A 57,671-nucleotide genomic window follows, 5' to 3' on the forward strand; every position below is an offset into this window, starting at 1 on the left:
AAGCGCAACCATCGCGCCGACCATCAACACATCGCCATGCGCGAAGTTGATGATGCCCAGAATGCCGTAAACCATCGTATAGCCCAGTGCGATGATGGCATAAACGCTGCCAAGCACCAGTCCATTCAGGATCTGCTGGATGAAGATATCCATTTAATGCTCCTTAGCCCGTGCGACTGGATTCGCGCTCTTCATCAGCCGGTGGGCGGTGATGCGCTACGGAATCTCAACGGCACTGCGGGTACTGATGTAAAAGACCGGTAAGGGTTATCCGCCGCCGGTTCGCCCAGACGACCGGGATGCGGTCGCGGGCTGGCCTTTGGACGGATGCAAAAACGGCACCGTTGGGTGGTTCGGCGCCGTCAGGCTAAACATTCCGTCATCACATCTTCACGACGTCGAGAACCGCTTTTTTGCCGTCCTTGAAGTCATAAAGCGTAATGGCGCCCTCTTTCAAATCACCGTTGTGGTCGAACGCGATGTGACCGATCACCCCGTTGTAATCGGTCGACGGCATCGCAGCCAGCACTTTGGGTGCCTCGATCGAATTGGCGCGCTTCATTGCATCGACGATCACATACACAGCGTCATACGTGAACGGCGCGTAAATCTGCACCGGCGTGTGGAAGCGGTCCTCGTACTTCTTTTCGAAGTCCGCTCCGCGGTCCATTTTCGAAAGCGCCAGTCCTGCCTCCGAACAGACCAGGTTTTGCACGGCGGTTCCCGCCAGCTCACCCACCTTGTCGGTACACACACCGTCGCCGCCAAGGATTTTTGCCCTGATACCGAGCGCCGCCGCCTGCTTCGTGAACGGCCCACCCGTCGCGTCCATGCCGCCGAACATGATGACGTCCGGCTGAACACTCTTGATCTTTGTGAGGATGGCCCGGAAATCCGTGGCCCGGTCGTTGGTCGCCTCCCGCGCGACGACTTTCGCTCCGCTCGCCTCAACGGTCTTCGCGAATTCGTCCGCGAGCCCCTTACCGTAGGCGGTTGCATCGTCCACGATGGCGATGCGTTTGGCGCCCAACGCCTTCATGGCGTAATTGGCGAGCGCCGGACCTTGTTGCGCGTCGGTGGCGACGACCCGGTAGGTGGTCCTGAAACCCTGCTGCGTGTAGGCCGGGTTGGTCGACGACGGGGAGATCTGCACGATGCTCGCATCGCTATAGATCTTCGACGCCGGGATCGACACGCCCGAATTCAGATGCCCGACCACCGCGACCACGCGGTCGTCGACCAGCTTCTGCGCGACCGCGGTACCGGTCTTGGGGTCCGCCGCATCGTCTTGCGCGTCGAGCTGCAACCGGATCTTCTCGCCGTCGATCGTCAAACCTTGCGCATTGATTTCCTCGACCGCCAAACGCGCGCCGTTTTCGTTGTCCTTACCCAGATGCGCAATGCCGCCCGTCAAAGGGGCCGCATGACCGATCTTCACGATGGACGTCGCACTCGCGGGGGCCGCCGCACTGGCCGCCGCCGACGCACCTGTTCCCGCCTCGACTTCCTGCTTCTTGCCGCACGCGGTCAACATCGCAACCGCTGTCACGACGGACACGGCGTAAGCTAATTTGACTCGCATCAAGTAGGTCTCCTGCGCCTTGCAAAATCCATTGTTCGGGACCTTAAGGCCTTGAGAACGCGCGCATTGTAACTCCAATTTTACGGGTGGCAATATTGTTCAACCGGCAGGGTTTTCCTGCATTGCAACCTTGTTTTCGACGCAAAAGACGCTAAAAGGCGCAACCCGGTTGCGCCGATTTTTCGCGCATCAGTTGCACCGCCGGCCAAGCCAATGGCATCAAGTGTTGTAGCGGATCGGCGCGATGGCCTGTAGCAGCGCGCTTCGGCTGACGTATTACGTTTATGGCATTGTCCAAACTCGAGGCACGATTTCAGTGCGTCAAAATTCACCCCAGCCGGTCAGGAGCGTTTAAACGGGGCCACATCATTGAAAAATCAATAAAACGCCGGATCGCAATACCAAGGAAATTGTGGGGGAGACCGCTTAAATCGAGCGGTTTTTCGTGATCGGGCACTTTATTGCTCCCGCGCTTCCTGGGCGCGCACGCAAAAAAAACGCGCCGTTGGGCGCGCTTTCCTTTCAACTCGGTGGGCAAACTCTCAGGCCGGCAGACCCAAGCCACGCGGCAACGGAAACGCGATGTTTTCCTCGATGCCTTCAAGCGCGCGCACGTTGCGCACGCCGAGCTCACGCAACCGTGCGATCACCGCCTGCGCCAGCACCTCCGGCGCCGACGCACCGGCCGTCACGCCGATGCGGCGCTTGCCCTCGACCCAGACCGGATCGATCTGATCGGGCGAGTCCACCATATAGGCGGGCACGCCGAGCTTTTCGGCCAGTTCGCGCAGCCGGTTCGAGTTCGAGCTATTGGGGCTGCCGACCACGATCACGACGTCACACTGCGGCGCCATGAACTTCACCGCGTCCTGGCGATTCTGCGTGGCGTAGCAGATGTCCTGCTTCTTCGGCTCGCGGATGGACGGATACTTCGCTTTCAGCGCGCCGATGATTTGCGCCGCGTCGTCGACCGACAGCGTGGTTTGCGTGACGAACGCGATCCGCTGCGGATCGGCCAAACGCAGGGCCTGCACGTCGTCGATGTCCTCGACGAGATGCATGCCCTCGCCCGCTTGACCCATCGTTCCTTCGACTTCCGGGTGACCTTTGTGGCCGATCATCACGATGTCGAAACCGTCCTGACGCATCTTCGCGACTTCAATGTGCACCTTCGTCACGAGCGGGCAAGTCGCGTCATACACCCGCAGGCCGCGCGACTCCGCTTCGGAGCGCACTGCCTTGGAGACGCCGTGCGCGCTGAAGATGACCGTGTTGCCGGGCGGCACTTCCTCCAGCCGCTCGATGAAGATCGCCCCCTTCTTGCGCAGGTCTTCGACCACGTAGACGTTATGGACGATTTCGTGGCGTACGTAGATGGGCGAACCATGCAGCTTGATCGCCCGCTCGACGATCTCGATCGCCCGATCGACGCCGGCGCAAAATCCGCGCGGCTGCGCCAGCAGAATCTCGGCTTCGGCAAGAGTCGTGTCCGTGATGCTCATGTTTACAGAATCCCGATGATTTTCACTTCAAACGCCAGCGCCTGGCCGGCAAGCGGGTGGTTGAAATCGAACAGGGCGGATGTCTCGCCGACTTCCTTGAGCACACCGGCGTATCGCCCGCCGCCCGGCGCGTTGAATTCGACCAGGTCGCCCGGCGAAAAATCCTCCCCGATCATGCTGTTTTCGCGCAGCGTGGCCAGCGACACTCGCTGGATCAGTTCCGGATTGCGAGGACCGAATGCCTGACCCGGCGCTAGCCGAAAGGTCGAATGGTGGCCCGCCTTCAAACCCAGCAGAATGTCTTCGAGCGGCGGCGCCAAGTGACCTGCGCCGAGCAGCAGCGTGGCCGGCTTGTCGTTGAAGGTGTTGATGACTTCAGCGCCATCGGCGAGGGAAAGCCGGTAATGAAGCGTCACGTGGGAACCCGGCTTCACTTCGGAAATGTCGATGATGCTCATGCAATGCTCGCTCAGTCGAAGCGCGCTCCACGCATGGGCCGCAGACGCCGTTCACGCCGCAGTTCACGCGTGCGGCAGACCGTCGGGGTGCCGTGCGCAAAGCGCCTATTGTAAGCCACATAACGGGCGGCGGCTTGCGTCAGTCGCGCATACGCCCGCGCCGCCGCCGCGCCACCCACCCAAAGCCGAGGACTTCATCCATATGACCAATCATGCCTGCACAATCGACGATGCGCCCACGCAGGGGTCGTTGCCGGCGCCACGGGCGTGCGTCGTCGATGCGGCGAGCGACAGCGCACAGCGCAGGCCCTCGGCGCTCGTGCAGGGCAAATGGCACAAGGGCGACATGCCACGCGAGCGCCTGATCGCACGCGGAGCCGGTGTGCTTTCGGACACCGAGATGATCGTGCTGGTGCTGGGCTCCGGGCAGCCCGGCCACGACGTGTTCAGCGTCGCGCGCGCTTTGCTCGACCGCTTCGGCTCTCTGCGCGCGATGCTCGACGCGGCTTACGCGGACTTCGACGGCATCCGCGGCCTTGGGCCGGCAAAAAAGGCGCAACTGCTTGCAATCATGGAAATGGCGCGCCGCTCGCTCGACGATAAAATGCGCAAGCGCTCGCTGATGAACTCGCCGGAAGCGGTGGAAAGCTACCTGCGCCTGCTGATCGGCGGCCGTCCACAGGAAGTTTTCGTGTCGCTTTTTCTCGACGCGCGGCATCGGCTGATCCGCTGCGAGGAAAGTGCGCACGGATCGCTCACGCGCATGGCGGTGTATCCGCGCGAAATCGTGCGGCGGGCGCTGAGCTTGAATGCCGCGAGTTTGATCGTTGCGCATAATCACCCCTCCGGCGACATACAGCCGAGCGCGAGCGATTGCCGTTTGACGCACACGCTGCGCGATGCCCTGGCTTTGATCGACGTGCAACTGATCGACCACCTGGTGATCGGCGCCGACAGTGTGTATTCGTTCGCGCGTGCCGGCTGGCCATGAGCGGGCATGAACCTGGGTCGCAGGCGCGCCGCACCGTCTCCGGCATTGCAAATATGGTTTGATTTTGCGGCTTTTTTTCCGCTATAATTCCGGTTTGCCTATTTCCAACCCCCTGTTCCGAAGCCATCAAGGCGTTCCGGGAAGGACCAAGCGACTCTAGTTCCCTGAACTTTAAGCGTGGCTCTTTTCGGAAAACTTTCACGGCGTTCGAACTCAGAATTAGCGTATTAGGAGTGCTCTCATGGCACGCGTATGCCAAGTAACTGGGAAAGCGCCGATGAGCGGCAACAACGTTTCCCACGCGAACAACAAAACCAAGCGCCGGTTCCTGCCGAACCTGCAAAACCGCCGCATCTGGGTGGAAAGCGAAAACCGTTGGGTGCGTCTGCGCATTTCGAACGCCGGCCTGCGCTTGATCGACAAGAACGGTATCGACGCTGTGCTCGCAGACCTGCGCGCACGCGGTGAAGCGTAAGGAGTAAATCATGGCAAAGGGCGCACGCGACAAGATCAAGCTGGAATCGACCGCAGGCACGGGTCACTTCTACACGACGACGAAGAACAAACGCAACATGCCGGAAAAGATGCTGATCAAGAAATTTGATCCGGTCGTCCGTAAGCACGTTGACTACAAAGAAACCAAGATCAAATAAATCCTGGTTGCTGCCTGACGAAGGCAAAAGACATCAAAAAAAGCCTCGCATTCGTGCGAGGCTTTTTTGTTTGGCGCGCGCTTGCTGGTTCAGCGCACGTCGTTTATTTGCTTCTTTTCCGGTCAAACAGTCTTATGCTGTTCGGCCAGCTTTCCCTCGTCCGCTGCCACGCGTATCCTTTCACGTTCTAGCGACGGCCCACTGCGCGCCGTCGGGCGAAACGGAAGACGGAGACGTAAACCATGGAATTCGATGTGGCGATTGTCGGGAGCGGCCTGGCGGGTTTGAGCGTCGCGCTCAATCTTGCACAGACCCGGCGGGTCGCGGTGATCGCCAAGCGATCGATGACGGAAGGCGCGAGCGACTGGGCGCAAGGCGGCATCGCCGCAGTACTGGATTCGGCGGACAACATCGAAAATCACGTGCGTGACACGCTGGTTGCCGGCGGCGGCCTTTGCGACGAGGCTGCCACCCGTTTCATCGTCGAGCATGGGCGGGCGTCGATCGAATGGTTGATCGCACAAGGCGTTCCGTTCACAAAAGATGACGCAGCCGAACTCGGCTTTCATCTGACGCGCGAAGGCGGACATAGTCATCGCCGCATCATTCATGCGGCGGACGCCACCGGCCACGCCGTGGTCGCCACGCTCAGCGAACGCGTGCGCCGCCACCCAAACATCACGCTGCTCGAAGATCACTACGCGATCGACCTCATCACGTCCGACCGCCTCGGCTTGCCCGGCCGCCGTTGTCACGGGCTGTATGCGCTTGATCTGCAAAGCGGGCGTACCGTAACCATCCAGGCGCCGCAGACGGTGCTGGCCACCGGCGGCGCCGGCAAGGTCTATCTGTACACCACCAACCCCGACACGGCGACGGGCGACGGCATCGCGATGGCATGGCGGGCCGGCTGCCGGGTGGCCAACATGGAATTCATTCAATTCCACCCGACCTGCCTGTTTCACCCGTACGCGAAGTCGTTTTTGATCTCCGAAGCGGTGCGCGGTGAAGGCGGCGTGCTGAAGCTGCCCGACGGCACCCGGTTCATGCCGCATCACGACGAGCGCGCCGAACTCGCGCCGCGCGATATCGTCGCGCGCGCGATCGATTTCGAAATCAAGAAGCGCGGCATCGACTGCGTGTATCTCGACATCAGCCATCAGCCGCCTGAATTTCTGCGCGAGCACTTTCCGACCATTCTGGCTCGCTGCCAGGAGTTCGGCATCGACATCACGAAGGAGCCGATTCCGGTCGTGCCGGCCGCACACTACACGTGCGGCGGTGTCGTCACCGATCTCGCGGGCCGCACCGACCTGGCGGGGCTATACGCCGTCGGCGAAACGTCGTGCACCGGCCTGCATGGCGCGAACCGGCTTGCCAGCAACTCGCTGCTCGAATGCCTCGTGATCGGCCGCTCGGCGGCGCAAGCAATCGAGCAAGAGGGCTTCAGCGCGGCAGTCCATGCTCCGCTGCCGGACTGGGACGAAAGCCGCGTCTCGGACCCCGACGAGGAAGTGGTGGTCGCGCACAATTGGGACGAACTGCGGCGGCTGATGTGGAACTACGTGGGCATCGTGCGCACCGACAAGCGGCTCGCGCGCGCAAAGCATCGGCTTGCATTGCTGCGCGACGAGATCCACGAGTATTACGCGAACTTCAAGGTCAGCCGCGATCTGCTCGAACTGCGCAATCTGGTCGACGTTGGGTCGTTGATTGTCGATGGCGCGCGCGCACGGCGCGAGAGCCGCGGCCTGCACTTCAGCCGCGACTGGCCGGCCGCGTTGCCTAAAGCGCTGCCGACGGTTCTATCGCCGGAATACGTGCGCAATCGCAACGTGTGACAACGTGTGATAGTGATGCGCTAAAACGAAAAAGCCATCGCCAGATGCGTGCGGCGGTGGCTTTTCTTAACAGGTGCGCGCACTAGCGCACAAGCGTCGTGTCCTCACACGATTCGCATCGAGTAATCCGTTGCGCGCACGTCTTTGGTCAGAGCCCCGATCGACACGCGATCGACGCCCGTTTCCGCGATCGTGCGCACGGTCTCGAAGTTCACGCCTCCGGACACTTCCAGTACCGCCCGCCCCGCTGTGATACGGACCGCGTCGCGCATCGTGTCGAAAGAGAAGTTGTCGAGCAAAACGGATTGCGCGCGATGTGCCAGCGCAGTTTCCAATTGCTCGAGCGTTTCCACTTCGATCTGGATGGAGACACCGGCATTCAACGCGAGCGCCGCAGCCATCGCCGCACCCACACCGCCTGCCGCAGCGATATGGTTTTCCTTGATCAGAATACCGTCGTACAACGCGAGCCGCTGATTCGCCCCACCGCCGACACGCACCGCGTACTTCTGCGCGAGCCGCAAGCCAGGCAAAGTCTTGCGCGTGTCGAGAATACGCGTGTGCGTATGAGCAATCGCGTCGACATAGCGGCGCGTTGCGCTCGCCACGCCCGACAGCAGTTGCAGGAAGTTCAGTGCATTGCGCTCCGCGCTCAATAACGCGCGAGCCGGGCCGCGCAATTCGCACACCGGCGTGTCGGCCGTCATCCGGTCACCTTCGCGGTACAGCCACCGCACGTCGATACGGGAATCGACCTCGCGCATCACCGCGTTGAACCATGGCACGCCGCACAGCACCGCATTCTCGCGTACGACGATGCGCGCGTTGCGCACGTCGTCGGCGGAAATCAAACGGCCGGTCTGATCGCCAGCGCCGATATCTTCGGCCAGCGCGTCCGATACATTGCGCACCAGCGCGGCGTCGAAGGCGGCGCCGTACTGCGCGTGAATCTCGGCAAAGAGCGGCGACACCGCGTCGGTCAGATGGCGCCCAACCGCGTCCTGAACGGCCTCCATTACGCTGCCCCCACGTTCGAATACAGTTGTGCGTCTCGCGCTAGATCGCCGCTAGCCTGCACGCGCTTCTTATGACGCGCGGCAAAATCCAGCATACGGTCGATTGGCAAACGCGCCCGCTCGCCGATTGCCCGATCGACGAAAATTTCGTTGTGGCCGCGCTCCAGCACGTCCGCCAGATTGGCGAGGCCGTTCATCGCCATCCATGGGCAATGCGCGCAACTCTTGCAGGTCGCGCTATTGCCGGCTGTCGGCGCAGCGATCAGCGTCTTGCCCGGCGCGGCAAGTTGCATCTTGTGCAGAATGCCGAGGTCGGTGGCGACGATGAAATGCGTCGCGTCCAGTTTTTGCGCGGCGTCGATGAGTTGGGTGGTCGAACCCACCACGTCCGCTTGCGCGACCACGTTAGCCGGCGATTCCGGATGCACGAGCACTTTGGCGCCCGGATATTCGGCGCGCAGCAGATCCAGTTCGATCGCCTTGAATTCGTCGTGCACGAGGCATGAGCCCTGCCAGAGCAACATGTCCGCGCCCGTCTTTTGCTGGATGTAGTTGCCGAGATGCCGGTCCGGCGCCCAGATGATCTTCTCGCCGCGCGCATGCAGGTCGGCGACGATCTCTAGCCCGATCGACGACGTCACCATCCAGTCCGCGCGTGCTTTGACCGCCGCGCTGGTGTTCGCATACACGACGACCGTGCGATCCGGATGCGCGTCACAGAACGCGGAGAATTCGTCCACGGGACAGCCAAGATCGAGCGAACAGGTCGCGTCGAGATCCGGCATCAGAATGCGCTTGCCGGGGCTGAGGATTTTCGCCGTCTCGCCCATGAAGCGCACACCTGCCACCACTAGCGTTTGGGCCGCGTGATCGCGTCCAAAGCGCGCCATCTCGAGCGAATCGGCCACGCAGCCGCCGGTTTCGTCGGCAAGCTCCTGCAATTCTGCGTCGACATAATAGTGAGCGACGAGCACCGCCCTTTCACGCTCGAGTAATGCACGGATGCGCGCCTTGAGCGCTACCTTCTGTTCCGCCGAGGGTGCGTCAGGCACCTTCGCCCACGCCTGCCCGATCCCGCAGCTCGTACCCTGCGCTAGCGGCCGGTCGTATTCGACCGTCCTGATCGCTTGCTGATCCATGATCTCCTCTGCCTTCGCTCTGCCGCGCCGACTGCCCATCTCGTGTGGTTGCAATTTCCGCGGCCCAAAAAGCAAAACCCCGCCAACGCGGGGTTTTGTGACGTAGCGAAATTTTAATGGATTTCGCGATCAAGCATAGCGGCGCAGTCGCATTGCGAAGTCTTGCAGCGCCTTGATACCGCTCTGCTCCGCGCGATGACACCAGTCCTGCAACTGGATCAGCAGTTGGTCGCGCGACGCATTGGAGCGCTCCCACATTGCCGCGAGTTCGTTACGCATGTCGATGTAAGTCTTGAGCTTCTGGCTGTTGGCGAAGATCTGCGGCAACAGACGCTTCTGCGGCTCGTCGAGCCCCGCCTCTTCCTTATGGAACCAGCTGCGGGCACCGCGCATGGCCTGGTACTTCTCGCGGGCGCCGACTTCCTTCAGATGCGCCAGTTCCTGACGATACGCGCGCTTGAGGGCCTTGCCGTAGCGCGCCATCACTTCATAGCGGTTGGCCAGCACGGCTTGCAGCGTGTCCTGATCGAGCACGAGCTTGCCGGTGGTCAGACGCGGCGTAGGCGCGACCTTCTTCACCTTGGCCAAACCCAACGCCGACATGATGCGGATATACATCCAGCCGATGTCGAACTCGTACCACTTGTTCGACAGCTTGGCCGAGGTCGCATACGTATGGTGGTTGTTATGCAACTCTTCACCGCCGATGATGATGCCCCACGGGAAAATGTTGGTGCTCGCGTCCGACGAATTGAAATTGCGATAGCCCCAGAAGTGCGCGAGGCCGTTGACCACGCCTGCAGCCCAGAACGGAATCCACACCATCTGCACGGCCCAGATCGTCAGACCGACCACGCCGAAGAGCGCAACGTTCAGCACCATCATCAGGCTTACGCCGAGAATGGGGTACTTGGTGTACACGTTGCGTTCCATCCAGTCATTCGGCGTGCCGTGACTGAATTTGCGCATCGTTTCTTCGTTCTTTGCTTCGGTGCGATACAGCTCCGCGCCTTCGAGCAGCACCTTCCAGATGCCGCGCGTCTGCGGGCTATGCGGGTCTTCTTCGGTCTCGCACTTGGCGTGGTGCTTGCGGTGAATGGCGGCCCATTGACCGGTCAGCATGCCGGTGGTCATCCACAGCCAGAAGCGGAAAAAATGACTGGCGACCGGGTGCAGTTCCAGCGCGCGGTGCGCCTGGCAGCGGTGCAGATAAACCGTCACGCCGATAATGGTGATGTGCGTCGCGACCAGCGTGTACACGACGAGTTGCCACCACGAGAAGTGCAGCAGGCCGTGGGCAAGGAAGTCAAGCAAGGAATTCAACAAGGCAATTTACCTGTGGAACAAGAGATACGAGGCGCACGCAAAGGGCGTGCGTCATGAAAGTGAAAGCATACAGCGGGATTGGACGATATTCTACTTGAAGCGTTCCAAGTGTTTGTAACAAATAGGTATTTTTTTGCGCAGTATCAAGAAGATCGCATCCGCCGGCCCTGACTATAGTTCGCCGGCGACCGCTTTGCGCACCGTCAGAGGGCGCTGTCCGCCTGGTTAGCGGCCGGAGCGCTCATCGCTATCGGTGAGAGCGCCGTCTCGACCGCGTTACCGACGATCCGCACCTCGCGTTGCGCGAACGGAATCGAGATGCCGTGTTCGGAGAACAGACGCCAGATGTTCCGGTTCACGGTCGAGCGCACGCCCGACGTTCCGGTTGCCGCATCCTCGATCCAGAAGCCCAGTTCGAGATTGATGCCGTCCGAGCCGAAGCTGGCGAGATACGCTGTCGGCGACGGCTCGTGCAGCACGCGCGGCACGTCGTCGGCGGCGCGGGCGAGCAAGCGCATCGCCAGCTCGACGTCGCACGCGTACGCGACCTGCACCGCAAGCTTCGCATAGCCGCGCGTCAGGTACGACGACTGATTCTGCACCACGTCCGTGATGAGCTTTTCGTTAGGAATCAGCGTCTCTATGCCGTCCAGCCCGCGCACTACCGTATAGCGAGTGCGGATCTGCGTGACCCTGCCCTGCAGGCCGCTCACGTTGATCGTGTCGCCGATGCGCAGCGACCGGTCGAGCAGGATGATGAACCCCGACACGTAATTGCTGGCGATCTTCTGCATACCGAAGCCCAGCCCCACACCGAGCGCGCCGCCGAATACGCCGAGCACGGTGAGGTCGATGCCGACCAGCGACAGGCTGATCAACACCGCTGCCAGCACGAAAGCCGCCCGGCCGACGCGCGCCACCACGACTTTCAGGTTGGCGTCGAGCGTCTTGGAGCGCATCAGGCGATCTTCGAACGCGGAGCCGAGCCACATCGCGACGATCATCGTGACGCCTACCCACAGCAGGCCGGTGACGAGCGAGAGCAGCGTCAGATGCGCGTTGGCGATCCGGAAACGCACGCTGCCCATCCACGCGATGACGTCCTCCTGAATGCCCATCACGGTAAGCACCATGCACAGCCAGACGACCGCCGATACGACCTTCTCGACGAGAAACAGCCACGGATGGACCTCGCCGTCCCGGCTGAAAACGCGTCGCGCGATGAAAAAAACGATGTAGATCACGCCGATGCCGAAGAGCGGCACGAGCGCGAGATCGAGCAGCGCGGTGTGCATGAACTGGCCGGCGATCGCCCGCGCAAGCCACACCAGCGCCGCGCCGATCAGCGGGAAAGCCGCGCGGTTCAGGCTTTCCGCGCCGAATTGCAAGCTCTGGTATCGCGACTGCCGGCGCGCCTCCAGCGTGCGGCGCAACAGCCCCGCCAGCAGCCAGGCGATGGCGAGCGCCGCGAGCAGGATGCCGGTCTGCCACAGCATCACGGGCCGGCCGAAGTCGCGCGCGAAGTCGCCGAACAGGTGGGAGAAAATGCGGTTTTCCATGATGTCGCCGAAATCGCCGGCACGCCGCGTTCGTCAGGAACCCGCGCGCGCCGGCCGAAGTCCGCTGCCCTCAGTTCTGGCGTTCCAGAACGGCGGCGAAGAAGCCGTCGGTCGCGTGACGGTGTGGCCACAGCGACAGGTAGTCGCCCATTTCGAGCTCGATGCGCTGCTCGGCCAGCACATCGCGTGCGGGCACCAGCGCGAAGTCCGGATGATTGGCAAGGAACTGCTGCACCACCGCCTCGTTTTCCGCTTCGAGAATCGAGCAGGTGGCATAGACGAGCCGGCCGCCCTTCTTCACCAGACGTGCCGCGCTCGCCAGAATCGACGCCTGCTTCGGCGCCAGCTCGGCGACCGATTCCGGCGATTGGCGCCACTTCAGATCGGGATTGCGGCGCAGCGTGCCCAAGCCGCTGCACGGCGCGTCAACCAGCACCCGGTCGATTTTGCCTGCGAGACGCTTGATCTTGGTGTCGTGCTCGCTGTCGATCAAGACCGGATTGACGTTCGATAGTCCGCTGCGCGCAAGGCGCGGCTTGAGCTTGGCCAGACGCCGCTCGGAGATGTCGAACGCATATAGACGCCCGGTGGAGCGCATTGCCGCGCCCAGCGCCAGCGTCTTGCCGCCCGCGCCCGCGCAGAAGTCGACGATCATCTCGCCGCGTTTGGGTGCGACCAGCGAGCACAGCAACTGGCTGCCCTCGTCCTGCACTTCGAGCCAGCCTTGCTGGAACGCGTCCAGCTTGGTGAGCGGCGGCTTGCCGACCACCCGCACGCCGAACGGCGCAAACGGTGTCGCGCCCGCCTCGATGCCGGCCTTCGACAGCGCGTCGAGCACGGCATCGCGGCTCGCCTTGATGGGGTTCGCACGCAGGTCCAGCGGCGCCGGGTAGTTGAGCGCGGCGGCCAGTTGCGCCAGTTCCGCCGCTTCGAACCGCTTGCTCAGCGCCTGATAGATCCAGTCGGGCAGATTCAGCCGGGTGCGCAGCGGCAGATTCTCCGGGTCGATCATCGCGACGTGTTCGAGCCACTTCGACTCCGCGTCGGACACGAATGGCTTGAGCGCCGAGCGCCCCGCCGTCTGCATCAGGCCGAGCAAGGCCATGCGGCGCGCCGGGCTCCCCGCGCCGCCTTCGGCGAGGTGGGCGAATTCCATCCGGCGGCGCAACACCGCGAACACCGCCTCGGCGATCACGCCGCGCTCGCCGTGGCCGAGCTTCGGATGCGCGCGGAAGAACCGGCTGGTGGTGGCGTCGGCGGGGCCGTTCAGCCTCAGGACTTCAGCCAGCAAAGTCTCGGTTTGTCCAATCAGAAAACCATGCAATCTCATGCGCCCTCTCCGGCGGTATGACCGGCAAAGAGCCATTGCGGCTCTGGCGGCGTAAGCGTGACACGCAGCCCGTCGAGCGCAAGACGCCCTTCGACGAACCAGCGCACCGCGCGTGGATAAATGATGTGTTCGGTTGCCAGCACGCGTTCGGCGAGCGTGGCGGGGGTGTCGCCGGTTTCGACGGGGACGGCCGCCTGCGCGACGATCGGCCCATGATCCAGCCGGGACGTGACGAAATGCACCGACGCGCCGTGCAGCCGCACGCCCGCGTCGAGTGCCTGCTGATGCGTTTTGAGGCCCGGAAAGCTCGGCAGCAGCGACGGGTGCACGTTCAGCATGCGCCCGGCGTAACGGTCGACGAAACCGGCCGTGAGCACGCGCATGAAGCCGGCGAGCACCACCAGGTCCGGCGCGAAGCCGTCGATTTCTCGTGCGAGCGCGGCGTCGAAGCTGGCGCGCTCGGGAAACTCGCGGTGATCGACCACCGCGGTGGCAATGCCATGCGACGCCGCGAACGCAAGGCCCGCGGCATCAGGACGGTTGGCAATCACGGCGGCGACTTGCGCCGGCCAGCCTTCGTCCGAGCAGGCCCGGACAATGGCTTCCATGTTGCTTCCCCGCCCCGAAATCAGGATGACGAGTTTTTTCATGCGCGGATTTTATCATTCGGCAACATGCGCACCGCCACGCGCCGCCGTCGACTGCGCCGAGCGTTTATAATCATTTGTTTTGCGGCATCCCGGCCGCCCTACTACAACCCGCTATCGTGAGAGTTTTCCGCGGTCTTCCCAATGCCGAAAGCCGTGCGCCCTGCGCACTGACCATCGGCAACTTCGACGGTGTCCACCGCGGCCATCAGGCTCTGCTCGCGCACGTGCGCGCGGCCGCCGACGCACGAAGGGTACCCGTCTGCGTGATGACCTTCGAGCCGCACCCGCGCGAATTCTTCAATCCGGCCGGCGCGCCGCCGCGCATCGCGATGCTGCGCGACAAGCTGGAGGCGCTGCGCACCAACGGCGTCGACCGGGTGGTGGTGGAGCACTTCAATCACACGTTCGCGAGCCAGTCCCCGGACGCGTTCGTCGAGCGGATCATCGTGAACGGGTTGCACGCGCGCTGGGTGATGATCGGCGACGACTTTCGCTACGGCGCTAAACGCGCGGGCGACTTCGCGTCGCTACGCGCCGCGGGCCAGCGATACGGTTTCGAGGTCGAGCAGATGGCCACGGTCGCCGATCCGTCGGGCGCGCGCATTTCCAGCTCGGGCGTGCGCGCGGCGCTGGTGGCGGGCGACCTGGACGCGGCGCGTGCCGCGTTGGGCCGCGCCTACGTGATCAGCGGCCATGTGGTGCATGGCATGAAGCTCGGCCGCGATCTCGGTTTTCCCACGCTCAATCTGCCGATCGCCCATAAGCGTCCGGCGCTCGCCGGCATCTTCGTCGTGCAGGTGCACGGCGTGGCGGACCAACCGCTGCCGGGTGTGGCAAGCCTCGGGCTGCGCCCCACCGTCGACGATTCCGGCCGCGTGCTGCTGGAAGTGCACCTGCTGGACTGGCATGGCGACGCGTATGGCAAACTCGTGCGCGTCGAATTTCTGAAGAAGCTGCGCGACGAGGAGAAGTACGTCGACCTCGAAACGCTGACCGCCGCCATCGCACGCGACGTCGCCAATGCGCGCGCGTGGTTCGCGGCCGTCGGCGCCGGCACGCCGGGCAGCCGCTCCACCGGTTTCGCCACCTCGGCCACCGACCGAATTAGATAGCCGGCGCGGTGCGCGCGGGCGTTTGCACCGCGGGTACCATCGCTGCGCGCCTCGAAAGGCGTCCGTGAATCACGGCATTGCCTGCCGGGCGCGCCCATCAACGCCCTCGCGCATCGCGCGCAACCCGCGCCCCACTGCGCACAGAACGAATTCACCGCGACCACATCATGAGCAACAAGAAAGCCGATTCGAAACCGCAGTCACGCTACCCGGTGAACCTGCTCGACACGCCGTTCCCGATGCGCGGCGACCTGCCCAAACGCGAGCCGCAATGGGTGAAGGAGTGGCAGGAACGCAAGGTCTACGAGAAAATCCGCGCCGCCTCGAAAGGCCGCAAGAAGTTCATCCTGCACGACGGCCCGCCGTATGCGAACGGTGACATCCACCTCGGGCACGCGGTCAACAAGATTCTCAAGGACATGATCGTCAAGGCGCGCAATCTGGCGGGCTTCGACGCGGTCTACGTACCCGGCTGGGACTGTCACGGCATGCCGATCGAAATCCAGATCGAAAAGCAGTTCGGCAAGTCGCTGCCAGCGGCCGAAGTCATGCAGAAGGCGCGGGCCTACGCGAGCGAACAGATCGAGAAGCAGAAGGTCGGCTTCCGCCGTCTGGGCGTGCTGGGCGACTGGGACGACCCGTACAAAACGATGAACTTCACGAACGAAGCCGGCGAAATCCGCGCGCTCGCGAAGATCATGGAAAAGGGCTACGTGTTCCGCGGGTTGAAGCCGGTCAACTGGTGTTTCGACTGCGGTTCGGCGCTCGCCGAAGCGGAAGTCGAGTACAAGGACAAGACCGACCCGACCATCGACGTGCTGTTCAGCTTCGCCGAGCCGGAGAAGACCGCGCAGGCGTTCGGGCTCAATGCGCTGCCGCGCAACGAAGGCGGCATCGTGATCTGGACCACCACGCCGTGGACCATCCCCGCCAACCAGGCGCTGAACCTGCATCCGGAAATCGTCTACGCGCTGGTCGATACGCCGCGCGGCCTGCTGATTCTCGCCCAGGAGCGCGTTCAAGCGTGCCTGAAGCAATACCGGCTGGACGGCACGATCATCGCCACGACGTCGGGCGAGAAGCTCGTCAACCTGCGGTTTCACCATCCGCTCGCGTCCGCCCACCCGGCCTACAAGCGCACCGCGCCGGTCTATCTCGGCGACTATGTGACGACCGAAACGGGTACCGGCATCGTGCACTCGTCGCCGGCGTATGGCGTGGAAGACTTCGTGTCCTGCAAGGCGCACGGCATGGCCGACTCCGACATCATCAACCCGGTGATGGGCGACGGCCGCTACATCGAATCGCTCGCGCTATTCGGCGGACTGTCCATCTGGGCGGCCAATCCGCAGATCGTCGAAGCGCTGCAAGGCGCCGGCTCGCTGCTCTATACCGAGAAATACACGCACAGCTACATGCACTGCTGGCGCCACAAGACGCCGATCATTTATCGCGCGACGTCACAATGGTTCGCCGGCATGGACATAAAGCCGAACGACACCGACAAGACCCTGCGCGAGACCGCGCTCGAAGGCATCGACAACACGGCGTTCTATCCGGCGTGGGGCAAGCAGCGGCTCTTCAGCATGATCGCCAACCGCCCGGACTGGACGCTGTCGCGCCAGCGCCAATGGGGCGTGCCGATGGCGTTTTTCGTGCACAAGGAAACCGGCGAGCTGCATCCGCGCACGCTCGAATTGCTCGAACAGGTGGCGCAACGCGTCGAGCAGGCTGGCATTGAAGCGTGGCAATCGCTCGACCCGCGCGAGCTGCTGGGCGACGACGCCAACATGTACGAAAAGAACCGCGACACGCTCGACGTGTGGTTCGACTCCGGCACCACGCACTGGCATGTGCTGCGCGGCTCGCACAAGGATGAACTGCAATTTCCGGCCGACCTGTATCTGGAAGGCTCGGACCAGCACCGCGGCTGGTTCCATTCGTCGCTGCTGACCGCTTCCATGCTCGACGGCCGCCCGCCGTACAACGCGCTGCTCACGCACGGCTTCACCGTCGACGGCGAAGGCCGCAAGATGAGCAAGTCGCTCGGCAACGGCATCGACCCACATGAAGTGGCGAACCGCCTCGGCGCGGAGATCATCCGCCTGTGGATCGCGTCGACCGATTACTCGGGCGAACTCGCGATCTCCGAGGAAATCCTCAAGCGCGTCACCGAAGGCTATCGCCGCATTCGCAACACGCTGCGCTTCCTGCTCGCGAACCTGTCGGACTTCGACTTCGCGAAGGACGCGCGTCCGGTCGAAGACTGGCTCGAAATCGACCGCTACGCGGTGGCGCTGTCGGCGAATCTGCAAAACGAGATCCTGTCGCACTACGAGAAGTTCGAGTTCCACCCGGTGGTCGCCAAGCTGCAAACGTTCTGCTCGGAAGACCTCGGCGGCTTTTATCTGGACGTGCTGAAAGACCGCCTGTACACCACCGCGGCAGACTCGGTCGCGCGCCGTTCGGCGCAGACCGCGCTGTACCACATCGCGAACGGGCTGCTGCGCTTGATGGCGCCGTTCCTGTCGTTCACCGCGGAAGAAGCGTGGAAGGTATTCCAGCCGGGCCGCGAAACCATTTTCACCGAGACGTATCACGTGTTCCCGGACGTGCCGCAGGCGGGCGCGCTGCTCGACAAATGGACGCTGCTGCGCGCCGTTCGCGGCGACGTGACCAAGGCGCTGGAAGAAGCGCGCGTCGTGAATCTGATCGGTTCGTCGTTGCAGGCGGAAGTGGAAGTTCGCGCGAGTGGCGCGCGTTACGACGCGCTCGCCAGCCTCGGCGACGACCTCAAGTTCGTGCTGATCACGTCGGCCGCAAACGTCGTGAAGGTCGACGCCGAAGCGGACGCGGGCGTCGAAGTGATCGCCTCGAAGCACCCGAAGTGCGAGCGCTGCTGGCACTACCGGGCGGACGTCGGCGCGGACGCGGAACACCCCACGCTGTGCGGGCGCTGCGTGAGCAACCTGTTCGGCAACGGCGAAACGAGGAGCGCGGCATAATGGCGAGAAGCATGTCGAAAACGTCCGCCGGCAGCGGTTCGCTGGCGCCCTGGCTGGGCATCGCGCTGGTCGTCATCCTGTTCGACCAGTTGACGAAAATCGCGGTTCAGAAGGTGTTCGCGTACGGCGTTGCGCACCAGGTCGCGCCGTTTTTCAACCTGGTCGTCGTGTACAACCGGGGCGCCGCGTTCAGCTTCCTGGCGATGGCCGGCGGATGGCAACGCTGGGCGTTCACCGCGCTCGGCGTGGTGGCCGCGCTGGTCATCTGCTATCTGCTGCGGCGCCATAGCGGGCAGAAGATGTTCTGCACGGCACTGTCGCTGATTCTCGGGGGCGCGCTCGGCAACGTGATCGACCGGCTCGCGTACGGGCACGTGATCGACTTCCTCGACTTCCACGTGCGCGCGTGGCACTGGCCGGCGTTCAATCTCGCCGACAGCGCCATCACGATCGGCGCGATCCTGCTCGTGCTCGACGAACTGCGGCGCGTGCGCGCGTCGCGCTGACGCGGCTCAGGCAAGCGCTCGGGTCCGCGCTTGCGTCCGGTTTGAAAGACGCGGCCGGGCTGCAACGCCCCGCCCTGCCGCCCGCCACCACGCTTAGTCGGAGGCTTTCGTTGGCAACCGCAGAACTCGCAGGGAAACATCTCGTCCTCGGCATGACGGGCGGGATCGCCTGCTACAAGATCGCCGAACTCACGCGTCTGCTGACTAAGGCCGGCGCGACCGTGCAGGTTGTCATGACCGAAGCGGCCACCCAGTTCATTACACCCGTCACCATGCAGGCGCTCTCGGGCCGTCCGGTCTACACGAGCCAGTGGGACGCGCGCGTGGCGAACAACATGGCGCACATCGATCTGTCGCGCGAAGCGGACGCGATCGTGATCGCCCCCGCTTCAACCAACTTCCTCGCCAGACTCGCGCACGGCATGGCCGACGACCTGCTGTCCACACTGTGCGTCGCGCGCGATTGTCCGCTCCTGGTCGTCCCGGCGATGAACCGGCAGATGTGGCAGAACCCGGCGACGCAGCGTAACGTCGCACAACTGCGCGCGGACGGCGTCGAAGTGCTGGGCCCCGACTCGGGCCCGCAGGCGTGCGGTGAGATCGGCGACGGACGCATGCTCGAAGCCGCGGCCACGTACGAAGCGATCGCGTCGTTTTTCTCGCCGAAGATCCTGGCGGGCCGGCGCGTGATGCTGACGGCGGGACCGACCTTCGAACCGCTCGACCCGGTGCGCGGCATCACCAACCGCTCCAGCGGCAAAATGGGTTTCGCGCTGGCCCGCGCAGCCCAACAGGCCGGCGCCGAAGTGCATCTGGTGGCGGGCCCCGTCGCGTTGGAAACGCCGTGGGGTGTATTCCGCGAGAACGTGCAAACCGCGCAGCAGATGCATGACGCCGTGATGCGCTCGGTGGCGGACGCCGATATCTTTATCGGCGTGGCCGCGGTGGCCGACTGGCGGGTCGATCACGCGAGCGAGCACAAGATCAAGAAGACCGCCGACCAGACGTTGCCAAGCTTCGACTTCGTCGAAAATCCGGACATTCTGGCCTCGGTGGCGAACCTGCCGCACCCACCGTTCGCGGTCGGCTTCGCCGCGGAAAGCGGTAATCTCGAAGTGCATGGCGAACAAAAACGGGTGCGCAAGAACGTGCCGCTGCTAATCGGCAATCTCGGCCCGCTCACGTTCGGTCTCGACGACAACGAAGTGATTTTGTTCGAGGCCAGTGGCGCAACGAAGCTGCCACGCGCGGACAAACTGACGCTCGCACGGGCGCTAATCGCGGAAATCGCGAAGCGTCTGCCCGACACGAGCCTGATTCGCTGACCTGGACCGGCGTATCGACGTAGGCGCCGGGCGTCGCTCTGACGAAGGGAATCATCTGGAGCCCTACTGACATGACGCTACTTTCCGTGCTGGATCAAACGCCTGTGATCTCAGGCTGCTCGGTGGCGGACGCGCTTGCCGCTACCGTCGAGCTCGCGCAACTCGCCGACGACCTCGGCTATACGCGCTACTGGTGCGCGGAGCATCACGGCTTGCGCGGCGTCGCCAATCCGGCCCCCGAGGTCATGCTCGCGCGGCTTGGCAGTCTGACGCAGCGCATTCGCCTCGGTTCCGGCGGTGTGATGCTGCCGTACTACAGCCCATTCAAACTCGCCGAGCAGTTCATGATGCTGGAGGCACTCTTCCCCGGCCGGATCGATCTGGGCGTGGGGCGCGCGCCAGGCGGCGACATGCGCACGGCGCAAGCGGTCGCCGCCGGCGAGTACAATCGCGGCGACGTTTTTCCGCAGCAGGTGGCCGATCTGCTCGGCCTGATGCATGGCACGCTGCCTGACGGTCACCTGGCGCAAGGCGTGCTGCTGCAACCGCAGATCGACACGCGGCCGAAACTGTGGATGCTCGGCTCCAGCGAATTCGGCGGGCTGCTCGCGGCGCAACTCGGCCTGCCGTTCTCCTTCGCGCATTTCATCAACCCGCATTTCGGCGCGCGAGTTGCGCTCGCTTATCGCGAGCGCTTCCAGCCGGGCCCGGAAGCGGCGCAGCCGTACCTGGCCGCCGCCGTCTTCGTGATCTGCGCGGATACCGAGCAGGAAGCCGCCGACCTGGAAAAAGCCGTCGACCTGCGACGCGTGCAAATGGCGTACGGCCTGAACGAACCGATTCCGACCGTTGAACAAGGCATCGCGCAGGAGTACGGCGAGCGCGAACAGCTGGTGATCGACCGGGAAAAGCAGCGCAGCATCATCGGCACGCCGCAGTCCGTTACCGAACGGCTCCATGCGCTGCAGGAACAGTTCAAGGCCGACGAGCTGATCGTGCTCACGGTCGCGGGCAGCTATCGCGCCCGCAGGCGCTCCTATGAACTACTCGCCGACGCGTTTGAGCTCGGCTCCAACACCCCACCCTAACCTCACTTCCATCTGCATGAAACTCGACCTGAAGATTCTCGATGCGCGCATGCGCGAGCAACTCCCGGCCTACGCCACGACCGGCAGCGCGGGTCTGGACCTGCGCGCCTGTCTCGACGAACCGTTGACGCTCAAGCCCGGCGACACCGCGCTGGTGCCGACCGGCCTCGCGATTCACGTCGCCGACCCCGGCTACGCGGCGCTCATCCTGCCTCGTTCGGGATTGGGCCATAAGCATGGGATCGTGCTGGGTAATCTGGTCGGGCTCATCGACTCGGATTACCAAGGTCAACTAATGATTTCCACGTGGAATCGCGGCGAAACGACTTTCGTGCTGAACCCGATGGAGCGTCTCGCGCAACTGGTCATCGTGCCGGTCGTGCAAGCGGAGTTCAACATAGTCGACGACTTCGAGCAGACTGAGCGCGGCGCGGGGGGCTTCGGCAGCACCGGCAAGCATTGATCCGATCGCGATTGCCCCGGTCCGCCCGGCATGGACCGAGACGATCAGCGCGCCAAAGCCAGAACGCCAAAAGCAGAACGGCGCGGATTGCCCCCGCGCCGTTCTGCTTTCACATTAAGCTACAAGCGAACCCCGTGCATACTCCGCTTGTTAGCCCGCTTTACTCCACTTCCACCGCTTCCGGATTCGGATTGCGCGGCGCGGGATGCTCGTCGAAGGTCAACTGCACCTTGTCTTCCGCGTCCACGTCGACCGATACGCGGCCGCCGCTCATCAGCTTGCCGAACAGCAGTTCGTCGGCCAGCGCGCGACGGATCGTGTCCTGGATCAGACGCTGCATCGGCCGCGCGCCCATCAACGGATCGAAACCGTGCTTGGCCAGATGCTTGCGCAACGCGTCGGTGAAGAGCGCATCGACCTTCTTCTCATGCAGCTGATCTTCCAGCTGCATCAAGAACTTGTCGACCACGCGCATGATGATTTCTTCATCAAGCGAACGGAAGCTGATCGTTGCGTCCAGACGGTTACGGAACTCAGGCGTGAACATGCGCTTGATGTCGACCATCTCGTCGCCGGCTTCCCGGCGGTTCGTGAAGCCGATCACCGACTTGCCCATCGCTTCGGCGCCCGCATTCGTCGTCATGATGATGATGACGTTGCGGAAGTCCGCTTTGCGGCCGTTGTTGTCCGTCAGCGTGCCGTGGTCCATGACCTGCAGCAGCACGTTGTAAATGTCCGGATGCGCCTTCTCGATTTCGTCGAGCAACAGCACGCAATGCGGCTTCTTCGTGACGGCCTCGGTCAGCAAACCGCCCTGGTCGAAACCGACATAGCCCGGCGGCGCGCCGATCAACCGGCTGACCGCATGACGCTCCATGTATTCCGACATATCGAAGCGGGTCAGCTCGATGCCGAGCGTGAACGCAAGCTGCTTGGCCACTTCCGTCTTGCCGACGCCCGTGGGACCGGAGAACAGGAACGCGCCAATCGGCTTGTCGAGCTTGCCGAGGCCCGCACGCGCCATCTTGATCGCGGCCGACAGTGCGTCGATGGCCGGGTCTTGCCCGAACACCACGCTCTTCAGGTCGCGGTCGAGCGTCTGCAGCTTGCTGCGATCGTCTTGCGACACGCTCTGCGGCGGGACACGGGCGATCTTCGAGATGATTTCCTCGATCTCGTTCTTGCCGATCGTCTTCTTCTGCTTCGACTTCGGCAAGATGCGTTGCGCCGCGCCCGCTTCGTCGATCACGTCGATCGCCTTGTCCGGCAGATGACGATCCGTGATGAAGCGCGCCGACAGCTCAGCCGCCGCCGACAGCGCGCCCGACGAATACTTCACGCCGTGATGTTCTTCGAAACGCGACTTCAGGCCGCGCAGGATCGCTACCGTCTGCTCGACGGTCGGCTCGGTCACGTCGACCTTCTGGAAACGACGCGACAGCGCCGCGTCTTTTTCGAAGATGCCGCGATATTCGGTGAACGTGGTTGCGCCGATGCACTTGAGCGTGCCCGACGACAACGCCGGCTTCAGCAGGTTCGACGCGTCCAGCGTCCCACCCGATGCGGCGCCCGCGCCGATCAGCGTATGGATTTCGTCGATGAACAGGATCGCGTGCGGACGTTCCTTCAATTCCTTGAGGACCGTCTTCAGGCGTTGTTCGAAATCGCCGCGATACTTGGTGCCGGCGAGCAGCGCGCCCATGTCGAGCGAATACACCTGCGCATCCGCGAGGATGTCTGGCACTTCGCCGCGCGTAATGCGCCACGCGAGCCCCTCGGCGATCGCCGTCTTGCCGACGCCGGCCTCACCGACCAGCAGCGGGTTGTTCTTGCGGCGGCGGCACAGCACCTGGACCACGCGCTCGACTTCCGACTCGCGCCCGATCAGCGGATCGATGCGGCCGTCTTTCGCCATCTGATTCAGGTTCTGCGTGAACTGGGCGAGCGGCGTTTCCTTCTGCGCAGCGGCCTCGTCGGACTCGGCGTTTGCGTCGCTCGCTTTCGCGGCGTCCGTGCTGCTCGTCTTGGCGATGCCGTGCGAGATGAAATTCACTACGTCCAGCCGAGTGACGCCCTGCTGCTGCAGGTAGTACACCGCATGCGAGTCCTTCTCGCCGAAGATCGCGACCAGCACATTCGCGCCGGTCACTTCCTTCTTGCCATTCGAGGTGGACTGCACATGCATGATCGCACGCTGGATCACACGCTGGAAACCCAGCGTGGGCTGCGTGTCGACGTCATCCGTGCCAGGCACGGTTGGCGTGTTGTCATGAATGAAGTTGCGCAGGTTCTGGCGCAGATCCTCGATATTGGCCGCGCATGCACGCAACACCTCAGCCGCTGTCGGATTGTCCAACAGTGCCAGCAAAAGGTGTTCGACCGTTATGAACTCGTGCCGCGCCTGGCGTGCTTCCATGAACGCCATGTGCAGGCTGACTTCCAGTTCCTGGGCAATCATGCTTCCTCCATCACACACTGCAGCGGATGCCCGGCCTGCCGTGCGTGGGTAACGACTTGCTCGACTTTGGTCGACGCGATGTCCCGCGTATAGACCCCACAAACTCCCCTGCCCTCGCGATGCACCTTCAACATCACCTGCGTTGCGGTTTCACGATCTTTATTGAAATATTCCTGCACGATCATCACGACAAATTCCATTGGCGTGAAGTCGTCATTCAGCAGCACCACCTTGTACATGGACGGCGGCTTGAGCTTCTTCTCCTGCCGCTCCAGTACGGTGCCGTCCTGCTTGTCCGGGATAATCGCCATACACCCATTCTAAACAACTAGGACAGGCCCGCAATCCTGTCAAAACCCGGCCGCAAGGCCAGTGAGCCCGTTCGCTGCCGCCTGATGGGTATTGGACCCGCCATGCATGCGCGATTCGACGAGCCGATTGCGGAGCCGGCCCCAATCCAGTGATGCAGCGCGGCCGTGTTGCACCGCAGTCGGATCGAGTATCGCACAACCTGCCCGAGCTGGCTGACGGCGGCCACGTTGGTCCTGTTGCCGCCGCGCCCGCCAATCCAGCATGTGAGTGGATTATGCGACTTTTCAAGTGTGCCCGCTTGCGCAACCGCACATAACGGAAGCGGGAAAAACCCTTGGAAAGTGCCGGTTTGCAACGCGACAACGACGTCTCAAAATTTTCTTGACACTCGAATAAAGAGCCCCAACAATCAAGCTGGCACTTTTTTCACTGAGCCATAATTTCGAAAAAATGCCGATGGTGAGCTTGTTAGGAGGCAGCGGCTGCTCGCGCGGTCGTGGAGCTTTTCGAGGGCTCGTGGTCGTGGTAGTGACATGAGTTACAGGGGAAGTTGGAATGGCAACTGGTACGGTCAAATGGTTCAATGACGCAAAAGGTTTCGGATTCATCACGCCCGACGAAGGGGGTGAGGATCTGTTTGCACACTTCTCGGCCATCCAGATGAATGGGTTCAAGACCCTCAAGGAAGGCCAGAAGGTGACCTTCGAGGTCGTGCAAGGCCCCAAAGGCAAACAGGCATCGAACATTCAGGCACCTGCCTGAGGCGGTTCGTTCCCGTCGTTTGAAACCCGGCTTTGCGCCGGGTTTCTTTTTTGCCCCGAGCAAATCCCAAATATCGGGCATTTGGGCGCGCAAAAAAACCCGGACACCTTCGCGGCGCCGGGTGTTCGATGCGATTCGGGTCACCCGCTTCGCATCGCTGTATAGCTTCGTTCTACATATTCTCGATCAGCACCTGTCCGAAGCCTGAGCAGGAGACCTGCGTCGCACCTTCCATCAGCCGAGCGAAGTCGTAGGTGACGCGTTTTTGCAGGATCGATTTTTCCATGGACGCGATGATCAAGTCCGCTGCCTCGGTCCAGCCCAAGTGACGCAGCATCATTTCCGCTGAGAGAATCTCCGAGCCCGGATTCACATAGTCCTTGCCGGCGTACTTCGGCGCGGTGCCGTGCGTCGCTTCGAACATTGCGACCGAGTCCGACATGTTCGCGCCCGGCGCGATCCCGATGCCACCGACCTGCGCGGCCAGCGCATCCGACACATAGTCGCCGTTCAGGTTCAGCGTGGCGATCACGTCGTACTCAGCCGGGCGCAGCAGGATCTGTTGCAGGAACGCGTCCGCGATCACGTCCTTCACCACGATCTCGCCACCCGTCTTGGGATTCTTCACTTTCATCCACGGACCACCGTCGATCAGTTCCGCGCTGAACTCCTTCTGTGCCAGTGCATAGCCGTAGTCGCGGAACGCGCCTTCGGTGTACTTCATGATGTTGCCCTTGTGCACCAGCGTGACCGAGCGGCGGTCGTTGTCGATCGCATACTGGATCGCCTTGCGCACCAGACGCTCCGTGCCTTCGCGCGACACCGGCTTGATGCCGATTCCCGACGACTCCGGGAAGCGGATCTTCTTCACGCCCATCTCCTCCCGCAGAAACTTGATGACCTTCTTTGCCTGCTCGGATTCGGCGGGCCATTCGATGCCCGCATAGATGTCTTCCGAGTTCTCGCGGAAGATCACCATATTGGTCTTCTCGGGCTCGCGCACCGGCGAAGGCACGCCCTTGAAATACCGCACCGGCCGCAAGCACACATACAGGTCGAGTTCCTGGCGCAGCGCGACGTTCAGCGAACGGATGCCGCCGCCGACCGGCGTGGTGAGCGGCCCCTTGATCGACACGACGTATTCCTTGAGCACCTGCAGCGTTTCGTCCGGCAGCCACACGTCCGGGCCGTACACCCTCGTGGATTTTTCGCCCGCGTAGATCTCCATCCAGTGGATCTGCTTCTTGCCCGCGTAGGCTTTCTCCACCGCCGCATCGACGACCTTGATCATGACCGGCGTGATGTCGAGACCCGTGCCGTCGCCTTCGATGAACGGAATGATCGGCTGGTCGGAAACATTGAGCGAGAAGTCGGCGTTGACGGTGATCTTGTCACCGCTGGCAGGAACCTTGATGTGCTGATACGGCATGATCGGACTCCAGTGAAGACTGTGCAGAAAGCAGATGGGAGACTGCGAAAATGGGCGCTCCTCGCCGCGCGCAATGCCGGACGCCGTGCAAGCGGCCTCGCCGCTATTCTAGCCCACGCGCTCACCGCAACGAGGCGGCTACGGCTCGGGGTTTTCCAACGCCCCCGCCTTTCATGTCTTCTATAAGATACTGGAAACTGGAAAGGCGCTTTCGGTTTATGCATTATCATCGCGCCGTTCATCGCTGGCGCGACGGCTTTTTTCCAGCCCCTCGCGACGCTGCAGGCGCGGCCGTGCCCGCGCGACTTTTGTCCTTGTCCCTATGCGCCTTATTGCCCTGAACAAACCGTTCGGCACCATCTGCCAATTTTCGCCGCACGAAACGCGCGCGTCGCTGGCGGACTGGGTCAAGGCGCCGGGCGTCTATCCGGCGGGCCGGCTCGATTCCGACAGCGAGGGCCTGCTCCTCCTCACCGACGACGGCGCGCTGCAGGCCCGCATCGCCGAGCCGCGTCACAAGCTCGTCAAGCGTTACTGGGCGCAAGTGGAAGGCGCGCTCGATCCCGCGACCTTGAAGAAGCTCGCGCGCGGCGTCGATCTCGGCGATTACGTGACACGTCCGTGTCGCGCGGATTACGTCGAACCGACCGACGCGCTGTGGACCCGCACGCCGCCGATTCGCTACCGCGCAGCGATACCGACCACGTGGATCGAGCTGTCGATCACCGAAGGCAAGAACCGTCAAGTGCGCCGCATGACAGCCGCGGTGGGTTTTCCGACGCTGCGTCTGGTGCGCGTAGGCATCGGCGCGCTCGACGTTTTTTCACTCCGGCTTCAGCCGGGAAAGAGCGTCGAGTTGCCATTGAATGCGCCTTGGGACGGTGTCGTCTGAAAACACGCGCGGTCATCGAACATCGTGGGACGTGGCGGCTACTGATTGCGAGCGGGTAGCTAAACCGTTGTATCGGCAAGCCAAATCACGCGTGAAACCATCGCTATAAAGCGTGAAACAAACACGCGTTTGAAGTGCGCTCTCGCGATACACATTTTTTCGAAAAAACGCGTCAACCGCTGCCCAGGCTCACGCGTTATTCGACGCAGATGCCGCCCAAAGCTATCCGGCATTCAGCCTTAAGGGCCTTTGCACAAGCCGTTCGCACGGTGAATGCAGGGAGTCTGAGCGCTACGCAGCCGTATCGGAAATATTTGTTCGAGGCGGCTGTCAACCGAAAGGTGGATGGCACGTTTACCGACATGACTCTACATATAGCCGGGTCATTGGGTTAATTAACTAAAGCTGAGGATTCACAAAATGAACAAACTGATCGCCGCTCTGGTCGCTGGCCTTTTCGCAACGGCAGCATTTGCACAAGCTTCGGCACCGGAAGCAGCTTCGGCAGCTCCCGCAGCAGCAGCGAAGCCGGCAAAGAAGACGACCAAGCACGCTCACAAGAAGTCGCACAAGAAGGCGGCGACTGCTGCTGCAGCTTCGGCAGCATCGGAGTAAGTTCGTTGTAAAAACGCTGTCAGAACTAGCTTCATTGCCGTTCTTACGACGTTGTAAGGCAGATCCCCGCAAGGCGATCTGCCTTTTTGTTTTTGACGCGCTCGCGTAACATTCGCGGGTTCAATTCCCAGCAAGGAGTCATGCCGTGCGATTTCTCATGCGCTCGTTGATTGCGCGTTTCGCCGTTGCCGTTGCGGTGCCGCTCGCCGCATTGTCGTTCGCGGCCAGCACTGCCGCACCGGCTCATGCGCAGCAGATGCCGCCCGGCGCAAAGCAACCCGGCGAATTTCCGCGCGTGAAGCTGACCGCGGGCATGTTCGTGATCGACGCCGCGGTCGCGGCCAACGACGCCGACCGGGAACAAGGTTTGATGTACCGCACGAAACTCGGCCCGAACGAAGGCATGCTGTTCGTGTTCAACGAAAACGCCGGCCATTGCTTCTGGATGAAGAACACATTGATCCCGCTGTCGATCGCGTTCATGCGCGCGGACGGCACGATCACCGACATCGACGAGATGCAGGCCGAGACCACCAACAACCACTGCCCGACGCACAACGGCGTGTTCGCGCTGGAGATGCCCAAGGGCTGGTTCGCGTCGAAGGGCATCAAGCCCGGTGTGCAAATCCAGGGCTTGCCAGCCGTTCAGCAATAAGCTGGGCGGTCCGCGGCGAGCCGCGCCGCGGACCGCCGCTTCATTTCGCTCATTTCGAAGCAGCCGGTGACCTCGTCAGGTCAACGGCTTTTTTGTCATTGCCCGTGCCCGTGCCCGGGCGCGCTGCTGTCGCGCGCGGCGCTTGCCGCACTGTCGATGCCAGCGCGCCGAAGCCCCGCCAGCCGGCCTTGACGCCGCCTGGCAAGATTCCTGCAAAAGCCGGGCCGACGCGCTATTCTAGTAGTCTCGCAAAGCAGCACCCAGACTCGCCGGGTAGCACAGACTGCCGTCCGGCAAGCGTTTCAGGCGCGCTATTCCAAGGAGGTTCACGTGCCCCGCAAGACTCCCATCGAGCGCTACCGGAATATCGGCATCAGCGCTCACATCGATGCCGGCAAAACCACCACCACTGAACGCATCCTCTTCTACACCGGCGTGACCCACAAGATCGGCGAGGTTCACGACGGTGCGGCGACGATGGACTGGATGGAACAGGAGCAGGAGCGCGGCATCACCATCACGTCGGCGGCCACCACCGCCTTCTGGAAAGGCATGGCCGGCAACTATCCCGAACATCGGATCAACATCATCGACACCCCCGGCCACGTCGACTTCACGATCGAAGTGGAGCGCTCGATGCGCGTGCTCGACGGCGCGTGCATGGTGTACGACTCGGTCGGCGGCGTGCAGCCGCAGTCGGAAACGGTGTGGCGCCAGGCGAACAAGTACAAGGTGCCGCGCATCGCATTCGTCAACAAGATGGACCGCGTCGGCGCGGACTTCTTTCGCGTGCAGCGGCAGATCGGCGATCGTCTGAAAGGCGTCGCCGTGCCGATCCAGATTCCGATCGGCGCGGAAGACCACTTCCAGGGCGTGGTCGATCTGGTCAAGATGAAGGCGATCTTCTGGGACGAAGAAAACCAGGGCATCAAGTTCGAGTACCGGGAGATTCCGGCGGAACTGGCGGCCAGCGCGAAAGAGTGGCACGACAAGATGGTCGAAGCCGCCGCCGAAGCGAACGAGGAACTGCTGGATAAATACCTGCACGGCCACACGCTGACCGAAGACGAAATCAAGCACGGCATTCGTCTGCGCACCATCGCCAATGAAATCGTGCCGATGCTGTGCGGCAGCGCGTTCAAGAACAAGGGCGTGCAGGCCATGCTCGATGCGGTGATCGACTATCTGCCGTCGCCGCTCGACGTGCCCGCGATCACCGGTCATGACGAGCACGACAACGAGATCGAGCGTCATCCGAAAGACGACGATCCGTTCTCGGCGCTCGCCTTCAAGATCATGACGGACCCGTTCGTCGGCCAGCTGATTTTCTTCCGCGTGTATTCGGGCGTCGTGAATTCGGGCGACACGGTCTACAACGCGATCAAGGAAAAGAAAGAGCGTCTCGGCCGGATCCTGCAGATGCACGCAAACGAGCGCAAGGAAATCAAGGAAGTCTACGCGGGCGACATCGCCGCGGCGGTCGGTCTGAAGGAAGCGACCACGGGTGACACTCTGTGCGACCCGAACCACGTGATCATCCTCGAAAAGATGATTTTCCCGGAGCCAGTGATCTCTCAGGCCGTCGAGCCGAAGACCAAGGTCGACCAGGAAAAGATGGGCATTGCGCTGAACCGTCTCGCGCAGGAAGACCCGTCGTTCCGCGTGCAAACGGATGAGGAATCCGGGCAGACGATCATCTCCGGGATGGGCGAACTGCACCTCGAAATTCTGGTCGACCGGATGAAGCGCGAGTTCGGCGTGGAGGCGACCGTCGGCAAGCCCCAGGTCGCGTATCGCGAGACGGTGCGCACCAAGGTCGAGGACGTCGAAGGCAAGTTCGTCAAGCAGTCGGGCGGACGCGGGCAGTACGGCCACGCGGTGCTCACACTCGAGCCGGCGCCGCAAGGCAAGGGCTACGAGTTCGTCGACGCGATCAAGGGCGGCGTGATTCCGCGCGAATACATCCCGGCGGTCGACAAGGGCATTCAGGAAACGCTGAAGGCCGGCGTGCTGGCGGGCTATCCGGTGGTCGACGTGAAGGTGACGCTGACCTTCGGTTCGTACCACGACGTGGACTCGAACGAGAACGCGTTCCGCATGGCCGGCTCGATGGCGTTCAAGGAAGCGATGCGCAAGGCCAAGCCCGTGCTGCTCGAACCGATGATGGCGGTCGAAGTGGAAACGCCGGAAGACTTCATGGGCAACGTGATGGGCGATCTGTCGAGCCGTCGCGGAATGGTGCAGGGCATGGAAGACATCGCCGGCGGCGGCGGCAAGCTGGTGCGCGCCGAAGTGCCGCTCGCCGAGATGTTCGGCTACTCGACGTCGCTGCGCTCGGCCACACAGGGCCGCGCGACCTATACGATGGAGTTCAAGCACTACGCCGAAACGCCGAACAACGTCGCCGAGGCCGTGATCAACGCGAAGCATAAGTAGAAAGTCAGCGCTGCAATGAACGCGTCGCGGGCCGCATGCGGTCAATGCTGCTCGCGGCCGGCATCGGCAGTTGGCATCACCACTTCGCATCATCACTTCGTCTTGCGACCAGAAGCCCGCTTCCTGTGAGCGGGCTTTTTTTCGTCCGCCCGCGCCGTTCGCACGGCGCGGCCACGCAAGCGTTTTTTGACCGTGCAAAATTGCCGGACGGCATCGCGTCCGTCGACGCAAAAGTTGCGCGCAGGAGCAGACACCATGAGCCAGGATCACGAACACCCGCACTACCGTGCCGAGCACCCGGACGCGCCGGTCGATTGGCGCGAGCACGGTGTGAAAGTCATCAGAGGCGACCAGCTCGATAGCAACACTGCGCAAACGCCAGGCATGAACCGCGCCGCCGCGATCAACGCCGCGCGGGTCGGCGCGCAGAAAATCTGGGCCGGCACCGTGACGATCCATCCGAACGCGAAGACCGGCGCGCATCATCACGGTGCGCTGGAAAGTGTGATTTACGTGGTGCGCGGCCAGGCTCGCATGCGTTGGGGCGAACATTTGGAGTTCACGGCTGAAGCCGGCCCGGGCGACTTCATTTTCGTGCCGCCGTACGTGCCGCATCAGGAAATCAACGCGAGTACCGACGACCCACTCGAATGCGTGCTGGTGCGCAGCGACAACGAAGCCGTGGTCGTCAATCTGAACATCGACGCGGTAGAGGCGCCCGAAACGGTCTACTGGGTCGATCCGATTCACAAGCATCCGCAGGATCACTGACTCCCTACCCGCGACTCATGACGCTGACCGCTTCGCTGCGCCCTCGCCTGCTCTCGCTGTACGCCGTGCTGATCGCCGCCAATCTCGGCGCGTGGGGTTGGGCGCTGATCGCGTTCCGTCATTACCCGCTACTGCTCGGCACCGCGCTGCTCGCGTATGGTTTCGGTCTGCGTCATGCAGTCGACGCGGATCATATCGCGGCGATCGACGCGGTCACGCGCAAGCTGATGCAAACCGGCAAGCGACCGCTCGGCGTGGGGCTTGCCTTTTCGCTCGGACACTCGACCATCGTCATTGCCGCGACGATCGGCATTGCGTGGACCGCGCATTCGCTGCATGGCCGTTTCGAGACCTTCAAGCAAGTGGGCGGCACGTTGGGCACGCTCGTGTCCGCGACTTTTCTGCTGGTGCTCGCGGCCGTCAACCTGGCGATTCTGCGCGACGTGTGGCGCCGCTATGGCCACGTTCACCGCGACGGCGACGTGTGCGCGCACACGGCAGAGCCGATCGCGCCCGCCGGGCTGCTGTCGCGCGCATTGCGGCCGTTGTTCCGCCTCGTCACCAAAAGCTGGCACATGTACCCGGTCGGCGTGCTGTTCGGACTCGGCTTCGATACCGCCACCGAGATCGGCTTGCTGTCGATCGCCGCGTTGCAGGCCGGCAGCGGTTTGCCTCTGTATTCGATTCTCGTGTTCCCCGCCCTGTTCACCGCGGGCATGACGCTGGTCGATTCGACCGACAACGTGTTGATGGTCCACGCGTACGGCTGGGCCATGGACGATCCCAAGCGCAAGCTCTACTACAACGCCAGCATCACGTTCGTGTCGGCGCTGGTGGCGATCGTGATCGGCGGCGTCGAAGCGCTGGGGCTGCTGTCGGACAAGCTCGGTCTGAACGGCGGCCTATGGGATGCGCTCGGGCGCGCGAACGAGCGCTTCGGCGCGTTGGGTTACGCGATCGTCGCGGCTTTCATCGCATGCTGGATCGGCTCCGTGCTGTTGCATCGGTGGCGGCGTCCGGCCGGGTGGCGGTAAAGGCCGATCCTCACACGCGACGCAACCGGTGAAGACCGCGATTCGTCCGCGGCGGCGGCGCCACCGTAGGAGTTGCCGCCGTCGATTCTCGTGACCACCGTTGTGACCGCGATACACAGCGGCTCCTTTATCGGCCATCGGCGAGCCCGCAGCACGCCCGACGCGACGCAGCAGTGATCAATCGCTTACACTGAAACCGCTTCGCACAGGCTTTTGCCTCGATCATCACAGCCGCTTGTCAAAGACTTGCGCCACGCAGCGCATGCGGCGCGACTTGTCAGAACCGGCAACAGAACGGACTGGACTCTCCATCGATGAAAAATCCCGTGGACCGATTTCTCCCACTCGACGCGGCGCGTCACACCGCCGACGCCTACGGCAACCACGCCATCGACGAATTCGTCGCCGGCCGCATCACGCGACGCGAACTGTTGCGGCATGCCAGCGTGATCGGTTTGGCGCTCGCCGGCGGCGGCGTGCTGCTGAATGCGCCGGGGGCGCGGGCGCAAGGCGCGCCCGCCGCATCCGGTCAGACGATCCGCGTCGCGCATCTGACGCCCGCCGGCGCGGTCGATCCGCTCACCGTGACCGATGCCGCCAGCCTCGCGCTCCTGAACCAGACCGGCGAATTCCTGATCGACGACGACGGCGAAAAGCTGATGCTGAAGCCGGCGCTCGCGCTGTCGTGGAAGCCGAACGACAAAGGCGACGTGTGGACCTTCGCGCTGCGCCCCAACGTCAGGTTCCACGACGGCCAGCCGTTCACCGCGAACGACGTGGTGGCGACGTTCGACCGCCTCGCCGATCCCGCAAGCGGTTCGGCGGCGCTTTCGGTGCTCAAGGGTGTGCTGTCCAAAGGGGGCGCAAAACGGGTCGACGATCACACGGTCGCGTTCCATCTGGATGCGCCCAACGGCAACTTCCCGTACTACGTCTCGTCCGACAATTACAACGCGGTGATCCTGCCGGCCAGCTACACGGGCGGTTACGAAAAGACCTTTATCGGCACGGGTCCGTTCAGGTTCGAGAAGTACCAGCCCAAGGTCGGCGCTTCGTTCGTGCGCAATCCCGATTACTGGGGCGAAAAAGCGTTACCGCAACGCGTACAGTTCACGTTCTACGCCGACGAGCAAGCCCAGTTGCTCGCATTGCAAGGCCATCAGGCGGACGTGATGGGCACCTTCACCGTGCAGGGCGGCGCGGGCATTCTCAACAATCCCGACTTCAAGGCGGTTGGGGTGAAGTCGAGCGCGCACCGGCAGATTCACATGCGCAACGACAACCCGCTGTTCAAGGACAAGCGTGTGCGTCAGGCATTGGCGTTGTCGCTCGATCGGGAGGTGCTGGTGCGCGGTCTCTTCAAGGGCCGGGCGCAACTGGGCAACGATAGTCCGTTCGCGCCGGTGTTTCCGTCGTCCGACGCGGGCGTGCAGCAACGCAAGATCGACATCGCGAAGGCGAAGCAGCTGCTCGCCCAGGCGGGCGTGCCGAACGGCTTCGACGTGACGCTGACCACCGAAAAATACATGGAGATTCCCGATCTCGCCGTGCTCGTGCAGAACGCGGCGAAGACGATCGGCGTGCGCATCAATCTCAAGGTCGAGAGCCAGTCGCTGTATTACGGCGCCGGCACGCCGGGCAAATCGGACTGGCTCGACTCGCCGCTCGGCATCACCGACTACGGCCATCGCGGCGTGCCGAACGTGTTCCTGAACGCGACGCTCACCAGCACCGGCACCTGGAACGCGGCGCACTTCAGAAACCCGCAGTACGATCAACTGGTTGCGCAGTTCGTCGCGGCAATCGACCTCGCGTCGCAGAAAAAAATCTCCGCGCAGATCCAGACCTTGCTGCTCGACGAGACACCCATCATCATCCCGTTCTTCTACGATCAGCTGATCGCGATGCGCAAAGGCGTGAACGGCGTGCGCTTCACGGCGCTCGCGCAACTGTATTTCGACCGCGCGGTGCTGAGCGCGTAAGCACCGGCACAGCCTTCGACAGGAGCCTACGATGTCGGCCACGGCGCCTCCTTCCGTCTCCAGCGTATCGAGCGGCAACGCGGGCCGCGTCGCGCGCTTTCTCGGCGCGCGCATGGGTTTGTCGCTGATCACGTTGTGGCTGTTGTCGGTCATCGTGTTCGCGGGCGGCCAGTTGCTGCCCGGCGACATCGGCCGCGCGGTGCTCGGGCCGCTCGCCGATGCGCGCGCGGTCGCCGCGCTCAACCATCAACTCGGCGCCGATCGCCCGCTCCTTACGCAATACGTCGGCTGGATCACGCATTGTCTGCGCGGCGACCTGGGGCTTTCGTATGCATATCGCGAGCCGGTCGCGCCGTTTATCGTCGACGCGCTCGCGCATTCGGCGAAGCTAGGGCTGCTTGCGTTCATCGTGGTGGTGCCGCTCGGCATCGCGGGTGGCGTCTGGTCGGCGATGCACGCGGGGCGCTGGCTCGATCGCACGATCAGCATTGCCGGTTTGTCGGCGACCGTGGTGCCCGAATTCGTTTCCTCGATCGTGCTGATTCTGGTGTTCGGCGTATGGTTGCGCTGGCTGCCGATCGAAGCGGCGTTTGCGCCGGAAGCCGGCACGCTCGAACAGTTGCGGCATCTGATCCTGCCGGTGCTGCCGCTGGTGCTGGTTTTCTTCGGCTACATCGCGCGAATGGCGCGCGCGGGCACCGTCGAGGCGCTCGACTCCGACTACACGCGCACTGCGATCCTCAAGGGTTTGCCGCGCCGCATCGTGATCTGGCGGCACGTGCTGCGCAACGCGCTGCTGCCGACCATCACCGTGGCCGCAACCCAGCTCGGCTATATGATCGGCGGCCTGGTGGTGGTCGAGACGCTGTTTCACTATCAGGGCATCGGCTCGCTCATCTATAACGCCGCCAAGGCAAAGGACTTTCCGATGCTCGAAGCGGGCGTGCTGACAATCGGCGTGGTCTATACGCTCGCCAATCTCGTCGCCGATGCGCTGCACGTGCTGCTCAATCCGCGGCTGCGAATCAGGAGCGCGGAATGAGCAGCGTCGTTCCGCCGACTCAGCCTTCGTCTGCGGTGCCGCGCTCCGAGCCGCGCTTCCAGGTGCTGCGCGAGTTGTTGCGCTCGCCGACTTTCGTGGTGGGCGCGATCATCGTCGCATGGTGGGTAGTGTGCGCGCTCGCCGGTCCATGGATCGTGCACGCCGACCCCTATGCGTCCGACCCGCTCAATTCGCTGCTGCCGCCCGATCGCGCGCATTGGTTCGGCACCGACCAGCTCGGCCGCGACGTGTTCTCGCGCGTGATCGTCGGCGCGCGCGACATCCTCACCATCGCGCCGCTCGCGACTTTGCTGGGCACGGTGGCGGGCACGGCGCTCGGTTTGATCGTCGGCTACTTCGAGGGCTGGGTGGACAACGTGGTGGGCCGTGGGATCGACGCCGTGCTGGCGCTGCCGCTCGTGATCGTCGCACTGCTCGCGCTGGCCGCCGTCGGCGCATCGAACCTGACCGTGATCCTCGTGATCGGCATCACCTTCACGCCGATCACCGCCCGCACCGTACGTGCTGCAGTGTTCGCCGAACGGCATCTGGACTACGTGGCGGCCGCGCAACTGCGCGGCGAACGCGCGCCCTACATCATGTTCGTCGAGATCCTGCCGAACGTGCTGCCGCCGATCATCGTCGAGGCAACCGTGCGGCTCGGCTACGCGATCTTCGCGGTCGCCACGCTATCGTTTCTGGGCTTCGGCATTCAGCCGCCGTCGGCCGACTGGGGTCTCGCGCTGTCCGAGTCGTACACGCTGATCGCGGGCGGCGCATGGTGGACCGTCGTGTTCGCGGCCGGTGCGATCGCGTCGCTGGTGGTCGGCGTGAACCTGATCGCCGACAGCATGCAAGGACTGCTCGACCGATGAGCGTCGCCCCGCCCACCCCCGCCGCCCCGTTCGCCGCGTTCGACGTGTCGAAGAGCGACCGCACGGACGCGCTGACGGTCGTCGGCCTGACGGTCACCTACCGGATCCGCGGACGCGACCGCGAAGTGCTGCAGGACGTATCGTTTCGCGTGCGGCGCGGCGAGGCATACGGACTCGTCGGCGAATCGGGCTGCGGCAAGACGACGGTCGCAATGGCGGCGCTGCGCTATCTGCCGCGCAACGGCAAGCTGAAGGCGGGCAGGATCGTGATCTCCGGCGCGGACGTCCAGAAGCTCGACGCCGATGCGTTGCGCCAGCTGCGCGCGAACACCGTGTCGATGGTCTATCAGGACCCGGCGCGCGCACTCAATCCGTCGCTGACCATCGCGCGGCAAGTGTCCGAAGCCTTCGAAGCCGCCGGCGCCGCGCGAGACGATGCGCTGCGGCGCACGCGGCAAATGCTCGAACGCGTGCGGATCGCGTCAGCCCAACGCGTAATGGATAGTTATCCTCACCAATTATCCGGCGGCATGCAGCAGCGCGTGGTGATCGCGATGGCGCTCGCGTCGAACCCCGCACTGCTGATTCTCGACGAACCGACCACCGGCCTCGACGCCACCGTCGAAGCGGAAGTCCTCGACCTCATCGCGCAGTTGCGCGAAGAACTCGGCACCGCCGTGCTCTTCATCAGCCACAACCTCGCGGTGATCGGGCGGATGTGCGAGCGCGTCGGCGTGCTTTACGCGGGCAAGCTCGTCGAGGAAGGCTCGACCGACGACGTGTTCACGCGGCCGCGTCATCCCTACACGGTCGGTTTGTTGCGCTGCCTGCCCACGGCGGGGCGCAACAAGGACAGCGGACGGCTCGATACGATCGCAGGCGGCCTGCCGCAGCCGGGCTCGGTCACGCAGGGCTGCATTTACGCGGACCGCTGCCGTCTCGCCGACGACCGCTGCCGCCGCGAAGCGCCGCCGCCGTACCGGTTGATCGCCGGGCACGGCGAGCAGATGTCGCGCTGCCATCACCATGAGCGGGCGATCGAGTTGCCGCGCGCGACTGCGCAAGCGTTGGCCGATCATCAGCACGCCTCGGGCGACGACTCGCCTGCAACGCCCGTGCTGCGCGCGCGCAAACTGTCGAAGACTTTCCACGTATCGGGCGCACCGCTGCGCGCGCTCGACGACGTGTCGATCGATCTCGCGAGCGGCGAGACGCTAGGTCTGGTCGGCGAATCGGGCAGCGGCAAGACGACGCTCGCCAAGCTGATGCTCGGGCTGCTCGCGCCCGATCCCGGCAGCGTGCTGGAACTCGACGGTGCGCCGCTCGCCACGCGGGTCACCCGGCGCAGCGACGGGCAGTTGAGGTCGTTGCAGATCGTGTTCCAGAACCCGGACTCGGCGCTCAATCGCGCGCATTCGGTGAAGCGGCTGATTGGCCGCGCGTTGTTGCGCGTCACCGCATTGCGCGGCCCGGCGCTCGACGAACGCCTCGCCACGCTCACGGCCGCGGTGCGCTTGCCCGAGCGCTACCTCGGCTCGCGCACGCGGCAGTTGTCAGGGGGCTTGAAGCAGCGCGTGGCCATCGCGCGCGCGTTCGCCGGCGCGCCGCGCGTGGTGGTCTGCGACGAGCCCACTTCCGCGCTCGACGTTTCCGTGCAGGCGGCGATCCTCAATCTGCTCGCCGATCTGCAACGCGAGCACAACGTCAGCTACGTGTTCATCTCGCACGATCTGCATGTGGTGCGCTACCTCGCGGATCGGATCGCGGTGCTGTACCTCGGCCGGCTGCTGGAAATCGGACCGGCCGAGGCGGTGTTCGGCGGTCCGCAGCATCCTTATACCGAGGCGCTGCTGTCCTGCGTGCCGACGCTCGGCGCGCAGGTCGGGCAGACGCGCATCCGTCTGTCCGGCGAGCTGCCGAGCGCGGCGTCGCCGCCTTCCGGCTGCGTTTTTCACACGCGCTGTCCGCGCAAGCTCGGCGCGATCTGCGAACAGCAGGAGCCGCCGTTTGTCGATGCCGGCGAGCAAGGCGACGCGGCGCAGCCGGTCGGGCATCGGATCCGCTGCCATATTCCGGTGGCCACGCTGCGAGCGCTGCAAAGTGCTGCCCGCAACCCGCCAGACGAAGCTCCAGACGGCGTCTCGCAAGAACGCTCCGCAAGCGCGCCGCGCACCGCTGGGCGCAACCCATAGCGCTTTTCAACGTGACTTTCTGCGACGCGTGATCATCGCCCCAAAGCTCTCGTGCGTTTTCCATTGGCAACGGGTGCATGGCGCGGCAACGCCTGGCGACCGGTGGCATGGATAGCGGTAATCACGGCCGAACGCATGGGCGGCGACGAGCGCAGTGAAGCGCATAAAACAGCTCGACGCGCAAACGTGTTATGGAACCAATCCGACCCGCGCGCCTCATATCCAATTCAACGTTCGATATGAGGGCCCACGACATGCAACGAAACGTTCACCCCTGCGCGGCGCGCGCGGCCACCGGCCTGCTGATGGTTGCCGCGCTGGGGCTCGCATCGCTCGCTCATGCGCAAACGCCCGCGCCCACCACGGCGCAGCCCATGGCGCCGACCATCTCCCAGGCCGCGCCGCCCGTCGATCCCACGTTCTCGGCCTACCGGCTCGTCCAGACCTGCAAACAGAGAAACGACAACGTCACGCAAGGCGAGTGCGTCGGCGCGATCCGGGGCATCATCCACGGCTATCAATACGGCGTGTTGTTCCTCGGCCAGCGCACCACGCTCCCGCCGAACGAGACGCAGCGCGTCTCGCTGTGTCTGCGCGACGTGCCGGTGTCGAGCATCGTCGACGACTTCCTCGCGGACGCCGCTCAGGTCGACGACGACGCCCTCAAGCACACCCCCGCCGAAGTCGCGGTGTTGGGCTCCGTGCATATGCATCACGCGTGCACCTGATGTCATCCGGGCGCTGAGCCACCGTGCCGCCCTGCCGCCCGTGCCGCCAACGAGCGCGGCGTCTACAGCATTTCGAGCGGGCGCTTGCTGCGCGGCGGCTTGAAGTAAGCGTCGAGCGCGGCGAGTTCATCGCCGCTTAACCGCAACTGCGTGGCGCGATAGTTGTCGCGCACGTGTTCGACGCGGCCCGACTTGGGAATCGCGCACATCCCGGGCTTGAGCAACACCCACGCGAGCGCCACCTGAAATACCGAGACGCCACGCGCGCCGGCAATGTCGTCAAGCGGCGAACGTTTGGGCAGGCGAGCGTGATCGACCGGGCTATAGGCCATTGCCGAAATGCCGCGCGCGGCAAGCCACGGCAAAAGGTCGAATTCCGCTGCGCGGCGCGCGACGTTGTAGAGAATCTGATTGGTCGCGCATCGGTCCCCACCGGGCGTTGCGACCAGTTCTTCCATGTCGTCGGTGTCGAAATTGCTGACGCCCCAATGCCGGATCTTGCCGGCCTCGCGCAACGTTTCGAAAGCGTCGACGGTCTCCGCGAGCGGCACCGAACCGCGCCAGTGCAGCAGGTATAAATCGAGCCGGTCGGTCTTCAATCGCTTCAGGCTTTGCTCGCAGGCTGCGATCACACCGCGTCGGCTCGCGTTATGCGGATACACCTTGCTGACCAGAAACACTTCGTCGCGCAAACCGGCCAGCGCTTCGGCCAGCAGCATCTCGGTGGCGCCCTCGCCGTACATTTCCGCCGTATCGATGAGCGTCATGCCCAGTTCAATGCCGCAACGCAGCGCGGCGATTTCCTCGGCGCGGCGCGCCGGCACTTCGCCCATTTCCCAGGTGCCTTGCCCCAGCGCGGGAATACGCTCGCCGTCGGGCAAGTTCACGCTTGCGATATCACTTGTCATGCTGACTCCTCGAAGTGGCTTAATGCATCCGATGCAGTTTTGCCCGGCGCCGCGCGACGCCAGCCGCCAAACTCATAGCGACGAGTTTAGCGGCTCGACGAGCGTTCGGCCGTCTCCCAGGCGAAAGCCCGCTATAACGCCGCGCGCCGATGTCATAGAATTGCCGCTTGCCTATCTTGCGTGAGCCCCATGACCTCTGCCTCGGAAGACCGCTGGCGCGACTTGCGCCCGGACCCGGAAAACGACACGCCGCTATATCTGCAACTTGCTCGCAAGCTCGGCAGCGCCATCCACGAAAACCGCTGGAACGCGGGCGAAGCGCTGCCCTCGGAGCGCGTGCTGTCCGAGGCGCTCGGCGTATCGCGGATCACTTCGCGCAAGGCGATCGCACTGCTGGTCGAACAGGGCTTGATCCGCCGCACCCAAGGCGCGGGCAGTTTCATCACGCCGCGCTATGAAGATCCGCTGTCCCGTCTGTCGAGCTTCAGCGAAATGCTGCGACGGCGCGGCTTTACGCCGAGCTCGAAGTGGTTGTCGCGCGAGATCTCGCCGGCCAACCGCGACGAAGTCATCCAGCTCGGCTTGTCGCCGGCCGCGGCGGTGACACGGCTGCGGCGTTTGCGGCTCGCCGACGGCATCGTGATGGCGGTGGAGAACTCCACGTTTCCGGCGTCGGTGATCCCGGACCCGCAGGCGATCGGCGATTCGTTGTACACATACCTGGAAAATCGCGGACTGACCATCGTGCGGGCGCTGCAGCACTTTCGCGCGGTGAACGCGAGCGAGGAAATCGCGCAGCAGATGAGCATCGCGCCGAACGAAGCGCTGCTGTTGATCACACGGGTCGGCTATACCGCGGACCAGCGAGCGATCGAGTTGACCGATACCTACTGCCGTAACGATTACTACGACTTCGTCGCGGAGTTGAGGAAGTAGCAGGTTGGGGGTTGCGCAAGACTCGCTTGCGAGCTGCTCTCCTCGCGCTGGTTTGGTGCCGGTTTCGCGCTTGCAGGACGTTTGCAACGCGCTTGCGCCGTGCGCGCGCCGCCAAGTTCGAGCGACGCCACGTGCGACGACGAAGGCCCAATCACTCCCATCTAGCCTCATGCGCGCCCACCCGAACCGGTGGCAGCGCATAAAACGCGGGCGTCTGCGCGAGCTGCTCGGCCGGCTGCACCGCCAGTACGCGCCCGAACTCGGACTGCACGCTCTCCATGCAATCGCGCACGTCGTCCAGCGTGACATCGGCGGTGCGCCAGCCGTCGGCGAGCAGGCCGAACGACTGTAACCACCGTCCCGTTTGCGCGAGCGATACCCTCACGTGCCAGCTTCCGCCTTCGACGGCCCGCCGCGTCAACGCAGTCATCGCAGCGAACGCGGCGAGGTAGCCGGTCGCGTGATCCAGCGCCTGACACGGCAGATGCCTCGGCTGCGCATCTCCCGCTGCCTGCTGCTCGGTCGAAGCGATGCCGCTCGCCGACTGCACCAGGCTATCGAACCCGCGCCGCCTCGCCCACGGCCCTTCGTGCCCATAAGCGGACACGGACACATACACGATCCCCGGCCGCAGCCGTGCCAGCTCCTCGGGTCCAAAGCCGCGCGCGGCCAGTGCGCCTGGACGATAGGCCTGAAGGAACACATCCACGTCGGCTGCCAGGCCGCGCAGGGCTTCGCATCCGGCGGCGGCGCGCAGATCCAGCACCGCCGAACGCTTGCCTCGCCCGTTGTCGATCACCAGCGGCGCAATGTTCGGCAGATGCGGGCCGTTGATCAGCAACACGTCGGCGCCATGATGCGCGAGCGCCCGCCCGGCCACCGGCCCGGCGATGATTCGCGACAGGTCGAGCACTCGCACGTCCGCCAACGGACGGTCCGCGCGGCCATCCGGTAGCGGCTCGGCGGGCGCATCGCCGATGCGCTCGATCTCGAACAGCGGCAGCCGCGCAATGGCTTTTGCCTGGTCGAGCGCGGCCCATTCGTCGGGCGTGCGAATCAACGCCGCGCACAGGCCCGCGTCGGCGAGCGTCTGGTCGAGCGCCGCACCGTCCCAGCCGCGGATCGCGGCGGCCACCGCAGCGCGTGCGTTGTCGCAGCCGAGGACGTTCAGCACGCCCTGCAAATGGTGCGCAAAATTCGTGTGCAGTTGAATCCAGCGGCCGTCACGCGTTTCGTAGAAGCCGGTGACGGGATCGCGCAAGGCAGGCGGCGGTCCGTCGTCGATGCGCAGATAGCGTTCGCTGCGAAACGCCGCCAGCGCGCGCCGCATTTCCACCGACACCGACGGTCGGTGCCCCGTGCGCAGGCGCTGACATTCGGCCGCCGCGAGGCCAGTCGCGGCGATGGTCGCCGTGGCCAGGCTGCCGACGCGGTAGACCGACGGCAAGCCGGGATCCGCGCCGGTTAGCGAGATCGACCGCAGCGCCACCGGGTCGCATCCCGCGAGGGTCCAGATATGTTTGAGAGCGAGTTCGGGTGTCATGGCGTTCGGCTCCGAGCAGATGGCAAGTAACGGTGAAATGGAGCGTGAATGGAACCGAGTCTAGAATTACGAACCGTGACAATCAATCTTGATTATGATAATCAACATAGATTGATTTATTGGGTCTCTCCGTCTTTCCATGCCGACTTCGACCTTTCTCAGCGCCACCGAGGCCGCTGCAACCCTCGGCATCAGCTTGCCTACGCTCTATGCGTACGTGAGCCGCGGAATGCTGAGTTCGTCGCCGGATGCGCACGGCAAGCACCGCCGCTACGACGCGGCCGAGGTCCGGCGCCTCGCGCGTCGCAAGGCGGACGGCAAACGCGCCGGCAAGGTCGCGCAGAAGGTGCTGGACTGGGGCGTGCCGGTGCTCGAATCGTCGATCACGCTGGTGGCGGACGGCCGCCTGCTGTATCGCGGGCACGACGCGATGGAACTGGCGCGCGCCGCGTCGCTCGAGGACATCGCCGCGCTGCTGTGGCAATGCAGCGCGCGGCGCATCGCCGACGCGCCGGCGGCGCCGCTTGCCCCGGCACAGTGGGCCGCATGGCTCAAACTCTGGAGCGACAGCACGCCGCTCGATCGCGCACTGGTGCTGCTGCCCGCCGCCGCCGCGCAAATGCCGCGCGTGTGGGCGCTCGGCCGCGACGCGCAGCTCGACACCGCGTGCGCCGTCATGCGGCTGCTGGCCGGTGCGATGATCTCGGCGGCGCCGTCGAACGAGCCGGTGCATCGGCAACTGGCTTCTGCATGGCAGGTGCGCAACCGGCAGCATGCCGGGCTGCTGCGTGCGGCGCTGGTGGCCTGTGCGGATCACGAGCTCAACGCGTCCACGTTCACGGTTCGCTGCATCACGTCGACCGGGACGCACCTGTTCGGCGCCGTGGCCGGCGGGCTCGCGGCGTTGGCGGGCCCGCGTCACGGCGGCGAGACGATGCGCATCGCCGCGCTGCTCGACGAGACGTCGCGCGCTGCCGATCTCGACCGCTATCTGGCAAACCGCCTGGCGCTAACCGAACATGGCGCGCCCGGGCCGGCGCTGCCGGGCTTCGGACATCCGCTCTATCCGGACGGCGACCCGCGTGCGCGGCTGTTGCTGCAGATGCTCGCCGACTGTGCGCCCGCTCGCTCGCCGCTTGGCGAAGTGCTGCGGCTCGCGCGCACGGTGCGCGATACGACCGGTGCGCAGCCGACTGTCGATTTCGCGCTCGCTGCGCTCGAACGGGTGCTGGGCTTGCCGGCTGGCGCTGCGTTCACGCTGTTCGCGACGGGCCGGGTGGTCGGCTGGATCGCGCATGCGATGGAGCAGGCGAGCGATGGTCGGTTGATCCGGCCACGCGCGCGGTATGTCGGGGAATACGAGGCGGTGGAGCGGGGGTGAGTTGCTGTGCAGCGTTTCGAGCGCTGTGGCTGCGATGACGGGTCGGTGTGCCCGCACGTGCGGCCCTATCGGCGAATATCAGGCGGCGGGATTGGGGAGTTGCTGGGCGGCGTTTGGACCGCGGTGGGTGCGATGACCGAACGATCCGGCCGCCCATGCGACCATGTCGGCAAGTACGCGGCGGGCGCGCCCGGTTGACCCTGCGGGGACTGGGGCTGCGGCACGAGGCGGTTGAATTGCACACGGACGACGGTTCGAGCCGTCGTCCGTGTGCCCTGTCTGGCGCGCTTGCGGTTCTTCTACCACCTGACCGCCGCCGATCGCTCAATGACAGGCCGCGCCTCGAATGCCTCAGGCCGCATCCAGCCAGCGCGGCAACCGGCTCAACACCGGCAACCCTTGCGCGGGCTTGGGCGCGATGCGCTCGGAGCCGCTCGCCAGCGAAAATCGCGCCCCCGCCCGACCCGCGCTGATCCACGCCACCGCGCGACGCGGCAACTCGACAGACTCGCCGGTGGCGAGCCAGTGATCTTCGCTGTGGCCTTCGATCGTCAGCCAGACCTCGCCCGAAATCACCTTGAAGGTGGACGGACGCGCGACACGCCAGGCCGCGACAGGCTCGCCATGTTCCAATTCGAAAATCCGGACTTCTCGCATCGCCGCTCTCCTTCCAAAGGGTTTTCTGTTGTACCGATTATTGACGTGCGATGATGGAAGTCCCATGCACAGTTCCGAACACTTTCAGCGGAACTGTTCAGCCGAAAAGCCGGACAGTTGACACGGCCGTCAGCGGGACCGCACTGAGCGTCAGGTCATCCGTCAAGGAAGCAGCGCATGAAACTCGACATCCAGCTCGATCGCGACAACGGCGTGCCGCTCACCGACCAGATCGTCACCGGTGTCACCGCGTGGATCCGCTCGCGCGTCGCGCACCCCGGCTCGAAGCTGCCGTCCATCCGCCAGTTCGCCGCCGACTTTGGCGTGAGCCGCTTTCCCGTGATCGAGGCCTACGACCGCTTGGTGTCGCTCGGCTATGTCGATTCGCGCCACGGCTCGGGCTTCTATATCTCCGACCGTCAGCCGGCGGGCACGCCTTGCCAAGGCACCTCGGACCCGCGCCGCGCCGAAGACGAGTCGGGGCATCTGCTGCAGCAATTCAACTATCCGGGCGAAACGCTCAAAGTCGGCAGTGGTTCCGTTCCGGAAAGCTGGCGCGACATGGACGGCATCGCGCAAGCGATCCGCCACGTGTCGCGCACCGACCCGTCGAGCATGGTCGATTACGCGACGCCGCTCGGCAATCTGACCTTGCGCGAGCATCTGCAAAGCCGGATCGCGCAGTTGGGGATTCAGGCGGACGCCTCGCAGATTCTGATCACGAACGGCGCGAGTCAGGCGTTCGATCTGCTGATGCGCTACATGCTCCGGGCCGGCGACACGATCTTTGTCGAGGACCCGGGCTACTACAACCTGTACGGCCTGCTGAAGCTGCACGGGGTGAAACTGGTCGGCATTGCGCGCACTCGCAACGGGCCCGACCTCGACGCGATGCAGGCGCAGCTCAAGTTGCACCGGCCCAAGCTGCTGTTCATCAACACGGTGTTCCACAATCCGACGGGCACCACGGTCGCACCGCAGGTGGCCTTCCGCCTACTGCAAATGGCGCGCGAGCACGGCTTCTCGATCATCGAAGACGACATCTACGCCGACTTCCAGACCGATGTCACCGACCGCCTCGCAACGCTCGACCAGCTCGAGCACGTGATCTACGTGGGTGGCCTGTCGAAGACCTTGTCGTCGTCGCTGCGAATCGGCTGCGTGGTGGCGAGCCACGCGATCATCAAGGACCTGGTGGATATCAAGATGCTGACGAGCATCGGCGGCTCGCGCTTTGCCGAAGCGGTCGCGGTGTCGCTGCTGGAGCGCGGCGCGTATCGCAAATATCTGGAGCGCCTGCGGCGCCGGATGCGTGACGCGCTCGGCTCGACGGTCCAGACGCTTGAAGACGCCGGCTGGGAAATCTTCGAGAAGCCCGTGGGCGGCAAGTTCGTGTGGGCGCGGGTGCCCCATGTCGCCGACGCAGAACGGCTGGTGGCATGTGGCGCGCCGCTCGGCGTGACGGTGGTGCCTGGCAACTACTTCCGGCCGAACATGGAAGCGAGCCCGTGGATCAGGATTCATGTGGCCTTCGCGAACGACCCGCGAGCACAGGCATTTTTTCATGCGGCGGCAGCACTGCCGGCCGATGCCTGAGCCGCGTAACTGCGCGGCGCCGCGCTTTTCCCTACAATAGCGAGTCCCAGCCCGCCCCAGCGCGCCCAGCCGCTTTTCATGTCCACGCCGACTCCGCCCGCCTCCGCCGTCAACGCCCCCTCTGCCCCTTCGGCCCGCTCGCTTACCGTGATGCTGTGGCTCGTCGCCACGGGCTTCTTCATGCAAACGCTCGACTCGACGATCGTCAACACCGCGCTCCCCGCGATGGCGACGAGCCTCGGCGAATTGCCGCTGCGCATGCAATCGGTGGTGATTGCCTATTCGCTGACGATGGCGGTCATGATTCCCGTGTCCGGCTGGCTGGCCGACAAGCTCGGCACGCGCCGGGTGTTTTTCAGCGCGATCCTCGTGTTCGCGGTGGGCTCGTTGCTGTGCGCGAACTCGCATACGCTGAACCAGTTGGTGACCTGGCGCATCGTGCAAGGCGTGGGCGGCGCGATGCTGCTGCCAGTGGGGCGGCTCGCGGTGCTGCGCACCTTTCCGGCGGAGCGCTACTTGCCGGCGCTGTCGTTCGTGGCGATTCCGGGGCTGATTGGCCCGCTGATCGGTCCGACGCTGGGCGGCTGGTTGGTGAAGGTCGCATCGTGGCACTGGATCTTCCTGATCAACGTGCCGGTGGGTATCGCGGGCTGCATAGCGACTTTCGTCTTCATGCCGGACAGCCGCAATGAAAATGCCGGCAAGTTCGACGTGAAGGGCTACCTGCTGCTGGTTGTCGGCATGGTGGCGATTTCGTTCGCGCTCGACGGGCGCGCGGAGTTGGGCATTCAACACGCCACGGTACTCGTGCTGCTGATTCTGAGTCTCGCGTGCTTCGTCGCCTACGCGCTGCACGCCGTGCGCGAACCTTCACCGATTTTCCCGCTCGATCTGTTCAAGATTCATACCTTCAGCGTCGGCCTGCTCGGCAATCTGTTCGCGCGGATCGGCAGCGGCGCGATGCCGTATCTGATCCCTTTGCTGTTGCAGGTCAGTCTCGGTTACAGCGCATTCGAAGCCGGCCTGATGATGCTGCCGGTGGCCGCCGCCGGCATGGCGTCCAAACGCCTCGTCACGAAGCTGATCATGAAATACAGCTACCGGAGCGTCCTGATCGTCAATACGGTCCTGGTCGGGCTGACCATGGCAAGCTTCGGGCTCACCAGCGCAAACCAGCCGCTGTGGCTACGGCTCGTGCAACTGGCGTTCTTCGGCAGCGTCAACTCGATGCAGTTCACCGCAATGAACACGCTCACGCTCAAGGACTTGGGCACCGGCGGCGCAAGCAGCGGCAACAGCCTGTTTTCACTGGTCCAGATGCTTTCGATGAGTCTCGGCGTGACCGTTGCGGGCGCATTGCTTGCGACGTTCACGGGCCTGCTGCAGCGCGTGACCGCGATCAATTCCCTGCCGGCGTTTCATGCGACGTTCCTGTGTGTCGGCATCATCACCGCGTGCTCGTCGTATATTTTCGCGCAACTGTCGCCGGACATCCGCACGCCCGCGAAAAAGACGGATCCGTCCGAGCGAACCTGACACGGAGTCTGCCCGCTTGCAGTACCGCAACGGGTGCAAACCGCACCAGCGCAGTGCGGGTCGCCGGCTTCCACCCCGTGCTGGCGCACAATCGTCGTACGGCAACGCGGCAGCTGCCGGCCGCTGCTGGGTTTCAGCGCGCGCATAGTTCTTGCTGATCTATCCTGTAAACTCTTGCTTTTGCGCCACCGCGTTCCTCCTAAGCGCGCAGCTCCACGCCATTCCACCCGACCGATACGATGAGCATGATCGAACTCGATCCTCCCGGCTTTCAGTCACCGCGCCCGATGGCCGGCGACGAAGGTTCCCGGCGCACCGTTCTGTATGGCGGCTACACGGTTTTCAGTGTGTTCCAACCGGTCTTCTCCGTGTCGCACCGGCGCGCGATCGGTTACCACGCGTCGCTGCGCGTTCACGACGAACATGCGCAGCAAGTGCCGTCGCACGAAGTCTTCACGCAGGCGGCACGGCGTGGCGATTTGCTGGAACTGGGCCGGTTGGCGGAGTCGCTGCATCTCGGCAATTTCAACGCATTCGACAGCCACGACGAATGGCTCTTCCTGAGCCTGCACCCCGCCGCGCTGATGGACACCAGCTATGGCGATGCGCTGCTTGCCGGCCTCAAGGCGCTCGGCCTCCCGCCTCAACGCGTGGTGCTCGAAGTGTCCGAGCAGGCAGGCGGCGAGACGACGCGCTTTGCCGAAATCATCGACGCGCTGCGCAAATCCGGCTTTCTGATCGCGCTCGACGGCTTCGGCGCGAAGCATTCGAACATTGACCGCGTGTGGAATCTGCGTCCGGACATCGTCACGCTCGACCGCTGCATTCTGGCCCAGGCCAGCGAACACTCGCACATCGAACGCGTGCTGCCGGGGATCGTCTCGTTGCTGCATGAATCCGGGCAACTCGTGCTGATGGGCGGCCTGAGCACCGAGCGCGACGCGCTGATCGCGCTGGAGTGCAACGTGGATTTCGTGCAGGGCGCGTTCTTCGCGGGCCCGAGCGTGGAGCCGGTCAAACCGCAAGTTGCAGCCGGTCTGATGGACTCGCTGTCTGCCGCGCTGCGCGAGCGGGTCGCCGCCCGTGAACGCGCACAATCCGCACGGCTCGCACCCTACGTGCGGGCACTGGAGGCGGCCGCCGCGGAACTGGTTGCCGGCGAGTCCATCGACCACGCCACCGCGCCACTGCTGAAGCTCGGCGAAACGGCGCGCAGCTTCGTGCTCGACGGTTCTGGCCGGCAGATCGGCGATAACCTGCTGCCGCCGGGACGTACGTCGCAGCGCGCGAAACGCTTTCGGCCGCTGCTGCATTCGGAAGGGGCGAGTTGGGAACGCCGGCCGTACTTCATTCAGGCGATGCGTGTGCCCGGTCACGTGCATCTCACGCCGCCTTATTTGTCGATCAACGAAGCTCACCTGTGTGTGACCGCCTCGATCGCCGCCCACACGCCGTACGGTACCCAGGTACTATGCGTAGACATCAATTGGGAAGTCGCGGCCCATCGCAATTGAGGGCGAGGTGGAGGGCGCGATTCTGGGCGAAATGGCAGGCCTTGGCGGGTTCTGCCGGATCCGCGTGAGCAATTGCGCGACGGCCGCACGGCCTACCACGCGGTTGGCCGCATGCAAACGCGCCGCGCTGGTCACAATGCGCAACGCGACGATCTTCGCCGGGCCATCCGTGTCGCCGTTCGTCCGCACGTCGAGCACACCGACGATTTCGCCGTCCAGAAACAGCGCGATGCCCATTGCGCCCTCCACCGACACGACCTCAGCGCTACTCGCCTGTTGCGCAAGCGACGTCACCGTATCCACCCACTCAGCCGCAGCCGCTTCGCGTGCACGAAGAGGCGCAAGGAGTGGCGCGTCGCTGACGACGTCAGGCGCGTGGCTAAACAGCTGCAACAGGCCTGTTCTGTCCTGTTGCTCCAACGCGGTGCGCAAGCGCTCGACGATGTTCGCGTGTGCGGCTGGGTCGGGGCGTTGCAACGGCGCCCCCGCACGCTGCAAGCGGGTTTTGGCGCGACGGACGATCTGCCGGCAAGCCGCCGGTGTGCGTTCGAGAATTCTTGCGATCTCGGCGTAGTCGCAATCGAACGCTTCGTGCAACACAAAAGCGGCGCGCTCGTCAGGCTTCAAACGTTCGAGCAGCAGCATCACGCCGTAGGACATTTCCGAAGCGCGCACCGCCATTTCTTCCGCCGACGGCGCCGCCTCGTCCAGCCACGGTTCGGGCAGCCAGCCGATAGCCTGCGACGCGCGTTCGCGCTGCACATGCCGCAAACGGTCGATCGCGGTACGCGTGGCGAGCGTGGTGAGCCAGGCAGCCGGCGTTTGCACAGCTTGCGTGTCCGCCAGATGCCATTTGAGCCAGACGTCCTGCACCACGTCTTCCGCCTCGGCGCGGCTGCCGAGCATCCGGTACGCCAGCGCGAGCAGGCGTGCGCGCACGGCCTCGAAACTGGATGCCTGGTTGATTCCTTGTTCCGTCATATGTTGACCTCCAGATCGTGGTGTGAAAAAAGCGCGCCTTGCCTGCCTGCGGATTGTCGCGGCGCTCGCCGTAGTCTGCATCCTTTTCAGCTTGACGCCCGAGCACTTGGCGATGTGACAGCGCAACAAAAAAATATTCCTGTCACGCGGCCGCGTGCTGCTTCGTCAAACGAGCAACAACCGGCGCAGGGGGCGTGCGGTTTTTGAAGCGCCCGCGGCTCACGCCCGGCGCATGACGAGAAATCTATGCACGCCAAACATTCATCCGTCACGGGTCTCGGTCTCGTGCCCACTGTCATCGAACAGTCAGGGCGCGGTGAACGTGCTTACGACATTTACTCCCGCCTGTTGCGCGAGCGCATCGTGTTTCTGGTCGGGCCGGTGAACGAGCAATCGGCCAGTCTGATTGTCGCGCAGTTACTGTTTCTCGAATCGGAGAACCCTGATAAGGATATTTCCCTCTATATCAATTCGCCGGGCGGCTCTGTCTACGACGGCCTCGCGATCTACGACACCATGCAGTTCATCAAGCCGGAAGTGTCGACCCTGTGCACGGGCTTTGCCGCGAGCATGGGGACGTTCCTCCTCACCGCTGGTCAGCGGGGCAAACGCTATGCGTTGCCCAACGCGCGCATCATGATTCACCAGCCGTCCGGCGGCAGCCAGGGCACCGCGGCAGACGTCGAGATCCAGGCAAAGGAGGTGCTGTATCTGCGTGCACGTCTGAATGCCATGATGGCCGAGCGCACCGGGCGCAGCATCGAAGAAATCGCGCGCGACACCGATCGCGACAACTTCATGTCGGCACAAGAGGCAAAGGGGTATGGATTGATCGATGACGTACTGCAAACGCGCGCGGCGCTTGGCGACGTGCTTCGCCATCATGCAACATAGCGCCGCTGACCGGTCAACTCCAGTTCGAAACAGGTCCAGGCTCAGGAGTTGTTACCACTCGCGCTCGCGCAGCGCAGCGGTCGCAGTCGCTCGATTGTGATAGCTCGTGTTAGCTCGCGTTTCGTCCGCAAACCGGCAGAGCACTGGAGCGTCACTCTTCAACTTATTCAAGCCGAACGCAATGACTCAAGCAAGCCCGATGCCCTCAGCGCCCGTGCGCGGACCCTGCATCCGCCAACGCAATCAGACTTGGCGCCCACGGTGATCGTTCGTGTCATCGGCGGTTTTTCGACCTAAGCGTCGGTGCGCGCGCATCACAAAAGATGGTCGCCTCGGCTGGAGTCGCTATCATGGTCGCGAATCGTCAGTCCGACGATCGCTTCAATGGAGATTCACATGGCGTCATCCAACGAAACCGTCAGCATGGCGCTATTCTGCGACTTCGAAAATGTCGCGCTCGGTGTGCGCGATGCAAAGTACGACAAGTTCGACATCAAGCTGGTGCTCGAACGCCTGCTGCTCAAGGGCAGCATCGTCGTGAAAAAAGCCTATTGCGACTGGGATCGCTACAAAAGTTTCAAAGGCGCAATGCACGAGGCCAACTTCGAACTGATCGAAATTCCCCACGTGCGCCAATCGGGCAAGAATTCCGCCGATATCCGACTGGTGGTCGACGCACTCGACCTCTGTTATACGAAAGCGCACGTCAATACGTTCGTCATCATTAGCGGCGATTCGGACTTTTCGCCGCTCGTGTCAAAGCTGCGCGAAAACGCCAAGCAGGTGATCGGCGTGGGCGTGCAGCAATCGACGTCGGACTTGCTGATCGCGAACTGCGACGAGTTCTTCTTTTACGACGACCTGGTTCGCGAGAGCCAGCGAACGGTCGCCAAACGGGACTCGGCACGCCCGGCGCACAACGCCCCGCAGGCTGCGCGACGCGCACCGGATGAAGAAAAGACCCGACATAAGGACGACCTGGAGAAACGCCGCACCAAAGCGATCGAAATCGCGGTGCAGACGTTCGACGCGCTCGCATCCGAACGCGGTGACAGCGGCAAGATGTGGGCATCCGTGCTGAAGGACGCGATCAAGCGCCGGAAACCGGATTTCAACGAGACGTACTACGGATTTCGCGCCTTCGGCAATCTGCTGGAAGAAGCGCATGCGCGCGGCCTACTCGAATTCGGCCGCGACGAAAAGTCCGGCGCGTATGTGTACCGTAGTGCGGCACCGAACGTCACCGGAGAGACTGTGAACGAGGCTGCCGATTTGGAATCGGCGGAACAGTTGTATGAGGCGCAGGTTGCCGAGACGGTCGCAAGCGAGTCGGGCGGCAAGCACGAATCGCGGCGCAGAGGCCGTGGCGGTCGCAAGGCGGCCCGCGCTCAGCAGGAACCCGTTCACGAAGACCGAACCACGGTCGAGCAGGAGAACCAGGTTCGGTCTTGGGAGAATCCGGGAGAATCGCCACCCTCGTCGGCGGGCGAGCCCGTTGTCGAGCAGCCCGAGATCCTCCGGCCGACACCGGCGATTGCCGCCGCCGAACCAATGAATGAACCCGACGCGGGACAGGTCATGGAGCCTGTCGCTGGCATCGACGAGCCAATCACAGAACCGGACAGCGGCCAAGCCGAGCGTCGAAAGACGCGCGCACCGCGTCAGACCGCCGCGAGGAAAGCGAAGACGAGCGCGCGTCGAACGATCGAGGACACACCGGAGATCGCCGCCCCGCCCGAAATGCCCGAAATGCAAGCGCCGGCGTCCAACGCGGAAGGCACACCGGTGACCCCAGGAAAGCCAGCGCGAAAAGCCGCGCCGCGCAGCCGTCGTCCGCGCAAGACCGCTGCGACAAACGACGTGGAATGAGCGGCTCAGAAGATGCGCTTCGGCCGGGTCAGTGGCGACGCGTCCAGCTCACCGTGACGATTCCAAGTGCCTGGAACCTGCGCGTCAAACACAAAGCCCCTGCTCTTCAGGTGCAGGGGCCTTGCTGTCATTCACTTCTCTGCGCCACCCGGAGCGCGGACGAACTAGTACGCTTCAGCAGCCGCCACGAAGCTTGAAACGAACTGCCGGGCACGGACAATCGCTAAACTTGCGAACCGGCCGCCCCTCGCGACCACGCATCGACACGTCAACGATCAATACGGCGCGTACATGACCGGCGGGGGTGCGTAATAAGGCTGCGGCGCAACATAGACGGGTTGCGGCGTTGCGTAATAACCCCGCGGCGCAATGGCATCGCCTTTCGATGTCATGCACTGCGCGTAGGCGGCGTCGTACTGCGCCTGCAAGCCGGCGGCGGAATAGCCGGCGCCGTTCGCGCCGTTTGCGCCGCCGATCAGCAGCCCGCTGCCGGCCCCAATCGCCGCGCCCGCCCCGGCATTGCCGCCCGCTGCGCCCAACAGCGCGCCTATCGCGGCGCCGCCAAGCGTGCCCAGCGCCGCGCTGTTCACGCTGTTGGTGGTGGCCGCCTGCGCAGCCCCAGTTGAGTTAGTCGAGTGGTAGGCGTAGTCACGGCATGCATAGTCGTTCTGCCGGAACTGATCGAGCGATTCGCCGCTGTGCGGCAGCGCGACCACACTCGGGCTGCTTGGGGGCGCGACTGCGCAGCCGCCCAGCGCGAGCGCGATAAGGGCAGCCGGTATTGCCATTGATATCGATTTAGTGCGGGAGGTCATGCTAGTGCGCTTCTGAACGGTGGAAGATAAACGTTAGGCCAATTGGTGGTCGCTATGGTTACCGGATCGTTACAGAAAGTTTTGGCTTTGTCCGGCGCGTTGTTGGGTCGCCGCGCGCGAGTCGCGTTGCGGGCGGCCGTTGCGCGCGTCGCCAATGCGTCGGAAATCAAACCCCCCGACACCTCGACGCCCCTCAACCATTATCGCGCAAGCCACTCACCGAATGCGCGGTGCAACCAATCTGCCACCTTGACGACGATGTATGTAGACCAGCAGTGTCGCGTGGCACCGGGCCATGATTGAACGAAAACGGCCTCAATAAACGGGTTCGTACGAGCGGTGAGCGTCGCCCGCGCCGTCTGGAATTCGCCGGTTTCGAGCCGTCATCTTCGAATCCGCCGAGCGACGAAATACTGCAAGCGCAGACGACATCTCCCGCCACCGCCGTCCACAACCTTTCAGGAATGAACCATCTTCCGGGTCGGCAACCGCGCAGCTTCTTTGCGCATATACGCGGCGGCCCCCAATCACGGGAATCGACGATTGTCGGTGAATTCCAATAACGTCATATCAGCGTAACGTTGATTCGCCCACACTCGGGATCTGTGTGATCGAAAACGGTCCCGCTTACCAAGAGCCGGTCGCGCGAGCGCGGTTACCAACTGTGACAAATTCGCGCGGAAAGCGCTTGCTATCTCGCAAAAGCAAGCGTTCGCTCGGCCTTGCGGCGAGCAACGGGCGCCTAAGCACTCGTACGGTCGATTACCCGAGTCGCCAAAATAAAAAGCCCTCGCACAGGAGGGCTTTTACTTTTCACTCATGCTGCCGACCACCTTGGGCGGTACGCAAGGCGAAATCGCACGATTGAACAGGCGCTGCGAACTCGCCCGTCATGCGAGAGCCAGCAATATCACGCGAAGTTCTTCGCAGCAAATTCCCAATTGACGATATTCCAGTACGCTTCCACGAACTTCGGACGCGCATTGCGGTAGTCGATGTAGTACGCGTGTTCCCACACGTCGATCGTCAGCAGTGCTTTTGCATCGGTGGTCAGCGGCGTAGCGGCGTTGCTCGTCGACACGAGGTCGAGCGAACCGTCGGCCTTCTTCACGAGCCATGCCCAGCCGGAGCCGAAAGTGCCGACCGCGGTCTTCGCGAATTCTTCCTTGAACTTCTCGAACGAGCCCCACTTGGCGTTGATTGCATCAGCCAGCGCGCCGGTCGGTGCGCCGCCACCTTGCGGCGACAGGCTGTTCCAGAAGAACGTGTGGTTCCACACTTGAGCCGCGTTGTTGAACACGCCGCCCGACGACTTCTTGACGATCTCTTCCAGCGACAGGCTCTCGAACTCCGTACCCTTGATCAGATTATTGAGGTTGGTCACATAGGTCTGGTGATGCTTGCCGTAGTGAAACTCGAGCGTCTCTTCCGACATGTGCGGAGCGAGTGCGTTTCTCGCGAACGGCAGCGGCGGGAGCGTATGTTCCATGGTGCTTTCCTTCTGTCTGTATCTGTTGTGGGGGAGGCTGCGGATAACGCTTTGGAACACTCGATTGTAGGCGAGTTGGAATAACCCCGCAAACCAACGGACTTTATTCCGTGCATGCGCAAAAGGCCGTGCACCAAGCGCAAATGATGCATCCGCATCGCCTGTGCCCGGCTCATCGACCAGGCAAAGATACGGCGCGCACGGATGTCGGCGAAGTGTCAGAAACCGTCGGAGAGACGCTCCTGTACATCCGCCAATGCGATGTCGGCCGAACCCTCGGCGAGGTGTACCGTCAGGCGCCGCCCCGGTTTCAATGATGATGGCGCGCGCACGGCGCGGCCGCTGCGTGCATCGATCATGGCTGCGTAACCGCGCTCCAGAGTGCGTTGCGGACTCAGCACCTCCAGCCGAGCGGCCAGCGTATCGATGCGCGCTACCTGACGCTCGTGCTGACGCAACAGAGCCGCATCCAGTCGTTGGGCGAGGTTGCCGAGCCTCGTTCGGTGAGCGGCGAGATCGGGGCGCCAGCGCTGCCAACGCATCTGCAGCAACGAAAAGCGCGCGCGCGCCTCGCGCACCGGACGCGCACCCGCCGACGCGAGCCGCACGCTCAGTTGGTGCAGATGCGTGCGTTGGCGCGTCAGACGCTCGAGGGGCGACACCAGCCGGCGCGCAAGCCAGTCCAGTTGCTGTGCGCGCCGCTCCATCATGCGGCCGAAGCCGCGTGCAAGCGCCGCGTGCCGCTGATCGAGTTCGCGCAGCAGCAGCACGCGCTGCGGGCTGACCAGTTCAGCCGCGCCGGTGGGCGTGGGCGCACGCGCGTCGGCGGCGAAATCGGCGATCGTGAAATCGGTTTCGTGACCGACGCCGCTCACCACCGGGATGGCGCTTTGCGCAATCGCGCGCGCCAGCACTTCTTCATTGAAGGCCCATAGGTCTTCAATCGAACCGCCGCCCCTGCACACGATCAGCACGTCGACCTCGCGCCGCGCGCTGGCCGCCTCCACCATCGCGGCGAGCTTGCTGCCGACGCCCACGCCTTGCACCGGCGCCGGATACACGATCACCGGAATGTGCGGCGCGCGGCGCGACAGTGTGGTCAGCACGTCGCGCAACGCCGCCGCCTGCAACGAGGTGACGATGCCGATCGCGCGGGGATGACTCGGCAACGCGCGCTTGCGCTCGGCGGCGAAAAGACCCTCGGCTTCGAGTTGCGCCTTGAGTCTGAGAAACGCTTCGTACAAGCGTCCCTGCCCGGTGCGGCGCACGGCTTCGACGCTCAGTTGCAATTCGCCGCGCGGCTCGTACATCGTGACGAGCGCGCGCACTTCGATGCGATCGCCTTCGCGCGGCGTGAACTCCGCGTACTGCGCGCGGCCGCGGAACATCACGCAGCGCATTTGCGCCTGCGCGTCCTTGATCGAGAAATACCAGTGGCCGCTCGCCGCGCGCGTGAAGTTCGACACTTCCCCGGCCACCCACACGAGCGGAAACGAGCGCTCCAGCATCGTGCCTATTGCGCGATTGAGGGCGGAAACGGGAACGACCACCTCGCCGCCGGGGGCGGGCGACGAAAAAAAGGGACTTTCGGGGTTCATGCGAGGAAGTATCTGTGACTGGCCGGACAGACGATAGACCGACTGGCCATCGGCGTCCAGCGCAGTCGCTGGATCGTCGAAAGTGTCCACATGTCGGGACGGACCGGCCGCGTGGCGCCAAACCCGCCGCCAGGCACCGGAAGTCGCGAACATGTCCTTGATTTGCATGGAGTTTACATGTCGCCAATGAGAACGATTGCCGATACTTAGGGCGCGCCGTGGTGC

General features: G+C 63.8%; 49 protein-coding genes. 29 read left to right on the forward strand and 20 right to left on the reverse strand.

What is annotated here, in order from left to right:
- From ABQJ48_RS10635 to ABQJ48_RS10650, 4 genes are all read right to left on the reverse strand, one after another.
- Window positions 1–153, reverse strand: a 153-nt coding sequence (locus tag ABQJ48_RS10635; protein WP_408360981.1) for an ABC transporter permease subunit, incomplete at its 3' end; no start/stop codon positions are given.
- 229 nt (window positions 154–382) lie between these two features.
- The gene (locus tag ABQJ48_RS10640) at window positions 383–1,582 is read right to left on the reverse strand and encodes a branched-chain amino acid ABC transporter substrate-binding protein (RefSeq protein ID WP_367837890.1); all 1,200 of its coding nucleotides are present in this window, start codon (window positions 1,580–1,582) and stop codon (window positions 383–385) included.
- A gap of 542 nt (window positions 1,583–2,124) precedes the next feature.
- Window positions 2,125–3,084 (reverse strand): 4-hydroxy-3-methylbut-2-enyl diphosphate reductase, encoded by a 960-nt coding sequence (gene ispH / locus ABQJ48_RS10645; protein WP_367837891.1) that lies wholly within the window; start codon window positions 3,082–3,084, stop codon window positions 2,125–2,127.
- A 2-nt stretch (window positions 3,085–3,086) separates the two neighbouring features.
- Entirely contained in the window at window positions 3,087–3,542 is a 456-nt protein-coding gene (locus ABQJ48_RS10650) for an FKBP-type peptidyl-prolyl cis-trans isomerase (protein WP_367837892.1), read from the reverse strand.
- Between the two features lie 202 nt (window positions 3,543–3,744).
- Between ABQJ48_RS10650 and radC the strand changes: the two genes are divergently transcribed.
- From radC to nadB, 4 genes are all read left to right on the forward strand, one after another.
- On the forward strand, window positions 3,745–4,533 hold the full coding sequence (gene radC / locus ABQJ48_RS10655) for a RadC family protein (RefSeq protein ID WP_367837893.1): 789 nt from the start codon (window positions 3,745–3,747) through the stop codon (window positions 4,531–4,533).
- 241 nt (window positions 4,534–4,774) lie between these two features.
- On the forward strand, window positions 4,775–5,008 hold the full coding sequence (gene rpmB / locus ABQJ48_RS10660; RefSeq protein WP_027198616.1) for a 50S ribosomal protein L28: 234 nt from the start codon (window positions 4,775–4,777) through the stop codon (window positions 5,006–5,008).
- Window positions 5,009–5,018: 10 nt separating this feature from the next.
- Complete coding sequence (gene rpmG / locus ABQJ48_RS10665) at window positions 5,019–5,186, forward strand: 50S ribosomal protein L33 (protein ID WP_006050116.1); 168 nt, start codon at window positions 5,019–5,021, stop codon at window positions 5,184–5,186.
- A gap of 242 nt (window positions 5,187–5,428) precedes the next feature.
- On the forward strand, window positions 5,429–7,027 hold the full coding sequence (gene nadB / locus ABQJ48_RS10670) for an L-aspartate oxidase (protein WP_367837894.1): 1,599 nt from the start codon (window positions 5,429–5,431) through the stop codon (window positions 7,025–7,027).
- A gap of 104 nt (window positions 7,028–7,131) precedes the next feature.
- On the opposite strand, the gene nadC is transcribed toward nadB, so the two are convergent.
- The 6 genes from nadC to purN all read right to left on the reverse strand — a co-directional run bounded on the left by nadC (window position 7,132) and on the right by purN (window position 14,047).
- Window positions 7,132–8,043, reverse strand: coding sequence for a carboxylating nicotinate-nucleotide diphosphorylase (gene nadC / locus ABQJ48_RS10675; RefSeq protein ID WP_367837895.1), 912 nt, complete (start codon window positions 8,041–8,043; stop codon window positions 7,132–7,134).
- Window positions 8,043–9,182, reverse strand: coding sequence for a quinolinate synthase NadA (nadA, locus tag ABQJ48_RS10680; protein WP_367837896.1), 1,140 nt, complete (start codon window positions 9,180–9,182; stop codon window positions 8,043–8,045). Before nadA ends, nadC begins: the two co-directional genes overlap by 1 nt.
- A gap of 129 nt (window positions 9,183–9,311) precedes the next feature.
- Window positions 9,312–10,508: a DesA family fatty acid desaturase gene (locus ABQJ48_RS10685; protein WP_367837897.1), complete on the reverse strand. Its 1,197-nt coding sequence runs from the start codon at window positions 10,506–10,508 to the stop codon at window positions 9,312–9,314.
- Between the two features lie 203 nt (window positions 10,509–10,711).
- Window positions 10,712–12,067, reverse strand: a complete 1,356-nt coding sequence (locus ABQJ48_RS10690; protein WP_367837898.1) for a mechanosensitive ion channel family protein — start codon at window positions 12,065–12,067, stop codon at window positions 10,712–10,714.
- A 70-nt stretch (window positions 12,068–12,137) separates the two neighbouring features.
- Window positions 12,138–13,397 (reverse strand): RsmB/NOP family class I SAM-dependent RNA methyltransferase, encoded by a 1,260-nt coding sequence (locus ABQJ48_RS10695; protein WP_367837899.1) that lies wholly within the window; start codon window positions 13,395–13,397, stop codon window positions 12,138–12,140.
- Window positions 13,394–14,047, reverse strand: a complete 654-nt coding sequence (purN, locus tag ABQJ48_RS10700) for a phosphoribosylglycinamide formyltransferase (RefSeq protein WP_367837900.1) — start codon at window positions 14,045–14,047, stop codon at window positions 13,394–13,396. The genes ABQJ48_RS10695 and purN overlap by 4 nt, the downstream gene beginning before the upstream one ends.
- A 116-nt stretch (window positions 14,048–14,163) precedes the next feature.
- Here purN and ABQJ48_RS10705 point away from each other — a divergent pair, with 116 nt between their 5' ends.
- The 6 genes from ABQJ48_RS10705 (at window position 14,164) to dut (ending at window position 21,546) form a co-directional block, all read left to right on the forward strand.
- The gene (locus ABQJ48_RS10705) at window positions 14,164–15,159 is read left to right on the forward strand and encodes a bifunctional riboflavin kinase/FAD synthetase (RefSeq protein WP_367837901.1); all 996 of its coding nucleotides are present in this window, start codon (window positions 14,164–14,166) and stop codon (window positions 15,157–15,159) included.
- 167 nt (window positions 15,160–15,326) lie between these two features.
- Window positions 15,327–18,164 carry an isoleucine--tRNA ligase gene (gene ileS, locus ABQJ48_RS10710; RefSeq protein WP_367837902.1) on the forward strand — a complete coding sequence of 946 codons (2,838 nt, stop codon included), beginning with the start codon at window positions 15,327–15,329 and terminating at the stop codon, window positions 18,162–18,164.
- Complete coding sequence (gene lspA, locus ABQJ48_RS10715) at window positions 18,164–18,670, forward strand: signal peptidase II (protein ID WP_367837903.1); 507 nt, start codon at window positions 18,164–18,166, stop codon at window positions 18,668–18,670. The genes ileS and lspA overlap by 1 nt, the downstream gene beginning before the upstream one ends.
- Before the next feature lie 110 nt (window positions 18,671–18,780).
- Complete coding sequence (coaBC, locus tag ABQJ48_RS10720) at window positions 18,781–19,995, forward strand: bifunctional phosphopantothenoylcysteine decarboxylase/phosphopantothenate--cysteine ligase CoaBC (RefSeq protein WP_367837904.1); 1,215 nt, start codon at window positions 18,781–18,783, stop codon at window positions 19,993–19,995.
- 71 nt (window positions 19,996–20,066) lie between these two features.
- Window positions 20,067–21,083, forward strand: a complete 1,017-nt coding sequence (locus tag ABQJ48_RS10725) for an LLM class flavin-dependent oxidoreductase (RefSeq protein ID WP_367837905.1) — start codon at window positions 20,067–20,069, stop codon at window positions 21,081–21,083.
- Between the two features lie 16 nt (window positions 21,084–21,099).
- Complete coding sequence (gene dut, locus ABQJ48_RS10730) at window positions 21,100–21,546, forward strand: dUTP diphosphatase (protein WP_367837906.1); 447 nt, start codon at window positions 21,100–21,102, stop codon at window positions 21,544–21,546.
- A gap of 160 nt (window positions 21,547–21,706) precedes the next feature.
- Here the strand turns inward: dut and clpA are convergent, their stop codons facing one another.
- Together clpA and clpS are read right to left on the reverse strand one after the other, a co-directional pair.
- Window positions 21,707–24,004 carry an ATP-dependent Clp protease ATP-binding subunit ClpA gene (gene clpA, locus ABQJ48_RS10735; protein ID WP_367837907.1) on the reverse strand — a complete coding sequence of 766 codons (2,298 nt, stop codon included), beginning with the start codon at window positions 24,002–24,004 and terminating at the stop codon, window positions 21,707–21,709.
- Window positions 24,001–24,315, reverse strand: a complete 315-nt coding sequence (gene clpS, locus ABQJ48_RS10740) for an ATP-dependent Clp protease adapter ClpS (protein WP_006050100.1) — start codon at window positions 24,313–24,315, stop codon at window positions 24,001–24,003. The genes clpA and clpS overlap by 4 nt, the downstream gene beginning before the upstream one ends.
- A gap of 556 nt (window positions 24,316–24,871) precedes the next feature.
- Between clpS and ABQJ48_RS10745 the strand changes: the two genes are divergently transcribed.
- The gene (locus ABQJ48_RS10745; RefSeq protein ID WP_007180614.1) at window positions 24,872–25,078 is read left to right on the forward strand and encodes a cold-shock protein; all 207 of its coding nucleotides are present in this window, start codon (window positions 24,872–24,874) and stop codon (window positions 25,076–25,078) included.
- Between the two features lie 172 nt (window positions 25,079–25,250).
- Here the strand turns inward: ABQJ48_RS10745 and icd are convergent, their stop codons facing one another.
- Window positions 25,251–26,507, reverse strand: a complete 1,257-nt coding sequence (gene icd, locus ABQJ48_RS10750) for an NADP-dependent isocitrate dehydrogenase (protein ID WP_367837908.1) — start codon at window positions 26,505–26,507, stop codon at window positions 25,251–25,253.
- A 322-nt stretch (window positions 26,508–26,829) separates the two neighbouring features.
- Here icd and ABQJ48_RS10755 point away from each other — a divergent pair, with 322 nt between their 5' ends.
- The 11 genes from ABQJ48_RS10755 (at window position 26,830) to ABQJ48_RS10805 (ending at window position 39,729) form a co-directional block, all read left to right on the forward strand.
- A complete protein-coding gene (locus tag ABQJ48_RS10755; protein WP_367837909.1) occupies window positions 26,830–27,399 on the forward strand; it encodes a pseudouridine synthase in 570 nt (189 codons plus the stop codon).
- A 420-nt stretch (window positions 27,400–27,819) separates the two neighbouring features.
- Entirely contained in the window at window positions 27,820–28,014 is a 195-nt protein-coding gene (locus ABQJ48_RS10760) for a hypothetical protein (protein ID WP_367837910.1), read from the forward strand.
- Window positions 28,015–28,159: 145 nt separating this feature from the next.
- Window positions 28,160–28,669 carry a DUF192 domain-containing protein gene (locus ABQJ48_RS10765; RefSeq protein ID WP_367837911.1) on the forward strand — a complete coding sequence of 170 codons (510 nt, stop codon included), beginning with the start codon at window positions 28,160–28,162 and terminating at the stop codon, window positions 28,667–28,669.
- 330 nt (window positions 28,670–28,999) lie between these two features.
- Window positions 29,000–31,105, forward strand: coding sequence for an elongation factor G (fusA, locus tag ABQJ48_RS10770; protein ID WP_367837912.1), 2,106 nt, complete (start codon window positions 29,000–29,002; stop codon window positions 31,103–31,105).
- Window positions 31,106–31,360: 255 nt separating this feature from the next.
- Window positions 31,361–31,876: a cupin domain-containing protein gene (locus ABQJ48_RS10775; protein WP_367837913.1), complete on the forward strand. Its 516-nt coding sequence runs from the start codon at window positions 31,361–31,363 to the stop codon at window positions 31,874–31,876.
- Window positions 31,877–31,893: 17 nt separating this feature from the next.
- Complete coding sequence (locus ABQJ48_RS10780; protein ID WP_367837914.1) at window positions 31,894–32,910, forward strand: HoxN/HupN/NixA family nickel/cobalt transporter; 1,017 nt, start codon at window positions 31,894–31,896, stop codon at window positions 32,908–32,910.
- A 314-nt stretch (window positions 32,911–33,224) separates the two neighbouring features.
- Window positions 33,225–34,892 (forward strand): ABC transporter substrate-binding protein, encoded by a 1,668-nt coding sequence (locus ABQJ48_RS10785; RefSeq protein WP_367837915.1) that lies wholly within the window; start codon window positions 33,225–33,227, stop codon window positions 34,890–34,892.
- A gap of 31 nt (window positions 34,893–34,923) precedes the next feature.
- Entirely contained in the window at window positions 34,924–35,934 is a 1,011-nt protein-coding gene (locus ABQJ48_RS10790) for an ABC transporter permease (protein ID WP_367837916.1), read from the forward strand.
- Window positions 35,931–36,809 (forward strand): ABC transporter permease, encoded by an 879-nt coding sequence (locus ABQJ48_RS10795; protein ID WP_367837917.1) that lies wholly within the window; start codon window positions 35,931–35,933, stop codon window positions 36,807–36,809. The genes ABQJ48_RS10790 and ABQJ48_RS10795 overlap by 4 nt, the downstream gene beginning before the upstream one ends.
- Complete coding sequence (locus ABQJ48_RS10800) at window positions 36,806–39,001, forward strand: ABC transporter ATP-binding protein (RefSeq protein WP_367837918.1); 2,196 nt, start codon at window positions 36,806–36,808, stop codon at window positions 38,999–39,001. The genes ABQJ48_RS10795 and ABQJ48_RS10800 overlap by 4 nt, the downstream gene beginning before the upstream one ends.
- A gap of 254 nt (window positions 39,002–39,255) precedes the next feature.
- Entirely contained in the window at window positions 39,256–39,729 is a 474-nt protein-coding gene (locus ABQJ48_RS10805) for a hypothetical protein (RefSeq protein WP_367837919.1), read from the forward strand.
- Between the two features lie 62 nt (window positions 39,730–39,791).
- Here the strand turns inward: ABQJ48_RS10805 and ABQJ48_RS10810 are convergent, their stop codons facing one another.
- Window positions 39,792–40,637: an aldo/keto reductase gene (locus ABQJ48_RS10810; RefSeq protein ID WP_367837920.1), complete on the reverse strand. Its 846-nt coding sequence runs from the start codon at window positions 40,635–40,637 to the stop codon at window positions 39,792–39,794.
- Window positions 40,638–40,826: 189 nt separating this feature from the next.
- On the opposite strand from ABQJ48_RS10810, the gene ABQJ48_RS10815 reads away from it, so the two are divergent.
- Window positions 40,827–41,573, forward strand: coding sequence for a GntR family transcriptional regulator (locus ABQJ48_RS10815; RefSeq protein ID WP_367837921.1), 747 nt, complete (start codon window positions 40,827–40,829; stop codon window positions 41,571–41,573).
- Between the two features lie 151 nt (window positions 41,574–41,724).
- On the opposite strand, the gene ABQJ48_RS10820 is transcribed toward ABQJ48_RS10815, so the two are convergent.
- Window positions 41,725–43,116 (reverse strand): CoA transferase, encoded by a 1,392-nt coding sequence (locus tag ABQJ48_RS10820; RefSeq protein WP_367837922.1) that lies wholly within the window; start codon window positions 43,114–43,116, stop codon window positions 41,725–41,727.
- 139 nt (window positions 43,117–43,255) lie between these two features.
- Between ABQJ48_RS10820 and ABQJ48_RS10825 the strand changes: the two genes are divergently transcribed.
- Complete coding sequence (locus ABQJ48_RS10825) at window positions 43,256–44,497, forward strand: citrate/2-methylcitrate synthase (protein ID WP_367837923.1); 1,242 nt, start codon at window positions 43,256–43,258, stop codon at window positions 44,495–44,497.
- 351 nt (window positions 44,498–44,848) lie between these two features.
- On the opposite strand, the gene ABQJ48_RS10830 is transcribed toward ABQJ48_RS10825, so the two are convergent.
- Window positions 44,849–45,154, reverse strand: a complete 306-nt coding sequence (locus ABQJ48_RS10830) for a DUF2917 domain-containing protein (RefSeq protein WP_367837924.1) — start codon at window positions 45,152–45,154, stop codon at window positions 44,849–44,851.
- Between the two features lie 177 nt (window positions 45,155–45,331).
- Between ABQJ48_RS10830 and ABQJ48_RS10835 the strand changes: the two genes are divergently transcribed.
- The 3 genes from ABQJ48_RS10835 (at window position 45,332) to ABQJ48_RS10845 (ending at window position 49,800) form a co-directional block, all read left to right on the forward strand.
- A complete protein-coding gene (locus ABQJ48_RS10835) occupies window positions 45,332–46,750 on the forward strand; it encodes an aminotransferase-like domain-containing protein (protein ID WP_367837925.1) in 1,419 nt (472 codons plus the stop codon).
- Between the two features lie 78 nt (window positions 46,751–46,828).
- Window positions 46,829–48,286 (forward strand): multidrug transporter subunit MdtD, encoded by a 1,458-nt coding sequence (mdtD, locus tag ABQJ48_RS10840; protein ID WP_367837926.1) that lies wholly within the window; start codon window positions 46,829–46,831, stop codon window positions 48,284–48,286.
- A gap of 239 nt (window positions 48,287–48,525) precedes the next feature.
- Complete coding sequence (locus ABQJ48_RS10845; protein ID WP_367837927.1) at window positions 48,526–49,800, forward strand: EAL domain-containing protein; 1,275 nt, start codon at window positions 48,526–48,528, stop codon at window positions 49,798–49,800.
- Here ABQJ48_RS10845 and ABQJ48_RS10850 read toward each other — a convergent pair.
- A complete protein-coding gene (locus ABQJ48_RS10850) occupies window positions 49,756–50,781 on the reverse strand; it encodes a sigma-70 family RNA polymerase sigma factor (RefSeq protein WP_367837928.1) in 1,026 nt (341 codons plus the stop codon). The genes ABQJ48_RS10845 and ABQJ48_RS10850 overlap by 45 nt on opposite strands.
- 246 nt (window positions 50,782–51,027) lie before the next feature.
- On the opposite strand from ABQJ48_RS10850, the gene clpP reads away from it, so the two are divergent.
- Together clpP and ABQJ48_RS10860 are read left to right on the forward strand one after the other, a co-directional pair.
- Window positions 51,028–51,675 (forward strand): ATP-dependent Clp endopeptidase proteolytic subunit ClpP, encoded by a 648-nt coding sequence (gene clpP / locus ABQJ48_RS10855; protein ID WP_367837929.1) that lies wholly within the window; start codon window positions 51,028–51,030, stop codon window positions 51,673–51,675.
- 396 nt (window positions 51,676–52,071) lie between these two features.
- Entirely contained in the window at window positions 52,072–53,544 is a 1,473-nt protein-coding gene (locus ABQJ48_RS10860; protein ID WP_367837930.1) for an NYN domain-containing protein, read from the forward strand.
- Window positions 53,545–53,819: 275 nt separating this feature from the next.
- Here ABQJ48_RS10860 and ABQJ48_RS10865 read toward each other — a convergent pair whose 3' ends face one another.
- The 3 genes from ABQJ48_RS10865 to xseA all read right to left on the reverse strand — a co-directional run bounded on the left by ABQJ48_RS10865 (window position 53,820) and on the right by xseA (window position 57,446).
- Window positions 53,820–54,359: a glycine zipper family protein gene (locus tag ABQJ48_RS10865; protein WP_367837931.1), complete on the reverse strand. Its 540-nt coding sequence runs from the start codon at window positions 54,357–54,359 to the stop codon at window positions 53,820–53,822.
- Between the two features lie 910 nt (window positions 54,360–55,269).
- Window positions 55,270–55,848: a superoxide dismutase [Fe] gene (gene sodB, locus ABQJ48_RS10870; protein ID WP_367837932.1), complete on the reverse strand. Its 579-nt coding sequence runs from the start codon at window positions 55,846–55,848 to the stop codon at window positions 55,270–55,272.
- Between the two features lie 218 nt (window positions 55,849–56,066).
- Entirely contained in the window at window positions 56,067–57,446 is a 1,380-nt protein-coding gene (gene xseA / locus ABQJ48_RS10875) for an exodeoxyribonuclease VII large subunit (protein WP_367838272.1), read from the reverse strand.
- Window positions 57,447–57,671: the final 225 nt, after the last annotated feature.

Origin of the sequence: Paraburkholderia suaedae (assembly GCF_040812055.1) — a bacterium.
Lineage (GTDB): Bacteria > Pseudomonadota > Gammaproteobacteria > Burkholderiales > Burkholderiaceae > Paraburkholderia.

Coding starts and splice junctions, on each gene's coding strand:
- ABQJ48_RS10640 (WP_367837890.1), bottom strand. CDS start 1,582: ATGCGAGTCAAATTAGCTTACGCCGTGTCCGTCGTGACAGCGGTTGCG.
- ispH (WP_367837891.1), bottom strand. CDS start 3,084: ATGAGCATCACGGACACGACTCTTGCCGAAGCCGAGATTCTGCTGGCG.
- ABQJ48_RS10650 (WP_367837892.1), bottom strand. CDS start 3,542: ATGAGCATCATCGACATTTCCGAAGTGAAGCCGGGTTCCCACGTGACG.
- radC (WP_367837893.1), top strand. CDS start 3,745: ATGACCAATCATGCCTGCACAATCGACGATGCGCCCACGCAGGGGTCG.
- rpmB (WP_027198616.1), top strand. CDS start 4,775: ATGGCACGCGTATGCCAAGTAACTGGGAAAGCGCCGATGAGCGGCAAC.
- rpmG (WP_006050116.1), top strand. CDS start 5,019: ATGGCAAAGGGCGCACGCGACAAGATCAAGCTGGAATCGACCGCAGGC.
- nadB (WP_367837894.1), top strand. CDS start 5,429: ATGGAATTCGATGTGGCGATTGTCGGGAGCGGCCTGGCGGGTTTGAGC.
- nadC (WP_367837895.1), bottom strand. CDS start 8,043: ATGGAGGCCGTTCAGGACGCGGTTGGGCGCCATCTGACCGACGCGGTG.
- nadA (WP_367837896.1), bottom strand. CDS start 9,182: ATGGATCAGCAAGCGATCAGGACGGTCGAATACGACCGGCCGCTAGCG.
- ABQJ48_RS10690 (WP_367837898.1), bottom strand. CDS start 12,067: ATGGAAAACCGCATTTTCTCCCACCTGTTCGGCGACTTCGCGCGCGAC.
- ABQJ48_RS10695 (WP_367837899.1), bottom strand. CDS start 13,397: ATGAGATTGCATGGTTTTCTGATTGGACAAACCGAGACTTTGCTGGCT.
- purN (WP_367837900.1), bottom strand. CDS start 14,047: ATGAAAAAACTCGTCATCCTGATTTCGGGGCGGGGAAGCAACATGGAA.
- ileS (WP_367837902.1), top strand. CDS start 15,327: ATGAGCAACAAGAAAGCCGATTCGAAACCGCAGTCACGCTACCCGGTG.
- lspA (WP_367837903.1), top strand. CDS start 18,164: ATGGCGAGAAGCATGTCGAAAACGTCCGCCGGCAGCGGTTCGCTGGCG.
- ABQJ48_RS10725 (WP_367837905.1), top strand. CDS start 20,067: ATGACGCTACTTTCCGTGCTGGATCAAACGCCTGTGATCTCAGGCTGC.
- dut (WP_367837906.1), top strand. CDS start 21,100: ATGAAACTCGACCTGAAGATTCTCGATGCGCGCATGCGCGAGCAACTC.
- clpA (WP_367837907.1), bottom strand. CDS start 24,004: ATGATTGCCCAGGAACTGGAAGTCAGCCTGCACATGGCGTTCATGGAA.
- clpS (WP_006050100.1), bottom strand. CDS start 24,315: ATGGCGATTATCCCGGACAAGCAGGACGGCACCGTACTGGAGCGGCAG.
- ABQJ48_RS10745 (WP_007180614.1), top strand. CDS start 24,872: ATGGCAACTGGTACGGTCAAATGGTTCAATGACGCAAAAGGTTTCGGA.
- icd (WP_367837908.1), bottom strand. CDS start 26,507: ATGCCGTATCAGCACATCAAGGTTCCTGCCAGCGGTGACAAGATCACC.
- ABQJ48_RS10755 (WP_367837909.1), top strand. CDS start 26,830: ATGCGCCTTATTGCCCTGAACAAACCGTTCGGCACCATCTGCCAATTT.
- ABQJ48_RS10760 (WP_367837910.1), top strand. CDS start 27,820: ATGAACAAACTGATCGCCGCTCTGGTCGCTGGCCTTTTCGCAACGGCA.
- ABQJ48_RS10775 (WP_367837913.1), top strand. CDS start 31,361: ATGAGCCAGGATCACGAACACCCGCACTACCGTGCCGAGCACCCGGAC.
- ABQJ48_RS10780 (WP_367837914.1), top strand. CDS start 31,894: ATGACGCTGACCGCTTCGCTGCGCCCTCGCCTGCTCTCGCTGTACGCC.
- ABQJ48_RS10785 (WP_367837915.1), top strand. CDS start 33,225: ATGAAAAATCCCGTGGACCGATTTCTCCCACTCGACGCGGCGCGTCAC.
- ABQJ48_RS10790 (WP_367837916.1), top strand. CDS start 34,924: ATGTCGGCCACGGCGCCTCCTTCCGTCTCCAGCGTATCGAGCGGCAAC.
- ABQJ48_RS10795 (WP_367837917.1), top strand. CDS start 35,931: ATGAGCAGCGTCGTTCCGCCGACTCAGCCTTCGTCTGCGGTGCCGCGC.
- ABQJ48_RS10800 (WP_367837918.1), top strand. CDS start 36,806: ATGAGCGTCGCCCCGCCCACCCCCGCCGCCCCGTTCGCCGCGTTCGAC.
- ABQJ48_RS10805 (WP_367837919.1), top strand. CDS start 39,256: ATGCAACGAAACGTTCACCCCTGCGCGGCGCGCGCGGCCACCGGCCTG.
- ABQJ48_RS10810 (WP_367837920.1), bottom strand. CDS start 40,637: ATGACAAGTGATATCGCAAGCGTGAACTTGCCCGACGGCGAGCGTATT.
- ABQJ48_RS10815 (WP_367837921.1), top strand. CDS start 40,827: ATGACCTCTGCCTCGGAAGACCGCTGGCGCGACTTGCGCCCGGACCCG.
- ABQJ48_RS10820 (WP_367837922.1), bottom strand. CDS start 43,116: ATGACACCCGAACTCGCTCTCAAACATATCTGGACCCTCGCGGGATGC.
- ABQJ48_RS10825 (WP_367837923.1), top strand. CDS start 43,256: ATGCCGACTTCGACCTTTCTCAGCGCCACCGAGGCCGCTGCAACCCTC.
- ABQJ48_RS10830 (WP_367837924.1), bottom strand. CDS start 45,154: ATGCGAGAAGTCCGGATTTTCGAATTGGAACATGGCGAGCCTGTCGCG.
- ABQJ48_RS10835 (WP_367837925.1), top strand. CDS start 45,332: ATGAAACTCGACATCCAGCTCGATCGCGACAACGGCGTGCCGCTCACC.
- mdtD (WP_367837926.1), top strand. CDS start 46,829: ATGTCCACGCCGACTCCGCCCGCCTCCGCCGTCAACGCCCCCTCTGCC.
- ABQJ48_RS10845 (WP_367837927.1), top strand. CDS start 48,526: ATGAGCATGATCGAACTCGATCCTCCCGGCTTTCAGTCACCGCGCCCG.
- ABQJ48_RS10850 (WP_367837928.1), bottom strand. CDS start 50,781: ATGACGGAACAAGGAATCAACCAGGCATCCAGTTTCGAGGCCGTGCGC.
- clpP (WP_367837929.1), top strand. CDS start 51,028: ATGCACGCCAAACATTCATCCGTCACGGGTCTCGGTCTCGTGCCCACT.
- ABQJ48_RS10860 (WP_367837930.1), top strand. CDS start 52,072: ATGGCGTCATCCAACGAAACCGTCAGCATGGCGCTATTCTGCGACTTC.
- ABQJ48_RS10865 (WP_367837931.1), bottom strand. CDS start 54,359: ATGACCTCCCGCACTAAATCGATATCAATGGCAATACCGGCTGCCCTT.
- sodB (WP_367837932.1), bottom strand. CDS start 55,848: ATGGAACATACGCTCCCGCCGCTGCCGTTCGCGAGAAACGCACTCGCT.
- xseA (WP_367838272.1), bottom strand. CDS start 57,446: ATGAACCCCGAAAGTCCCTTTTTTTCGTCGCCCGCCCCCGGCGGCGAG.